This is a genomic window from Polaromonas sp. (assembly GCF_029945895.1).
GTDB lineage: Bacteria > Pseudomonadota > Gammaproteobacteria > Burkholderiales > Burkholderiaceae_C > Polaromonas.
In genome coordinates this window covers 1-57,671 of the sequence record NZ_JAQSDL010000106.1, presented here as the reverse complement: position 1 = coordinate 57,671, position 57,671 = coordinate 1, and the positions used below count along the sequence as shown (strand labels likewise).

Here is a 57,671-nt window from a genome sequence, read left to right as displayed (position 1 = left end):
GTGGCGCAAACACGGGAACATTCCGCTGTGAACGCGCGGGGCCGGGCTCGCCTTGCACCAGCTCTGCTGGGGCTGTTTCTCACGGGCAGCGCGCATGCCGTCCTGGATCGCGTGGACATGCCTGCCCATGAGGAAGCGCTCACCAGCGAGGCCGTCGTCCGCGGCGTCAAGGCGACCGCAGCGCAGTGCGCAAGCGTGCCGAATGCAGTGTGGGCGCAACCGGAGGGAGAACGCGGCGAATGTCTGCGCTACTGGCACGCCGGGCTCAAGGACGGAGCGAACCCAAGGGCGCTGTTCTTCTTCGCCGGGGACCTCCTGGCCCAGGACATCGTGGTCGATAAAACGTATGCGGGCATGACACCGGCCAAGGTACAGGCAGTCATCGACACCGTGCCGCAGCGGTTCGGTGTGCCCTATATTTTTATTGGCAGGCCGGGTACCTTCGGGTCTTCCGGCTCGCACAAGGAGCGCAGGCGCCAGCCCGAAGCGCGGCTGGTGTCCGCTGCGATCGATGAAATCAAGAAGCGCCATGGCATCGAAGAGATCTCGATTGCCGGATTAAGTGGCGGTGGCCATGTGGTCGCTTCGCTGCTGGGTTACCGCTCCGACGTGGTTTGTGCGGTCCCGACCTCGGCCGTGTCCTCGCCGTCCATGCGCATGAAGCTGCGGGGCTGGACGGTCGATGCGACAGGTTATTCCGATTCGTATGAACCCATTGAGCACCTGAACAAGACCCGCATGAACCCGGGCTTGCGGGTTTTTGTGCTGGGTGATCCTGCCGACACAAATGTCCCGTGGGCGGTGCAGACCGCACTGGCCGACCGGCTGCAGGCCATGGGGGTGCAGGCCCAAATTTTGAAAGCCGAAGGCGTGGGGCCCGAGCGTCACATCATCGTCAGCTCGGCACTGCTGATCGGGGCCTTGTGCACGCTGAACCAGACTACCGAAGACATACAGCAACGCGCGGAAAAAGGCCTTAAAGGCTGATGCGCTGCGTTCCCTGATCGAAAGAGAAAAATGTTTACCAAAATCCTGACAGCGAATCGCGGTGACCAGCCGCAAAGCGGCGCAGCAGCGAAGCTACATCGCATGACGCACGCAGTGGGTGCAGGCGATTTCACCTCTATGGAGAAGGCATATGTTTGAAAAAATCCTGGTGGCGAATCGGGGCGAAATCGCCTGCCGCGTCATCCTCACGGCCCGCAAGATGGGCATCCAGACCGTGGCGGTGTACTCCGACGCCGACAAGGATGCGCGCCACGTCGAACTGGCCGACGAGGCCGTCCACATCGGACCGGCGCCCAGCCGCGAGAGTTACCTGCAGGCCGACAAGATCATTGCGGCGGCCAGACAGACAGGTGCGCAGGCGATTCACCCGGGCTACGGCTTTCTCAGCGAAAACGCCGGCTTTGCCAAACGTGTGGAAGAGGAGGGTCTGGTGTTCATCGGCCCCAAGCATTATTCGATTGCCGCCATGGGCGACAAGATCGAGTCGAAAAAACTCGCCGGTGCGGCGGGCGTGAACTGCATTCCCGGTGTCAATGACGCGATTGAAACTGCCGAGAAGGCGGTCGAGATTGCCAGGGGTATTGGCTACCCGGTGATGATCAAGGCCTCGGCCGGCGGCGGCGGCAAGGGCTTGCGTGTGGCCTTCAACGACAAGGAAGCGCTCGAAGGCTTTACCTCCTGCCGCAACGAAGCACGCAACAGCTTCGGCGATGACCGCGTTTTCATCGAAAAGTTTGTCGAGGAACCACGGCACATCGAGATCCAGCTGATCGGCGACAGCCAGGGCAATGTGATTTACCTCAACGAGCGTGAATGTTCGATCCAGCGTCGCCACCAGAAGGTGATCGAGGAGGCACCGTCGCCCTTCATCAGCGAGGCCACACGCAAGGCCATGGGTGAGCAGGCCGTCGCGCTGGCGAAGGCCGTCAAGTACGAAAGTGCCGGTACCGTGGAGTTTGTGGTCGGCAAGGACCAGAGTTTTTACTTCCTCGAGATGAACACGCGGCTGCAGGTGGAGCATCCAGTGACCGAATGCATCACCGGCCTGGACCTGGTCGAGCTGATGATCCGCGTGGCAGCCGGCGAAAAGCTGCCGCTGGCGCAGAAGGACGTGCAGCGCAATGGCTGGGCCATCGAGTGCCGCATCAATGCCGAAGACCCTTTCCGCAATTTCCTGCCGTCCACCGGCCGGCTGGTGCGCTTCCAGCCGCCCAGGGAGAGCATGTTTGCGTCGGACACGTCGCAGTTGTACGGCGTGCGTGTCGATACCGGCGTGCAGGACGGCGGCGAGATTCCGATGTTTTACGACTCGATGATTGCCAAGCTCATCGTTCACGGCACCGACCGCCGGGACGCGATCGCGAAGATGCGCGAGGCCCTGAACAGCTTTGTGATTCGCGGCGTGTCCAGCAACATCCCCTTTCAGGCGGCCCTGCTGGCGCACCCCAAATTTGTCGCCGGGGACTTCAACACCGGCTTCATTGCCGAAAACTACGCCCAGGGTTTCCGCGCCGAAGACGTGCCGCATGACGACCCGGACTTTCTGGTGGCGCTGGCCGCTTATGTGAACCGCCGCATGCTGGGTCGTGCTGCGGGTATCAGCGGCCAGATGCCCGGGCACGGCGTGACTGTCGGCGAGGAGTTTGTGGTGGTCAACCTGGGCGCCGAGGGCAACAACACCTCGCAGGCGGCCATGGTGCGGGACTATCAAGCAAAATCGGGCTCCAGCCGAGTGGAGACGGGCGCTGGCAGCTATGAAATATGTAGCAACTGGCATCTGGGTGGGGCCCGCATCCGCGGCACGGTCAATGGCGACCCGTTCGCCGCGCAGGTTGAGCGCGGCGTGGGCCGCAATCCCATGGCCATCCGTATAGCCCACAACGGCACACGGCTCGATGCGATGGTTCTCACACCTCGCGCGGCGAAGCTTCACGCACTGATGCCCTACAAGGCGCCGCCGGACATGAGCCGCTTTGTGCTCTCGCCCATGCCCGGGCTGCTGGTGGAGGTCGCGGTGCAGCCCGGCCAGAAGGTGCAGGCCGGCGAACGCGTGGCGGTGATCGAGGCCATGAAGATGGAGAACGTGTTGTTCGCGACGGCGGACGGTGTGGTCGGCAAGGTGCTGGCCGGCAAGGGCGAGTCGCTCAGCGTGGACCAGCCGATTGTGGAATTCGTCTGATGGCCCGCCCGTTCAAGGTGCTGGGCATCCAGCAAATCGCCATAGGCGGCCCCGACAAGCAACGTCTGCAAAAACTCTGGGTCGAGATGCTGGGCCTGGAAGTCACCGGCACTTTCCGCAGCGAGCGCGAAAACGTCGATGAAGACATTTGCGCCATCGGCAGCGGGCCGTTCAAGGTCGAGGTGGACCTGATGCAGCCGCTGGACCCGGACAAAAAACCCGCCGTGCACACCACGCCGCTGAACCATGTCGGGCTGTGGATTGACGACCTGCCCAGGGCTGTGGAGTGGCTGACCGCCCAAGGCGTGCGCTTTGCCCCGGGCGGCATCCGCCCCGGCGCGGCGGGTTTCGACATCTGCTTTCTGCATCCCAAGGCGAATGACGAGTTTCCGGTCGCAGGCGAGGGTGTGCTGATCGAGCTGGTGCAGGCGCCGCCCGAGGTGGTTCAGGCCTTCTCCAGGCTGGCCGGCTGAAAAGAGAACGCGCCCTTCGGGATAACCCGGCTTCAGTTTTCAGGCTCCGCAGCCGTTAAGTGAGAGCACCCTGATCCGTTGGTGCAGCACTGCAACCGGGCTGGTACTGGCTGGCTGTCGGGCAATGCTTGCTGGCGGTTCCCTGTGTACGCACGGCCGTGCGGGTGTCTGCCACGCGGGTCCCCTGACACCAGTCACCGGGCCGGCGCAACGGCACCTCGGGCCGGTTTTCAGGCCGCGACTCCGGAGAATCCTCATGATATTTGGCAAGCTGCTTTATCCAGCCACCTGCTTGCTGCGCCGGCTGCGTCTGGCAGGCAAGCTGGCCCTGCTGGGGTGTGTGGCGGCGTTGCCGCTGCTGCTGCTGGCGCTGCAGCGCCTGCTGGGCAGTAGCGGCTTCAGCAGCCCGGGCAGCGTGCTTGCCATCGGCGGTGCGGGGCTGCTGCTGTTGCTTTATTTGCTGCTGGCTTTTCACCGCAGCCTTGCGCAGGATCTGCAGCAGGTGATCCTGGCGAGCCGGCAATTGGTGGCCGGCGATTTGCGTCTGGACCTGGCGAGACGCGGTCCCGACGAGGCCGGCCAGCTGGCCCAGGCCATGGGCGAGTTGGGCTGCACCCTGTCCGGCATGGTGGCCAATGTACGCAGCAACGCCGCTTTTGTGGCCCATTCGGGCCAAAGCATGGCCATAGGCAACCGGGACCTGTCGGACCGCACCGGGCGGCAGGCGGCCAACCTCGAGGAAACGGCGGCCAGCGTGGAACAGCTGTCGGCCACGGTTCAGGCCAATGCCGGCATGGCCGGTCAGGCCAGCGCCCGGGCCGCCCAGGTGCGGGATGTGGCCGACCAGGGCGCGACGGCCATGGCGCAGGCCATCGAGTCGGTGGAAGCCGTGCAGGGCAGCGCCAAACGCATGGGCGACATCGTCGGGGTGATCGACGGGCTGGCGTTCCAGACCAACATCCTGGCGCTCAACGCGGCCGTGGAGGCGGCACGTGCCGGCGAGTCGGGCCGAGGCTTTGCGGTGGTGGCCAGCGAGGTGCACTCGCTGGCGCAGCGTTCGGCCGACTCGGCCCGGGAAATCCGCCAGCTGATCGGTGTGTCGTCGGGCCAGGTGGCGGCCAGTGCGGAAAAAATCCGTGCGGCGGGCATCAACATGAACCAGATCGTTTCGGGCATCCGCGACGTGGCGGCCAACATGTCGCAGATATCGGCCTCCAGCGCCGAGCAGAGCACGGGCCTGACTGAAATCACCTCGGCCGTGCACCAGCTCGATGAGATCACCCAGAGCAATGCCCGGATGGTGGAGCGCGCGGTCAGCCAGGCCGTCAACCTGGAGGCGCGGGCCGGCACGCTGGTGCAGTCGGTGGCCTTGTTCAAGCTGCAGCAGGGGTCGGCCGAAGAAGCGGTGGCCCTGGTGGCGCGTGCCGTGGCGCACCGCCAGCACAGGTCGAAAGAGGCCTTCCTGCGCGACCTCACGCTGCCCGCCAGGGGGTTTCACGACCGCGACATGTATGTTTTTGCACTCGACAGCCACGGCAGCTACCTCGCCTTCGGCGGCAACCCGTCGAAGGTCGGCACACGGGTGCAGGACATCCCCGGCATCGACGGCGGGAAATTGCTCCAGTCCATCATCGACCAGGCCAGCGACGAGCCGGGCTGGGTGGAGTACGGCATCACCCACCCGATCACCGGCAAGGTTCAGACCAAGATGTCTTTTGTCCAGCAGGTGGACGATGTGTTTGTGGGCTGCGGTGTCTATAAAAACCTCGTGGCGGGCTGATGCGGGCACCACGGGGTTGAGGAGGAACTGAGGGATTCACCCGAGAGCGCTGTTCGCCGGGCCAGGCGTAAACTGGCCTGGCCTCCTGACCCGGTGGTGTTGCAGCGGGGCGAAGGAGACAGCGTTTTGCAGCCAACCAACGTCGCCCAGCCGTCCTACTTCCACAAGGTCGTCGATTGCCAATGGGCCTGTCCCGCCCATACCCCCGTTCCTGAATACATCCGCCTGATCGGCCAGGGGCGCTACACCGACGCCTACATGGTCAACTGGGTGTCCAATGTGTTTCCCGGCATTCTGGGCCGCACCTGCGACCGGCCCTGCGAGCCGGCCTGTCGCAGGGGCCGCGTCGAGGAGAACAATGGCGAGCAGCCGGAACCGGTGGCGATATGCCGCCTCAAGCGGGTGGCCGCCGACATGAAAAATGATGTCCGCCAGCGCATGCCCGAGGTCGCTCCCCGAAACGGCAAGCGTATTGCCTGCATCGGTGCCGGCCCGGCCTCGCTGACAGTGGCACGCGACCTGGCCCCGCTCGGTTACGAAGTCACGGTCTTTGACGGCGAGGCCAAGGCCGGCGGCTTCATCCGCACCCAGATTCCGCGCTTTCGCCTGCCCGAGTCGGTGATCGACGAGGAAACCGGCTACATCCTGGACCTGGGCGTGAACTTCAACAGCGGCCAGCGCATCGCCTCCATGAAGGGCTTGCTGGCGCAGGACTACGACGCGGTGTTTGTCGGCTGCGGTGCGCCGCGCGGGCGCGACCTGGACCTGCCGGGCCGCAGCGATATCAAGGAGAACATCCACATCGGCATCGACTGGCTGGCCTCGGTGTCCTTCGGCCACATCACATCCATCGGCCAGCGCGTGATCGTGCTCGGAGGCGGCAACACGGCCATGGATTGCTGCCGCTCGGCACGGCGCCTGGGTGGCAGCGACGTGAAGGTGATTGTGCGCAGCGGCTTCGACGAAATGAAAGCGTCGCCCTGGGAGAAGGAAGACGCCCAGCACGAAGGCATTCCCATCATCAACTTCCATGTGCCCAAGTCTTTCGAACATGACCAGGGCAAGCTCACCGGCATGACTTTTGAAGTGGTCCAGGCGGTCTACGACGGCAGCGGCAAACGCAGTCTGGTGCCGACCGGCGCGCCGGACGTGCGGGTGGAATGCGACGCCGTGTTGATTGCCGTCGGCCAGGAAAACGCCTTTCCCTGGATAGAGCGCGACTGCGGCGTCACCTTCGACAAATGGGGGCTGCCGGTGCTGGGCAAGGAAACTTTCCAGTCCACCGTGCCCCATGTTTTTTTCGGCGGCGATTCGGCCTTCGGTCCGAAAAACATCATCACGGCGGTGGCGCACGGCCATGAGGCAGCGGTGTCGATCGACCGCTTTCTCCACGGTGAGGACATCCACCGCCGGCCCGACCCGATGACCAACCTGATGTCCACCAAGATGGGCATTCATGAGTGGAGTTATGACAACGACACTTCCAACGATGCCCGTTTCAAGGTGCCCTGGGCCAAGGCGGAAATTGCGCTGGCCAGCATACGTGTCGAGGTGGAACTCGGTTTCGACGCCGCAACGGCCTTCAAGGAAGCCGGGCGCTGTCTGAACTGCGATGTGCAGACGGTGTTCGCTGCGCCGGCCTGCATCGAATGCGACGCCTGTGTCGATATCTGCCCGATGGACTGCATCAGCTTCACCGCCAATGGCGAAGAGGCCGATTTGCGCACGCGGCTCAAGGCTCCGGCGCTGAACCTGGTGCAGGACCTCTATGTGTCCGGCGAACTCAAGACCGGGCGGGTGATGGTCAAGGACGAGGATGTCTGCCTGCATTGCGGCCTGTGTGCCGAGCGCTGTCCGACCGGCGCCTGGGACATGCAGAAATTTCTCTTGCAGACCACGCAGGCCGGGCCGTCCTGTCGCGCTGCCAACAAGGCTGACACACGCGCAACAGGAGTGCCGGCATGAAAAAAAGAATTGAAGCGGTCAACGACTTTGTAATCAAGTTCGCCAACGTCAACGGCTCCGGCTCCGCCTCGGCCAACGAGCTGTTTGCCAAGGCCATTTTGCGCATGGGGGTGCCGGTCAGTCCGCGCAATATTTTCCCCAGCAACATCCAGGGCTTGCCGACCTGGTACGAAGCGCGTGTGAGTGACAGGGGTTACCAGGGCCGGCGTGGCGGCATTGACATGATGGTGGCGATGAATCCGCAGACCTGGGATGCCGATGTGGCCGAACTGGAGCCCGGTGGGTACCTGTTTTACGACAGTACCCGGCCCATGCCGCCGGAAAAGTTTCGCGAAGACATTCATGTCATTGGCATGCCGCTGACGGAAATCTGCAACGCCGTTTACAGCGACCCGCGACAGCGCCAGCTTTTCAAGAACATCGTGTATGTGGGGGCGCTGTCGGTGCTGCTGGAAATCGAGCCGGAGGTCCTGGAAAAACTGTTCGGTGAGCAGTACAAGGGCAAGGAGAAACTGCTGGCGTCGAATGTGCAGGCGCTGCATCTGGGGCGGGACTTTGCCAGCGAGCACCTGAAGGGTCCTCTGGGCATTCGTGTGAAGCGCAGCAACCAGGTCGGCAACAGGATTTTTGTGGATGGCAACAGCGCCGCGGCGCTGGGCTGCGTCTATGGCGGCGCCACCGTTGCGGCCTGGTACCCCATCACCCCCTCGTCCTCGGTGGCCGAAGCCTTCCAGTCCTATTGCGCCAGGTACCGGGTGGACCCTGCGACCGGCCGGCACAACTACGCCGTGGTGCAGGCCGAAGATGAAATTGCCTCCATCGGCATGGTGGTGGGCGCCGGCTGGAACGGTGCACGCGCCTTCACCGCGACCTCGGGGCCAGGGGTGTCGCTGATGACCGAGTTCCTCGGCCTGGCCTACTTTGCCGAGATTCCGGTCACCATCATCAACGTGCAGCGCGGCGGCCCGTCCACCGGCATGCCGACCCGCACCCAGCAGGCCGACCTGATCTCCTGCGCCTATGCCTCGCATGGCGACACCAAACATGTGCTGCTTCTGCCGGAGGACCCGCACGAGTGTTTTGAACACGCCGCGGCGGCGCTGGATCTGGCCGACCGGCTGCAGACGCCGGTGTTTGTGATGACCGACCTGGACATCGGCATGAACCAGCGCCTGTGCGAACCCTTTGCCTGGGACGACAGCCGCAGCTATGACCGCGGCAAGGTCATGACAGCGGACGAACTTGAAGCCGGCAAGGATTTTGGCCGCTACAAGGACGTGGACGGGGACGGCATCCCGTGGCGCACCTTGCCGGGCACACATCCGAGCAAGGGCAGTTATTTCACGCGCGGCACCACACGCAATGCCTACGCGCAGTATTCAGAGCGCGGGCCGGACTATATCTACAACGTGCAGCGCCTGCTGAAGAAGTTCGAGACCGCGGCCACGCTGGTGCCGCAGCCGGTGCTGCGGCCCGCCGCGCGCCCGACCCGGCTGGGCGTGATCTATTTCGGCTCCACCAGCCCGTCCATGAATGAGGCGCTGGATGTGTTGACCGAAGCCGGGATCCACATCGATGCACTGCGGCTGCGGGCTTTTCCTTTCCCTGCCCTGGTCGCGCAATTCATTGCCGGGCATGACAGGGTGTTTGTGGTCGAGCAGAACCGCGATGCGCAAATGCATTGCCTGCTGGTCAACGAACTCGATGTTGATCCGGCGCGTCTGGTGCGGGTACTGCATTACGACGGCACGCCGATCACCGCGCGTTTCATCACCGCGGCCATCACCGCGCACGTGAAGGCGCAGGCGGACAAGGCTCAAGAACAGGGCAGGGAGCACATGACATGACTTATCTGGCCAAGCCCCGCTTGCACCACCCGTCGCTGACCGTCAACAAGGTCGGCTACACCCGGCGCGACTACGAGGGAAAAATTTCCACGCTGTGCGCCGGGTGCGGGCACGACTCGATCTCGGCGGCCATCATCCAGGCCTGCTGGGAACTCGACATAGCACCGCACCGCGTCGCCAAACTTTCGGGCATAGGCTGCAGCTCCAAGACGCCGGACTATTTTCTCGGTGCCTCCCATGGCTTCAATACCGTGCATGGTCGCATGCCCTCGGTGCTGACCGGCGCCAACCTGGCCAACCGGGACCTGCTGTACCTCGGTGTCTCGGGGGACGGTGATTCTGCGTCGATTGGCCTGGGCCAGTTCGCCCACGCGATGCGGCGCGGCGTCAACATGGTCTACCTGGTCGAGAACAACGGCGTGTACGGCCTGACCAAGGGGCAGTTTTCGGCGACAGCCGACCAGGGCTCCAAAAGCAAGAAGGGTGTGGTCAACAGCGACAGCCCGGTCGATCTGGTGGCCCTCGCGCTGCAGCTGGGCGCGACCTACGTGGCGCGCGGCTTTTCGGGCGACAAGGCCCAGCTGGTGCCGCTGATCAAGGGGGCCATCGGCCACGGCGGTGCAGCCTTCATTGACATCATCAGTCCCTGCGTGGCCTTCAACAACCATGCGGGGAGCACCAAGAGCTACGACTATGTGCGCGAGCACAACGAGTCGGTCAACCGCATCGACTTCATCACCGGCCGCGAGGAAATCACCGCCAGCTACGCGCCGGGCGAGGTGATCGAGGTGGTGCAGCACGACGGCTCCAGCCTGCGCTTTCGCAAGCTGCAGGCAGACTACGACCCCACCGATCGTTACGCGGCCCTGAGTTACATGAATGCGCACCAAGCGCGCGGTGAGGTTGTCACCGGGCTGCTTTACGTGGACCAGTTGGCGACCGATCTGCATGTGGCGCTGAACACCAGCGCTACACCGCTGAACCAGTTCGATGCCTCGGCGCTGTGCCCGGGCGGGCGCGCGCTGGACAAGGTCAATTCATCCCTGCGTTAACCGATGCCCGATGGACAGGAGGAACCTCATGTCTGAACGTACCGTGTTTCAATCCATTCCGCACCGGCATGTGGTGAGTTGCCCGCCGCAGGCCAGCGTCTGGCAGGCCGCCTGTCTGATGACCAAGGCCAACTGCGGCAGTGTGCTGGTCATTGACGTTGCCGGCGTCATGCAGGGCATCCTGACCGAGCGTGACCTGATGACCCGTGTGCTGGCCAAGGCCCTGAATGCCAAAAAAACCCCGGTGTCCGAGGTGATGACGCAGAACCCCCTGTGTGTGGTGCCCGAGTTGGCGGTGTCGGATGCCGTGCTGATCCTGCTCGAGCGCGGCTTCCGGCATTTGCCGATTGTCTCGTCGGCCGGAAAAATCCTGGGGGTGTTCTCGATTCGTGATGCCTTGCCACGAGAGATTGACAGCGCGGTCAGCCTGGCCGAGTTCCGGGACTCGGTCAATGACGCGCTGGGCTGACGCTGCAATGAACTAGGCGCTACCGTTACCCGGCTCACGCCTGGCCCGTGCGCGCGCCAGTGCCGCTTCGATCACGGCGCGTTTCTGGTCCAGCACCACAGGGTCCGTGTGTCGGGAATGCCCGGGCAGGTCGGCTAGCGCGGCCTCGGCTTTTTCTTCAAGCCTTTTCTGGTTTTTACCCTCGTCCAGCAAGCGCCGGTAGCTATGAATTTCATAGCGTTTTCGGGCCAGCCCGGCGTCGGCTTCCGACCAGGCGGCCCAGCCGGTGCGCTCACCCGTGACGTTTTCCAGGCTGATGCAGTCCACCGGGCACACCGGAAGGCAGAGTTCGCAGCCGGTGCAGCAGGACTCGATCACGGTGTGCATCTGCTTGTTGCTGCCAACGATGGCGTCCACCGGGCAGGCGTCGAGGCACAAGGTGCAGCCTATGCACCAGGCCTCGTCGATCACGGCCATCTGTCGCGGTCCTTCGTTGCCGTTGTCGGGGTTGAGGGGGAGGGCGGGGCGGCCGGTGATCAGGGCCAGGCGCGTGATGCCTTCGGCACCGCCCGGCGGGCACTGGTTGATCCCTGCCTGGCCATCGGCCAGGGCCTGCGCGTAGGCCGAGCAGTCAGGGTAGCCGCAGCGTGTGCACTGCGTTTGCGGCAGCGCGGCATTGAGCCGTTCGGCAAGCAGGTTCACGACGCCGCCCCCACCGTTGATGCGCTTTATTTCCTGGCGACGCTCTTTTTGGCGACGCTGCGGGTGGCGGGCCTGGTTGCCGTCTGGGGGGCTGGTTTCACAGCGGACTTTGTTGCCTTCTTTGGAGCGGCCTTGCCGTTTGCAGAAAGGGACGGCCCCTGGTTGTGCTCAAGAATGAAAGCCTTGACCTGCGGATACACGATGTCGCGCCAGCGTCGGCCGCTGAAAATGCCGTAATGTCCGGCGCCCTTGACTTCCATGTGCTTCTGGCGTGCCTTGGGCACGTTGTAGCAAAGGCCATGGGCGGCTTCGGTCTGGCCGGAGCCGGAGATGTCGTCGAGCTCGCCTTCCACCGTGAAGTGGGCCGTGGTGGTGATGTCCTCGGGGCGGACCCGCTCGATTTTGCCGTGCCTGGACTTCACGTCCCAGGTACCGTTGACCAGCTTGAACTCCTGGAACACGGTCTTGATGGTGTCCAGGTAGTAGTCGGCGTCCATGTCCAGCACGGCGTTGTACTCGTCATAAAACCGGGTGTGGGCTTCGGTGCTGGCGTCATCGCCCTTGATCAGATCCTTGAAATAGTCGTAGTGGCTTTTGGCGTGGTTGCTCGGGTTCATGGCGACAAACCCGGTGTGCTGCAGGAAACCGGGATAGACGCGACGGCCGGCGCCGGGGAAATTGCCCGGCACCTTGTAAATCACATTGTTCTCGAACCACTCATAACTCTTGTTCATGGCCAGGTTGTTGACGGCGGTCGGCGACTTGCGCGCGTCAATGGGTCCGCCCATCATGGTCATGGACAGCGGCGTGGTTTCGCCGCGGCTGGCCATCAGCGAAATGGCGGCCAGCACCGGCACGGTGGGCTGGCAGACGCTGATCACATGGCAATTGCCATAGATGCCCTGCACGTGGGTGATGAATTCCTGCACGTAGTTGACGTAATCGTCGAGCGAGAAGGCGCCGTCCGACAGCGGCACGGTGCGGGCGTTTTTCCAGTCGGTGATGTAGACCTTGTGGTCCTTCAGCATGGTTTTGACGGTGTCGCGCAGCAAGGTCGCGTAGTGACCTGACAGCGGGGCCACGATCAACACGGCCGGCTGGCTCTTGAGTGTGGTCAGGGTGGCCGGATCGTCGGTGAAGCGCTTGAAGCGGCGCAGCTCGCAAAAGGGCTTGTCCAGCTCAACCCGTTCGTGCACCGCCACACCGGTACCATCCACATCGACGGTGGTCAGGCCGAAGACCGGTTTTTCGTAGTCCTTGCCGAGGCGGTAAATCAGGCTGTAGCCGGCTGCCGCCCGCTGCGCCAGCGGGCTCTTGCTCAAGGGCGAGAGGGGATTGTTGTAGAGCTTGGCGGCGGCCTGGGCGAAGTCGACAAACGGCTCCATCAGCGAACGCTGGGTTTCATAAACTTGATAAAGCATGGTCTGACCTTTGTACAGCGATATGTTGCAGTGCAACAAATAATAACAGGTGTGCTTACGATTAAATGGAGGGCAAACACCAATACGGAGGGGCTGGAGGACACTTCTTTCTGCCATTCGATGGAAAATTGCACATGTCCGGCCTCTGTATGTCTGAATATCTCCCCGGCAGACAGGCACAAAGGCCTTCCTGGTGCCGCGTAAAGCGCCCTGGCCAACGGCACGGGGTGCCCTGATGGATAGTTTATGAACGAAATGACCGGCGCCCTGGCGCTTGACGAATTCACCTCCCTGAAAAAATCGGACCGGATGCCGGTGCTGTTTGTCGGCCATGGCAGTCCCATGAACGCGATTGGCGACAACGAATACCGCCGTAGCTGGCAGGCGCTGGCTGCGGAATTTGGCGACAAATTCCCGCCGCCGCAGCTGGTGCTGTGTATTTCAGCCCATTGGCTGACAGAAGGCTGGTGGGTGACCGGCATGGCGCAACCCAAGACCATCCATGATTTCGGTGGTTTTCCGCAGGAGCTGTTCGACCAGCAGTACCCGGCGCCGGGCGCACCCGCCGCCGCACGCGAGATCAGCCGTTTTGTCAGGCAGCGCGCTTCGGCGCCCTTGGGGGTGGACCTGGACGCCTGGGGCCTGGACCACGGCGCCTGGTCGGTACTCCAGCCCATGTTTCCCGACGCCGGCATTCCGGTGCTGCAGCTAAGCATGGACTACAGCCGTCCGCCCTCCGACCACTACGCGCTGGCGAAACAGCTCAAAGGCCTGCGCGAGCGTGGCGTGCTGATCGTTGGCAGCGGCAACATCGTGCACAACCTGCGCCAGGCGCAGCGTGGTGCGGCCGGCAACCAGGCCTACGACTGGGCACTGGAGTTCGACCAGACCACCGGGGGCTACATTCAACAGGGCAACCTGGACGCGCTGCAGAACTTCCAGAAACTGGGCCAGCTGGCGCTGATGGCGCACCCGACCCATGAACATTACCTGCCCCTGCTGTATGCGGCAGCGGCGGTGGACAGCAGTGAAGCGCCACGTTTTTTCAACACCAGTTTCCAGTTCGGCTCGATCTCCATGCGCTCCGTGATCTGGGGCTGAACCAGGAACACATAGACACATGCCAAGCCGCCAAACCGTCCAGGAATTCATCGCGCTGGTGGAGCAGGGCCATTACGTCGAGGCCATCGAGCAGTTTTATGCGCCCGACGCCAGCATGCAGGAAAACAGCCAGCCACCCCGGCGCGGCCGCGACGCGCTGGTGACCTACGAGCGGGCCGTCATGGCCGCCTGCAGCGCGATGCGCACCTTGCCGGTGGAGTCTTTCCTGGTCGATGGCGACTTCGTCGTGATCCACTGGGTCTTCGAGTTCACCCGTGTTTCAGGCTCGATGCTGCGTATCGACGAACTGGCGCACCAGCGCTGGGAGGGTGACAGGATTGTGGAAGAGCGATTCTTCTACGATCCGACGACGGTCGGTGCCTGATCCGGGGTGGCCAAGGTTGCATCGCCTTTCGCTATCAAATAGATAGCTTTCTTCGCTTTATCCATAAGGGCTGCAGGCACTTTTTCTATAAATCCTGGCTTGCAGCCGCAAGTGGCATCGGTTCGGGCCGCCTCAGCCAGTTCCAGCGCGCCTGATAGTCCCGCACCTTGTGGTCATACAAGGGCCCGTGGTCCACGCGAGGGTTGGGGCTGAGGATGCCCCGGTACATGTCGTCCAGTCCGTAGGGCGCGTAAACCTGTATGTGGCCGGCTTCCCGGCGTAAACCGACGCTGGTGCTGCCCACCAGAAAGCGGTCCACGCCCTCACAGGCGTTTTGCAGCCGCGGGCAGGGCCGCCCGAAATACGCCGGGTACCAGGTATGCACACGCGCCTGGTTTCTGACATCGAGCTGGACGCCCAGGCCGGAAAAAAGAGCCTGTGCCCGCCGGTTGACGGCTTGCTCCGAGTGATCGGAAAGGTCTTTGGGGTCGAAGTAGAAAATATCGTAGTCGCGGATGCCTGTATCGGGTGAGCAGCCGTCCAGCAGGTTCCAGACGGTCTGGAACAGGCAACCCCCGACCAGCCAGGCGTCGGGCAAATCCAGTTCGGGAAGTCGCTCCAGCAGGGCCCGGTTGCAGGGGTTGCGCAGGGCATCCTGCACAAACCGCTGCGGCAGGCCGGCCTCGCCGATTTACATCACCTTGGCGATGGACGCGCAGACGTGGGCGATGTTGTGGCTGTTCAGCGCGGCCACACACATGCGGCCGGTGTCGGTGCCGTAAACGCCGAATTCATTGCGCAGGCGCACCATCTGGTCTTTCGTCAGGCCGGAGTAGCTGAACATGCCGACCTGCTTGGTGATGAAGCTCATGTCTTCTTTCACGCCAGCGGCTTTCAGGCCGTCCACCAGCTTCTGGCGCATGTCCTTGATGCGCACGCGCATCTCGCCCAGCTCTTTTTCCCAGAGCACGCGCAGTTCGGGGTTGTTCAGCACGTTGGCGACCACGGTGGCACCGTGGATCTGCGGGTTGCTGTAATTGGTGCGAATCACGATCTTGAGTTGCGACAGCACCCGATCGGCCTCGTACTTGTTCTCGCACAACACCGACAGGGCGCCGACGCGCTCGCCGTACAGGCTGAAGCTCTTGGAAAACGAAGTCGAGACAAAGAAGGACAGGCCGGCAGCGACAAACTTGCCGATCACGGCGCCATCTTCCTGGATGCCCTGGCCGAAGCCCTGGTAGGCCATGTCCAGGAAAGGGGTCAACTGGCGGGCCTTGACGGCGGCAATCACCTGGTCCCACTGGGCGCTGGTGATGTCGTAGCCCGTCGGGTTGTGGCAGCAGGCGTGCAGCACGACGATGGTGCCGGCGGGAGCGGCGTTCAGCGCCGCGAGCATGCCCTCGAAGTTGACACCGCGCTTGGCGGCGTCGTAGTAAGGGTAGCTCTCCACCGTGAAGCCGGCCTGGGCGAACAGGGCGCGGTGGTTCTCCCAGCTCGGGTCGCTGATCAGGACCTTGGCGCTCGGGCTGAGCTTTTTCAGGAAGTCGGCGCCGATTTTCAGGCCGCCGGTGCCGCCTATGCCTTGGGCGGTGGCAACGCGCGCACTTTTGACGGGCTCGCTGTCGGCGCCGAAGACGAGGGCCTTGACGGCCGCGTCATAGGCAGCCACACCGTCCATGGGCAAGTAGCCGCGCGGCTTGGGCGACGCCATCATGGCCTTTTCGGCGGCCTGCACACACTGCAGCAGGGGCAGCTTGCCGTCATCGTCGTAATACACGCCGACGCCGAGATTGACCTTGTTCGGGTTGGTGTCGGCATTGAATTGCTCGTTCAGGCCCAATATGGGGTCACGGGGGGCCATTTCGACGGCGGTGAAAAGCGACATGAAAATCCTCTGGAAGGGTGGTTTGTGTTTTTTTTAACGGCCCGGCGCGCCAATTGGTTTACCGGCTGTTACGCAGACATCCCGGAGACTGGCGGTTCAAGTTTCCGCCGGCCACCCAAATGTCGTATTCTGTTCGGTTGCCCCGGATTTTAGCGGGCCTATTTTGAGTTTTTTATGCCAGAACTGATTGAAGTCATGCCAGAGTCCAGCCAAGCGCCTGTCAACGGCGAATTTGTGCGCTTTCCGGACTCCCCGTTCGAGCTCTTCATGCCCTACCCCCCGGCGGGGGACCAGCCCGTGGCGATCGAGCAACTGGTCGAGGGCCTCCATGACGGCGAGGTCTTCCAGACCCTGCTGGGTGTAACGGGCTCCGGCAAGACCTTCACCATGGCCAACGTGATTGCCCGGATGGGACGGCCGGCGATTGTGTTTGCCCCCAACAAGACGCTGGCGGCTCAGCTGTACAGCGAGTTCCGCGAGTTCTTCCCGAAAAACGCCGTTGAGTATTTCGTCAGTTATTACGACTACTACCAGCCCGAGGCCTATGTGCCCCAGCGCGACCTGTTCATTGAAAAAGACTCTGCGATCAACGAACACATCGAACAGATGCGCCTGTCGGCGACCAAAAGCGTGCTGGAACGGCGCGACACCATCATCGTGGCGACCGTCAGCGCGATTTACGGCATAGGCGCGCCCGAGGACTACACGCAGATGCGTTTCATCGCACGCAGCGGCGACAAGATGAACCAGCGCGACGTGATCTCGCGCCTGATCCGTATGCAGTACGCGCGCAACGACCAGGACTTTGCGCGCGGTACCTTCCGCGTGCGCGGCGACGTGATCGACGTGTTTCCGGCCGAACATTCCGAACTCGCCATCCGCATCGAACTGTTCGACGACGAGATCGAAACGCTTTCGCTGTTCGACCCGCTGACTGGGCGCATCCGCCAGAAGGTGCCGCGTTTTGTGGTCTACCCCAAGAGCCATTACGTGACGCCGCGCGACAAGGTCATGGCGGCGGTCGAAACCATCAAGCTTGAACTGTCCGAGCGGGTGGCGCAATTCGTCGGTGATGGCAAGCTGGTCGAAGCCCAGCGCATCGAGCAGCGCACGCGTTTCGACCTGGAGATGCTCAGCGAGATTGGCCACTGCAAGGGCATCGAGAACTACACCCGCCACCTCTCCGGCGCGCCGCCGGGCTCGCCGCCCTCGACGCTGTGCGACTACCTGCCGAAAGACGCGATCATGTTTCTCGATGAGAGTCACGTCATGATCGGCCAGCTCAACGCCATGTACAACGGCGACCGCTCGCGCAAGACCACGCTGGTCGAGTACGGCTTTCGCCTGCCCAGTGCGCTGGACAACCGGCCGCTGAAGTTCGAGGAGTTCGAGACCAAGATGCGGCAGGCGATTTTTGTCTCGGCCACGCCCGCTGCCTACGAGCAGCAGCACGCCGGCAAGGTGGTCGAGCAGGTGGTGCGGCCCACCGGGCTGGTAGACCCCGAGGTGGAGGTGCGGCCGGCCACGCACCAGGTCGACGACGTGCTGCAGGAAATCCGCATCCGCGTCGACAAGAACGAACGGGTGCTGATCACCACCCTGACCAAACGCATGGCCGAGCAGCTCACCGATTACCTCACCGACAACGGCGTCAAGGTGCGTTACCTGCACAGCGATGTGGACACGGTCGAGCGTGTGGAAATCCTGCGTGACCTGCGCCTGGGCGCCTTCGACGTGTTGGTCGGCATCAATTTGCTGCGGGAAGGCCTGGACATCCCTGAAGTCAGCCTGGTCGCCATCCTGGACGCCGACAAGGAAGGTTTCTTGCGCGCCGAGCGCAGCCTGATCCAGACCATAGGCCGGGCCGCCCGCAACCTCAATGGCCGGGCCATCCTGTATGCGGACCGCATCACCGACTCCATGAAGAAGGCGATGAGCGAGACCGAACGCCGCCGGAACAAACAGATCGCTTTCAACCTCGAACATGGGATCACGCCGCGCAGCATCGTCAAGCGCATCAAGGACCTGATTGACGGTGTGTATAGCGAAAAATCCGGCAAGGAAGCGGAAAAGCTCGAGTTGCAGAAGGCCCTGGTGGAGGACATGAGCGAGAAAGACATTGCCCGGGAAATCAAGCGGCTGGAGAAACAGATGATCGAACACGCCAAAAACCTGGAATTCGAAAGGGCGGCCGGCGTTCGCGACCAGTTGCATGTGCTCAAGGCGCAGGCTTTTGGCGCGCCGGGTGTGGACAACGTGCCGCCGGTGGCGAGCTGAAAATGAAACGGGGAAGCGGGACTTTCGTCACGGATTCGGCTTTGTTTGTCTTGGACAAAGTGGTGTGAGCGGTACAATGACGAGTGAATCGGTCGGGCATCTGTGCTATACTTGACGAAAACAGTCAAGAACAAGCAGAACAACAAAAGCCCTGTAGCCGATCAGGCCGACAGGCCGGGGCGGGTGGAGAAAAAGTTCCCTTTCAAGCCACGAGCTTGGCAGGGTGAGCCAAACGACAGTCAAGCCAACTTTTAAGGAGCTTGAAAATGCGCCTCACGACCAAAGGCCGCTTTGCGGTCACCGCGATGATTGACCTGGCCCTGCGCCAGAACAACGGCCCCGTTACCCTGGCGGCCATCAGCCAGCGCCAGCAGATTTCGCTGTCCTACCTTGAGCAGTTGTTCGGCAAGCTGCGCCGCCATGAACTCGTCGAGTCCACCCGTGGCCCCGGCGGCGGTTACACCCTGGGCCGCAAGGCGGCAGCCATCACCGTTGCCGACATCATTGTGTCGGTGGACGAACCCATCGACTCGACCCAATGCGGCGGCAAGGAAAACTGTCTCGGTGACGGTGGTCGTTGCATGACGCACGAGTTGTGGGCTTCGCTGAACAGCCGCATGGTGGAATTTCTCGACTCCGTGACCCTGCAAAAGCTGGTCGACGACCAGCTCGCCAAGGGCGTCGTGGTCGAAAACACACCCATGGTGAAGAAAGCCATCTTCACAGCGCCGGTGGCCAAGCCGATGCGCGTCAACGCGCCCAATTCGGTGTTTGCCCTGGGTAACGCGTTCTCCAAGTCCTGATCCGGCCGGTCGCTGCCGGTGGAAAACCGGGGGCAGACTGCCGTCCATTTTTGATGCTGATGCTGCAAGCCAGCCCTGAAATAAAAAGCTAGCCACATGGAAACCCCACACTTCCCCATTTACATGGACTACAGCGCCACGAACCCGTGCGACCCGCGCGTGGTGGACGCCATGATTCCCTGGTTGCGCGAGCATTTTGGCAATCCCGCTTCACGCAGTCATGCGTGGGGCTGGGAAGCAGAAGCTGCGGTGGAAAAAGCCCGCGAGCAGGTGGCCGAGCTGATTGGTGCCGACCCGCGCGAGATCGTCTGGACCAGCGGTGCCACCGAGTCCAACAACCTGGCGCTCAAGGGTGCTGCGCATTTTTACAAGTCCAAAGGCAAACACCTGATCACGGTCAAGACCGAGCACAAGGCCGTGCTCGACACCTGCCGGGAGCTGGAGCGCCAGGGATTTGAAGTGACTTATCTCGACGTGCAGGCCGATGGTCTGCTCGACCTCGAGGTGCTGAAGGCGGCGATCCGCCCCGACACCATCATTGTCAGCGTCATGTTCGTCAACAACGAAATTGGCGTGATCCAGGACATCCCGGCGATTGGCGCCCTGTGCCGCGAAAAAGGCATCATTTTCCATGTGGACGCCGCGCAGGCCACCGGCCGCGTCGACATTGATCTGGCGACCTTGCCGGTTGACCTGATGAGCCTGACCTCGCACAAGACCTACGGCCCCAAGGGCATAGGCGCGCTGTATGTGCGCCGCAAGCCGCGGATTCGCCTGGAAGCCCAGATGCACGGTGGCGGCCACGAGCGCGGCATGCGTTCGGGCACTTTGCCGACGCACCAGTGCGTAGGCATGGGCGAGGCCTACCGCATCGCCAAGGCGGAAATGCACGAGGAAAACAAGCGCATCCGTGCCCTGCACGAGCGCATGCTGGCGGGACTGAAGGACGTGGAAGAGGTTTTCCTCAACGGCCATGCCGACAAGCGCGTGCCGCACAACCTCAACATGAGCTTCAATTATGTCGAGGGCGAGTCCCTGATCATGGGTATCAAGGGCCTGGCGGTGTCCAGCGGATCGGCCTGTACGTCGGCCAGCCTGGAGCCCAGCTATGTGCTGCGTGCCCTGGGCCGCAGCGACGAGCTGGCCCACAGCAGCCTGCGCATGACCATAGGCCGCTGGACAACCGAAGAAGAGATTGATTACGCCGTGGCGACGATCAAGGAAAACGTCGCCAAACTGCGTGACCTGTCGCCGCTCTGGGATATGTTCAAGGATGGCGTGGATCTGTCCACCATCCAGTGGGCTGCTCACTGAGACCGGCCGTACGTAACGCACCAACAGCTTGAAGAGGTAAACAAAATGGCATACAGCGAAAAAGTGGTGGACCACTACGAAAATCCCCGCAACGTCGGCTCGTTTGAAAAGGGCGACGACTCGGTAGGCACCGGCATGGTCGGCGCACCGGCCTGCGGCGACGTCATGAAGCTGCAGATCAAGGTCAACCCGCTGACGGGCGTGATTGAAGACGCGCGTTTCAAGACCTACGGCTGCGGCTCCGCGATTGCGTCGAGTTCACTCGTGACCGAGTGGGTCAAGGGCAAGACCCTGGACGAAGCGGCCAGCATCAAGAACAGCGCGATTGCCGAAGAGCTGGCCCTGCCACCCGTGAAAATCCATTGCTCCATCCTCGCTGAAGACGCCATCAAGGCGGCCGTCAGCGACTACAAGCTCAAGCACGCCCAATAACCTTCATTGACCCGCGCGAACCATGTCCGTTACCCTCACAGACGCCGCAGCACGTCACGTCACCCGCTACATGGCCAAACGCGGCAGGGGCGTGGGTGTACGCCTGGGCGTCAGAACCACCGGTTGCTCCGGCCTGGCCTACAAACTCGAATATGCCGACGAGATTGCGCCGGAGGACGTGGTGTTTGAAGACAACGGCGTGAAGGTGCTGGTGGACCCGAAAAGCATGGCTTACATCGACGGCACCCAGCTCGACTTTGTGCGTGAGGGCCTCAATGAAGGCTTCAAGTTCATCAATCCGAATGAACGCGACCGCTGCGGATGCGGCGAATCTTTTCGGGTGTGAAGCTACTGCGCAGGCGTGATCGAGGCGCGGGCAGTGCTCGCCATCCTCACGTACCTGAAGTATGCTCCGGTGGCTCCGCGCTGGCCGCACCTCGCTGACGCCCGCTCGCTACGCTTCCTATCCCGAAAACGGGCTTTCCGTGACAAGTCTCCAATCCAACGATTTCGAACTTTTTGACCTGCCTGTGCAGTTTGCGCAGGACAGTGCCGCACTCGATGCGCGTTGGAAGGACCTGCAGCGCGAGGCGCATCCCGACCGGTTTGCGGCGCAAGGCGCTGCCGCCCAGCGTGTGGCCATGCAGTGGTCGGTACGCATCAATGAGGCCTACCAGCGGCTGAAAAATCCGCTCAAACGTGCAATCTACCTCTGCGAGCTGCACGGCGCGCCCATCCAGGCGGAGAGCAACACGGCCATGCCGCCGGATTTCCTGATCCAGCAGATGCAGTGGCGCGAGGCGCTGGAAGAAGCCCAGGGACTCGACAGTCTGGAAGAAATCGCCGCCCAGACCCTGGACAGCAAGCGCGAGCAGCTATCAAAAATAGAGCGCTCGCTGGATCGGGACAAGGACTATCCGGCTGCTGCCCAGCAGGTGAGAAGCCTTATGTTTATTGAGCGCTTTGGCAGCGAGATTGATGCGCGCATCGACTCGCTGGGACAATAGCCTGTCCCAGACCTCCAGCGCGACCCAAAACATTCATGGCCTTACTGCAAATTTCCGAACCCGGACAGACCCCCGATCCGCACCAGCGGCGCATTGCCGTCGGCATTGATCTGGGCACCACCCATTCGCTGGTGGCCAGCGTGCGCAGCGGCGTGGCCGAATGCCTGCCCGATGCGCAGGGCCGCGTCTTGCTGCCCAGCGTGGTGCGTTACCTGGTGGATGACAACGGCGCCACCAGCCGCCAGATCGGTTTCGATGCACTGGCTGCGCAGGTGCAGGACCCGCAAAACACCATCGCCTCGGTCAAGCGCCTGATGGGCCGTGGTATTGACGACATCGGCAACCGCGCGCAATTGCCTTACCAGCTGATTGACCAGCCCGGCATGGTCACGCTGCAGACCGTGGCCGGTGAAAAAAGCCCGGTCGAAGTCAGCGCCGAGATCCTGGCGACTTTGCGCTACCGGGCAGAAGACAGCTTTGACGACGAGATCTTCGGTGCGGTCATCACCGTGCCGGCGTATTTTGACGACGCCCAGCGGCAGGCCACCAAGGATGCCGCGCAACTGGCCGGGCTCAACGTGTTGCGCCTGATCAACGAGCCGACCGCGGCGGCGATTGCCTACGGCCTGGACAACGCCAGCGAAGGCGTTTACGCGATCTACGACCTCGGTGGCGGCACATTTGATATCTCCATCCTGCGCCTGACGCAGGGCGTGTTTGAAGTGGTCGCCACCGGCGGCGACTCGGCCCTCGGCGGCGACGACTATGACCGCGCGCTGGTCGAATGGGTGCTGGTCAAGGCCGGCCTGGCTGCCGACACCCTCACACCGGGCGACAAAGCCGCCTTGCTGCAGGCGGCCCGAGCCTGCAAGGAGGCCTTGTCTGCTACGGATTCAGTAGCATTCTCCGCCCGTCTGGCAAGGGCTAACGTGCAATTTGACATGAAGGCCGCGGACTTTGAAGCGGCCACGGCCGGGCTGACCCAGCGCACGCTGACGGTGGCGCGCAAGGCCCTGCGCGATGCCGGGCTGGGCAAAGACGAGGTCCAGGGCGTGGTGCTGGTGGGCGGGTCCACGCGCATGCCGCAGGTGCGCCGCGCTGTCGCCGGCCTGTTTGGCCGCGAGCCCCTGACCAACCTGAACCCCGATGAAGTCGTGGCCCTGGGCGCGGCCATTTCGGCCAACCAGCTGGCCGGCAACAGCACCGGCAGCGACCTGCTGCTGCTCGACGTGATTCCGCTGTCGCTGGGCATCGAAACCATGGGCGGCCTGGTCGAACGCATCGTGCCGCGCAACCAGACCATCCCGACCGCGATGGCGCAGGACTTCACCACCTACCAGGACGGCCAGACCGCGCTGGCACTGCATGTGGTGCAGGGCGAGCGCGACCTCGTGGCCGACTGCCGCAGCCTCGCGCGTTTCGAGCTGCGCGGCATCCCGCCGATGGCCGCGGGCGCGGCACGCATCCGCGTGACCTTCACCGTGGACGCTGATGGCCTGCTCAGCGTCAGCGCGAAAGAGCAGGGCAGCGGCGTGGAAGCGCGGATCGACGTGAAGCCCTCCTACGGTCTGTCCGACGACGACATTGCCCGCATGCTGCAGGAGAGTTTTTCGACGGCCCAGCAGGACATGCAGGCGCGCGCGCTGGCCGAGGCGCAGGTCGATGCCGACCGCATGATCCTGGCAACGCGCAGTGCGCTGGATGCCGATGCCGACCTGCTGACCCCCGAGGAAAAAGCGGAGATCGATCGCCTGATGGCCGACCTGGCGGCCGTCCGGCAGCAGGGCGACGCCGCGCAGATCGAAGCCGCCATCAAGGCCCTGGCTGCCGGTACCGAGAACTTTGCGGCCCAGCGCATGAACCGCGGCATCCGCCAGGCCCTGGCCGGAAAAAACATAGCGACGGTCTGACCCACGGACCGAACACACCATGCCCATCATCAAAATACTGCCTCATCCTGAATACTGCCCCAACGGAGCCGAAGTGTCCGCGCCTGCCGGCACGTCCATCTGCGAGGCGCTGCTCGAGAACGACATCAACATCGAACACGCCTGCGACATGAGCTGTGCCTGCACCACCTGTCACGTCATCGTGCGCGAAGGCATGCGCTCGCTCAACGAGATGGACGAGAGCGAGGAAGACCTGCTGGACCGCGCCTGGGGCCTGGAGCCCAACTCGCGCCTGAGCTGCCAGGCCATCGTGGCCCAGACCGACCTGACGGTCGAGATTCCCAAATACTCGATCAACCACGCCAAGGAAGTGCATTGAGGCACTGAGCGGCGCGGTGTGCCGGATCGCCCGGTTTGCGGTCAGCGCACGTAGCCGCCGTCCTTGCGCAGCATGGACAGCTCGGAAAAATTCATGCCCTGGTGATCGGTCGGACCGTAGCGCACGAAGACGCCGCCCAGGTCCAGTGACTTGAAGCTTTCAAGCGCTTTTTTCAGTGATTCGGCTGTCGGGTTGGCGCCGGCGCGTTTGAGGCCTTCGATCAGCACCTTGGTGCTGACGTAGCCTTCGAGGCTGCCATAACTGAGTTCCGTGACGCCCATCTTCTTCATGGCCGCCTGGTATTCCGCGAGGACCGGCAGCGCCGGATTCCAGGGGTAGGGCACCACCTGTGACACCACCACACCCACGGCATCCGCGCCTATGTCCTTCTGCAATTGCTGCCCGTTCAGGAAAGAGAAGGAGTAAAACCGGGCTTCTGCCCCGGCGGCGCGGTAGGCCTTGATGAATTTGGCGGTGACCGCATTGGTTGCCGACAGCACGATGGCGGCGGGCTTGAGTTTGGCCAATTCGACCGCTCTGGCTTCTGCGTCGGAGCCGTCGTTCTGGATGGCGGCGCTGCCGACCATCTTGCTGCCCCGCTCCTCGATGAATTTGCGCGTGCTTTCCATGGCCGAGCGGGCGCCGGGATTGTCATTGTGTGCAAAGGCAATACGCGTGATGCCCACCGTGAACAGGTGGTTGACGATGCGCCCGTATTCCTCATCGAAGCTGATGCGCACCGGAAAACCGTATTCGGAAAATTTGACGACCGGTCCGGCGCCCGTGTAGGGTGCGACCAGCGGGATCTTCAGTTCATTGGCCGCCTTGAGTGCGCCGACCGACGAGGTGGTGCCAATCGGCATCAGGATCGCCACGGCGCCTTCCGCCTCCAGCTTTTTGACGTTGTCTGCTGCCCGGACAGCGTCGTAGGCGTCATCCATCTGTTTGAGTTCCACGGGGCGGCCATTGACACCACCGGCTGCATTGACGGCCCTGAGCATCGCGCGTATGCCCGTCAGCGGCTCGGTCGCCAGCGATGCCAGCGGACCGCTTTGTGGATAGGTCTGGCCGATCAGAATCGGTTTGGAATCGGCCTGGGCCGACAGGCTGGCGGACAGTGCCACCACGGAAGCGAGGATGCGAAGGGCAGGGGTCATGGTTTTCCGCTGTATTGAAAAAGAAAAGACACGTTGAAAATGCCGGGCACATGGCGATACCTGTGCCGGTTTGTTTAGGTTTAAATAATTGGTCCTTAATGTACTGCAAGAAGCGGGCCCGGCATGTTTTTCCGCTTGACCGGTCGGCGGCAAGGCGTCGGCGTGGAGCGATAATCCCGGCATGCGCCAAATCGTTCTTGACACTGAAACCACCGGTCTGTCCGCTGAAAACGGCGACCGCATCATCGAAATCGGCTGCGTCGAGCTGATCGGCCGCAAGCTCACCGGCAACAACAAACATTTCTACCTGAACCCCGAGCGCGACAGCCACGAGGACGCGCTCAAGGTGCACGGCATCAGCAACGAGTTCCTGCAGGACAAGCCCAAGTTTCCGGCCATCGCTGACGAACTGCTGGCTTATCTCGACGGCGCCGAGCTCATCATCCACAACGCGCCCTTCGACATCAGTTTCCTGGACAAGGAACTCGAGCTGATGGAACGTGTCTCGATCCGCAACTGCGTGGCCAAGGTCACCGACAGCCTGATGATGGCCAAGGAGCTGTATCCCGGCAAACGCAATTCTCTCGACGCCCTGTGCGACCGCCTGGACGTCGACAACTCGGGCCGCACACTGCATGGCGCCCTGCTCGACGCCGAACTGCTGGCCGACGTCTATATCAACCTGACACGCGGGCAGAATTCGCTGGTGATGGACCTGGGCGGCAGTACGCAGGACGGTGGCGCCGCAGTAGCCATGGACCTCAGCGGTTTTGATTTGCCCCTGCTGCTGGCCAACGATCAGGAGATCGCCGCCCACGAAAGCCTGCTGGCAGACATCGATAAAAGCAGCAAAGGCAAAACTGTCTGGCGCGAACTTGCCGGTGCGTGACAAAAAACCCTTATAATCTGAGGCTGACCAAACAGGGCGGTTAGCTCAGGGGTAGAGCACTGCATTCACACTGCAGGGGTCGCAAGTTCGAAACTTGCACCGCCCACCAGAATTGAAGCCCCAAGTCGCTTGCGACTTGGGGCTTTTTCTATGGCCGGCGCGATATGTCTTTCGGTGGACCAGCCGACACCCGCTGTGCAGGCATGGTGCGAGCAGCATGAGTTTGCTATTAAAACAATAGCTGCCTGCGCAATACCAGCAAGGGCTGGTGGCCGATTTGGCTATATTTCTTGATGCATGCCAGGCTGGCGGCATTTGCCGCCAGCCTGGCGCGTCTTGGGGTTTCGGCGCTTTACTGCGCTGCCCAGCCGCCGTCCATGTTCCACGCCACGCCGCGCACATTGTTGCCGGCCGGCGAGCAGAAAAACACCGCCAGCGCGCCCAGTTCCTCGGGCGTGGTGAATTGCATCGACGGCTCTTTTTCGCCCAGCAGTTGCTGCGTGGCCTGTTCGTTGGAGATGCCGCCAGCCGCGGCCTTGGCATCCACCTGTTTTTGCACCAGCGGCGTCAGGACCCAGCCCGGGCAGATGGCGTTGCAGGTCACACCGGTGGTGGCGTTCTCGAGAGCCGTCACCTTGGTCAGGCCGACGATGCCGTGTTTGGCCGCGACATAGGCAGATTTTTCCGCCGAGCCCACCAGGCCGTGCACCGAGGCGACGTTGATGATGCGGCCCCAGCCCTTGCCGCCATTGGCGGCCTGCATGGCCGGCAGGGCCAGCCGTGTGGCGTGGAAGGCGCTGCTCAGGTTGATCGCCAGAACGGCGTCCCAGCGTTCGACCGGAAAGTTCTCGATTTTTGCTACATGCTGGATGCCGGCGTTGTTGACCAGGATGTCCACCTGTCCGAATTGCGCCGCGGCAAAAGTCATCATGGCCTCAATCTCGGCGGGCTTGCTCATGTCGGCACCGTGGTAGGCCACCTTCACACCCAGCGCAGCAATTTCCACCTTGGGTCCTTCGGTGTCGCCGAAGCCGTTGAGCACGATGTTGGCACCCTGTGCCGCCAGCGCCCTGGCGATCCCCAGTCCGATGCCGCTGGTGGAGCCGGTCACGAGTGCAGTTTTACCTTTGAGCATGAAGTTTTCTCCGGATGATTTACGATGCCTGTCAGACGCTGAAAAATCAGCGGCCCGCGCAATTATCAAGCCTGCAACCCGGATTCCCTGGCCATGACTGAACCTACGCTGAACTACGTATCCTGCCCCGACGTTTCGGGAGGGCACCGCATGGCGTACTGGGAGTGGGGCGATCCGGCCAACCCGCATGTGGTGCTGTGTGTGCACGGCCTGTCGCGCCAGGGCAGGGATTTTGACGTGCTGGCAGAGTACCTGTCGGACGAGGTCCGGGTCGTGTGCCCCGACGTCGTCGGCCGCGGCCGCAGCGACTGGCTCCAGGACCCCATGGGTTACCAGATTCCCCAGTACGCGGCGGACATGATGGCACTGCTGGCGCACCTGCACCAGCAAGCGCCGGTCACGACGCTGGACTGGGTTGGCACCAGCATGGGCGGCCTGATCGGCATGGTCATTGCTGGCCAGCCTGAGCTGCCCTTGCCAGCGCCTGTTCACAAGCTGGTCCTGAACGATGTGGGGCCGGCCATTGAGTGGCAGGCCATTGCGCGTATTGCCGCCTACCTTGGCAAGGCCGGGCACTTTGGCTCGCTGCAGGAGGCTGCTGATGCGATGTGGGCGATCTCGACCAGTTTTGGCCCGCACACGCCCGAACAATGGATGGCTCTGTCGCGCCACATGGTCAAGCCTGTGCCCGGTGCAGACGATGGCCGTGTGATGCTGCATTACGACCCGGCCATTGCGGAGCCGGTCCGGGCGACGACCGAAGCGGCGGCGCGCGAAGGCGAGGCGCTGCTGTGGCAACTTTTTGACAACATTCGGGCGCCGACGCTGGTCGTGCGTGGCGCACAATCGGATCTGCTCAGCCATGCCACGGCGCTGGCCATGACGCAACGTGGTCCACGGGCTCGCCTGGTGGCGTTTGACGGGGTAGGCCATGCACCGACACTGGTGGCGATGGATCAGGTCAGTGCGGTGGGCGATTTTCTTCTTGTCTGAAACCTTTCATTGAAAAATTCCCAGTGACGAAACATGCCGGGGCCGGGCCTGGCGCTCCGCCCAAATCGCTTTTGAAGTCCCAGACAGGCGTGGCGCCCCAGACGCCCATGACGCCACTGCCCAATGCGTCCATCGTGACGGCCACGGCCGACAGCCTGCCGGACCAGCCGCACGCGCTGGCCCGCGCCAGGGCCTTTGCCGAGCCGCTGATCGCCAGCGAAACGCTGGACACCGGTGAAAACATCCTGGCCCATGCGGACGCCGTCGCGGCCATTCTCAAGGCCATTGGCGGCTCCGAGGCCATGCAGGCGGCCACCTACCTCGTCCACGCCTGCGCGCACCTGAACAAGCCGCAGGAGGTGATTGCCAAGGCTTTCGGTGCCAACTTCGCCGCCCTGGCCATGGAGACCACCAAGCTCGTCCATGTGCAGAAGCAGGCCCGCGCCGCCGACGACAGGGCCCAGCTCGAAGACCCGGCGGCGCAGACTGAAAACGTGCGCAAGATGCTGCTGGCGTTTTCGCGCGATCTGCGGGTCGTCATGCTGCGCCTGGCGTCCCGCCTGCAGACCTTGCGTCACTTTGCAGCCATCCGGCAACCATGCCCGCTGGCCGTGGCGCGCGAGTCGCTCAACGTTTTTGCGCCGCTGGCCAACCGCCTGGGCATCTGGCAGATCAAGTGGGAAATGGAAGATCTGGCCTTCCGTTTTCTCGAGCCGGACACCTACAAAAGCATTGCCCGCCTGCTTGATGAAAAACGAGCCGGGCGCGAGGTCTTCATGGAAGCGCTGCGCGCCCAGCTGGAGCGCGACCTGAACAGCAACGGCATTGCGGCGCTGGTGCAGGGCCGGCCCAAACACATCTACAGCATCGTCAAGAAGATGCGCGGCAAGGGCCTCGATTTCGACCAGGTGTTCGACATCCGCGCCCTGCGCGTGATCGCCGCCGACGTCAAGGGCTGTTACGCGGCACTCGGCTTTGTGCATTCGCATTTCACGCCGGTCGAGGGCGAATTCGACGACTACATCGCCAAGCCCAAGTCCAACGGCTACCAGTCGCTGCACACGGTGGTGCGCGATGCTCAGCAGCGGGCGGTCGAGATCCAGATCCGCACCCAGGCCATGCACGACCATGCCGAGCATGGCGTGGCTGCCCACTGGGCTTACAAGGAAGCGGGCACCAAGGGATACGGCGGCGTGTCGGCCAGCAGCGAGTACGACGCAAAAATTGCCGTGTTGCGGCAGTTGCTGGCCTGGGAACGTGATTTGTCGGGGCCGGTGGCGGCCAAGTCGCGCGACGCCAACCAGGGCCTGTTCGAGGACCGCATCTACGTCCTGACGCCGGAAGCGGCCGTCGTCGAACTGCCGCAGGGCGCGACCGCGCTCGACTTTGCCTACAGCGTGCACACCAGCCTGGGTCATCGCTGCCGCGGCGCACGCATCGACGGCGCCATGGTGCCGCTGAACACGCCGCTGCAAAACGGGCAGACGGTCGAGGTCGTCACCACGAAGGAGGGCGGCCCGTCGCGGGACTGGCTCAATCCCGAGCTCGGCTTCCTGGCCAGCCACCGCGCGCGGTCGAAAGTGCGCGCCTGGTTCAACGCCCAGGCCATGGCACAGACGGTGGCGCGCGGGCGCGAAGCAGTGGAAAAACTGCTGCAGCGCGAGGGCAGAACCGCGATGAAGCTCGAGGACGTAGCGACGCAGCTGGGCTTTAAAAGCGCAGAGGATCTGTTTGAAGTGGTCGGCAAGGACGAACTGTCGCTGCGCACCATCGAGAACATGCTCAAGCCGCCCGAGCCGCCCCCCACGCAGGACGACTACGTGCTGGCCAAAAAGGCCAGGCCCGACAAGTCTGGGGGCAGCAAAGGCGGGGTACTGGTGGTGGGCATCGACTCGCTGCTCACCCAGCTCGCCAGGTGCTGCAAGCCCGCGCCACCGGATGCCATCCTCGGTTTTGTGACCAAGGGGAAAGGCGTGAGCATCCACCGAAGCGATTGCAGCAACTTCCGCAACATGGCCGGCGGCAGCCCGGATCGCGTGATCGAGGTCGAGTGGAGCCAGCCGAAAAATGCGGGCGGCTCGGTCTACCCCGTGGATGTCGCCATCGAGGCGTCTGATCGCCAGGGTTTGCTGCGCGACATCTCCGAGGTGTTTGCCAGGGAAAAAATGAACGTCATTGGTGTGCAGACCACGTCGGTCAAGGACAACCGCGGCGGCACGGCCTGGATGACCTTCACGGTGGAGGTGGCTGACTCGGGCCGGCTCAACCAGGTGCTTGCGGTCGTCGCCGAAGTCAATGGTGTGCGTTCGGCGCGCAGGCGCTGATTTGTCCGCAAAAATTTCGGCCAGGGTGCAAAAAGGCCGGGTTTGCGCTGCTACAATGACGAGGTCGAACAGTCCTTAGGCGCGTAGCTCAGCTGGTTAGAGCACCACCTTGACATGGTGGGGGTCGTTGGTTCGAGTCCAATCGCGCCTACCAATTTCCTGTAGTTGTTTTCCTGTCAACTGTGCATTCCACGGTGCTCACAGGGTAAACCAAGGGGATTGCAGGTAAGCATACTTCCTAGAATGTGGTGACCCTGTGCATTGGTGCAGGCAGTCATTCACAGGAGTTCGCACAGTGCCCAAGAGCAAGCCCACCAGTCAGTCCAGGAGCCAGTCAACCGACCCGGCTCCCCCCGTTGGCAGTACGTCGGGGAAAATACCGGGCAGCAAGGGCGGTAACGGCAAGGCGGCCTCGCCGCGTGTCATCAAGAAATACCCGAATCGCCGTCTCTACGACACCGATACTTCAGCCTACATCACTCTGGCCGAGGTCAAAAACCTCGTCATGGACAGCACCGACTTCGTGGTGCGCGATGCCAAGTCCAATGAGGACCTGACACGCAGCATCCTGCTGCAGATCATTCTGGAAGAGGAAGCCGGTGGCGCGCCCATGTTCACCGAGGCGGTGTTGTCCAACATCATCCGTTTTTACGGCAATGCGATGCAGAGCTTCATGGGTTCCTACCTCGAGAAAAACGTCCAGTCCTTCATGGACTTGCAGCTCAAGATGTCCGAGCAGTCCAAGGGCCTGACGCCGGAGGCGTGGGCGCAGTTTGTCAATGCCCAGTCGCCCACCATGCAGGGCATGATGGGCAGCTATGTCGAGCAGTCGAAAACCGTGTTCACGCAAATGCAGGAGCAGATGCAAAAACAAAGCGAGCAGATGCTGGCCGCCCTGGGCCTCAAGCGCTGACCGTGTCCAGGCCATTTCGCGCGCAGGCAGTCGCACCCTGCGCGCTCTGAGACAATAGAGGGCATGAGCCAAGCCCTAGCTACCCCACCTTCCTCCACCTTGAACACGGCGCCGCGCGTCGGGTTTGTCAGCCTCGGCTGTCCCAAGGCCCTGACCGACTCCGAGCTGATCCTGACGCAGCTCAGCGCCGAGGGTTACCAGACCTCCAAAACCTTTGAAGGCGCCGACCTGGTGATCGTCAACACCTGCGGCTTCATCGATGACGCCGTCCGTGAAAGCCTGGACACCATTGGCGAGGCGCTGGCAGAAAACGGCCGTGTCATCGTGACCGGCTGCCTGGGCGCCAAGGCGGGCGAGGGCGGCGGCAACCTGGTGCGCCAGATGCATCCGAGTGTGCTTGCCGTGACCGGCCCGCACGCAACGCAGGAAGTGATGGACGCGGTGCACCTGAACCTGCCCAAGCCGCACGACCCGTTTGTCGATCTGGTGCCCAACGCCTTCGGCATTGCGGGCATCAAGCTCACACCGCGGCACTATGCCTACCTGAAGATCAGTGAAGGCTGCAACCACCGCTGCACCTTCTGCATCATTCCGTCGATGCGCGGCGACCTGGTGTCGCGGCCGATCGGCGACGTGCTCAATGAGGCGCGCGCGCTGTTTGAGGGCGGTGTCCGGGAGCTGCTCGTCATTAGCCAGGACACCTCGGCCTATGGGGTGGACGTGAAGTACCGCACCGGTTTCTGGGACGGCAAACCCGTCAAGACCCGCATGCTGGAGCTGGTGCAGGCGCTCGGCGAGATTGCCGAGCCCTACGGTGCCTGGGTGCGCCTGCATTACGTCTACCCGTACCCCAGTGTGGACGAGATCCTGCCGTTGATGGCCACCGGCAAGGTGTTGCCTTACCTGGACGTGCCCCTGCAGCACAGCCACCCCGATGTGCTCAAGCGCATGAAACGACCGGCCAGCGGTGAGAAGAATCTGGAGCGCATTGCGCGCTGGCGCGAAATCTGCCCCGAGATCGTGATCCGCAGCACCTTCATTGCCGGTTTTCCCGGCGAAACCGAGGGTGAATTCGAGCACCTGCTGGATTTCATGCGTGAAGCGCAGATTGACCGCGCCGGCTGCTTTGCCTACAGCGCGGTGGAGGGCGCCACCGCCAACGACATTCCCGGTATGTTGCCCCTCGAAGTGCGCGAGGAGCGCCGCGCACGTTTCATGGCCGTGGCCGAAGCGGTCTCTGCGGCGAAGCTGCAGCAGCGTGTGGGGGCGACCATGCAGGTGCTGGTGGACTCGGCTCCCGGCATGGGTAAAAAGGGCGGCGTGGGCCGCAGCTACGCCGACGCGCCGGAGATTGACGGTGTCGTGAAATTGCTGCCACCCGAAAAAATCAGCAAGACGCTCAAGGTCGGGGAATTCACCAAGGCCCGGATTGTCGGCACCCAGGGCCACGATCTCGTGGCGGTGCCGGTCTGAGGCCGTCCGCATGGGGCTGGCACAAGTGCTGAAAAAGCACCTGGAAAGCAAAAAGGCCACCGGGTTGGCGGTGGCCTTTTTTGTACCAGCTTTCGCTGGATTTGATGTATCTGGTGCCCGGGAGAGAACTCGAATCTCCACATCTTGCGATACACGGACCTGAACCGTGCGCGTCTACCAATTCCGCCACCCGGGCACAGCCAGCAGTGTACCATTACAGAATCGGTTTTCCTGTCCGGATTCCAAAAAATTTCAATCGAGGTGCGGACCATGAGGCGCATCCCATGCCAGGCTCGCAACTTCACGCCATGGTCCCGCAAACTGCCGGCTTTTGACATGCAGAAATATACGGACACGACGGATTTCCCGCCGGCAGCAAGCCGGTTCCGGAATTCTTTCCCCCATTAATCATCTCAAGAAGTGAGACCCGTTATCAAAACAACTACCCACAGCAACGGCCCAGGCGCCGGACTGCTCGCCGAATTTGAAGGCACTGTTTCAGGCCATCGCGATGGCCACGGCTTTGTCCAGCGCGATGACGGCGAAGCCGACATCTACCTGCCGCCCAACGAAATGCGCGCCGTGCTGCACAAGGACCGCGTCAAGGCGCGCATCGTGCGGCACGACCGCAAGAACCGCCCCGAAGGCCGCGTCACGGAAATCATTGAACGTTCGCCCAATCCCATCATTGGCCGCCTGTTGCAGGAAAGCGGTGTCTGGCTGGTGGCGCCCGAGGACAAGCGTTACGGCCAGGACGTGCTGATCCCCAAGGGCGCCATCGGCACGGCCAAGCCCGGACAGATCGTGGTGGTGCAGCTCACCGAGCCGCCGGCGCTGTTTGGCCAGCCGGTCGGCCGCGTCAAGGAAGTGCTCGGTGAGATCGACGACCCGGGCATGGAAATCGAAATTGCGGTGCGCAAATACGGCGTGCCGCATGAGTTCAGCGACGCCGGACTGGCGCTGGCCCGCACCCTGCCGGACGCCGTGCGGCCCGCCGACAAAAAAGGCCGCGTCGACCTGACCGACATTCCGCTGGTGACCATCGACGGCGAAGACGCGCGCGACTTTGACGATGCCGTGTATTGCGAGCCGGCCAAGGTCGGCCGCGGCAAGGGCTGGCGCCTGCTGGTGGCGATTGCCGACGTGAGCCACTATGTGGAAACCGGCAGTGCGATCGATATCGATGCCTACGACCGCGCGACCAGCGTTTATTTTCCGCGCCGCGTGATTCCCATGCTGCCCGAAAAGCTCTCCAACGGCCTGTGTTCGCTGAACCCGAACGTCGAGCGTCTGTGCATGGTCTGCGACATGCTGGTCAACGCCAAGGGCGAAGTCCACGCCTACCAGTTCTACCCGGCGGTGATGTTCAGCCACGCGCGTTTCACCTACACCGAAGTCGCCGCCATCCTGGCTAACACGCGCGGCCCGGAAGCGGCCCAGCGCAAGGCGCTGGTGCCGCACCTGCTGGACCTGCATGACGTCTACCAGGCGCTGCTCAAGGAGCGTGGCGTGCGCGGCGCGGTGGACTTTGAAACCACCGAGACACAGATCGTCTGCGACGAGGCCGGGCGCATCGAGAAAATCGTGCCGCGCACCCGCAACGTTGCCCACCGCGTGATTGAAGAGGCCATGCTGGCGGCCAACGTCTGTTCTGCGGACTTCATTTCCGGCAGCAAACACGAAGGCCTGTTCCGTGTGCACGAAGGCCCGACGCCCGAGAAGAAGGACATTCTGCGCACCTACCTGAAGGCTTTGGGCATTGGCATGACGATCACGGAGAACCCCGCGCCGGGCGAGTTCCAGCAGATCGCCATGGCCACCAAGGATCGGCCCGATGCGATGCAGATCCATTCCATGCTGCTGCGCTCCATGCAGCAGGCGATCTACACCCCCATGAACGCCGGCCACTTCGGCCTGGCCTATGAGGCCTACACGCACTTCACCAGCCCGATACGCCGCTACCCGGACCTGCTGGTGCACCGCGTCATCAAGGCAGTGCTGACCAAGTCCCGGTACCAACTGCCGGTGTTGCCTACCCCCGGGGAGGCCGAGGCCAAGCTGTCGAAACGGCTGGCCTCGCGCGTCACCGAGCCGGACCAGAAACCGAAAAAGCCAACCGCCGACCAGCTCGCCTGGCAGGCGGCCGGCCTGCATTGCAGCGCCAACGAACGCCGTGCCGACGAAGCCAGCCGCGACGTGGAAGCCTGGCTCAAGTGCAAATACATGCGTGAGCACCTGGGCGAAGAGTTCGGCGGCGTCGTCACGGCGGCCACCAGCTTCGGCATTTTTGTCACGCTCGATGCGATGTATGTCGAAGGCCTGGTGCACATCACCGAACTGGGCGGCGAGTATTTCCGCTTTGACGAGGCACGCCAGGAGCTGCGCGGCGAACGCACCGGCATCCGTTATGCCATCGGCACCCGGGTGCGCGTCCAGGTCAGCCGGGTCGATCTCGACGGCCGCAAGATCGATTTCCGCCTGGTGCGCGAGGGCGAAGAGCTGCTGACCCGCGCCATGAAGGACAAGGCCGGTGGTCGCAGCGCCGAGCTGCCCGAGCAGGAGCGCGCATCGCCGCGCAAGGCCGGCGAGCAGCGTGGTGGCAAGCGCGACGACAACAAACGCACGGGCAAGGGCACCGAGCAGCGTGCCGGCGCGCGCGAGGGCAGTGGGGCGGGCAGCCGGACGGCCAAGTCGCCGATCCAGGCGCTGAAGGCGGCGGTCAAAAAATCTGCTTCCAGCGCCGGGCGCAAGCAGAGCAAGAAACCCAGGCGCTGAACGCATGACCCTTTCTGATCTTTCGCCCGCTATCGCCGCCATGCCCACCATGCCAAGGACCCAACAACCATGCTGATCCGCATCCTGGCCTTTCTGGTGGACAGCCTGTTCTTTGTGCTGATAGGCGCGGCCCTGATGCGTGCCTGGATGAACCGCCTGCGCATCAACATGAGCGCGCAGCCCGGCACCTTTGTGATGGCCGTGACGGACTGGCTGGTCAAGCCCCTGCGGCGCATGCTGCCCAAGGCGGTCGCGCAGTCACGCGTGGACTGGGCCAGTCTGCTGGCCGCCTTGCTGCTGGCGCTGGTGTATGCGTTGGTCTGGGCGGCCCTGTTCGGCGCCTTGCTGAACCTGACGGCGGCCATGCTGCCGGCCTTGCTGTTGATGAGCCTGAAGATGCTGCTGCGGGTTGCGCTGCAGCTGGCCTTCATGGTGGTGCTGATTTACGCCATCATTTCCTGGCTGCAGCCCGGTTCGCCCATGTATGGCCTGCTGGGCCGGCTGGCCGAGCCCCTGCTGGCGCCGCTGCGGCGCATCATTCCGGCCATCGGCGGTGTCGACCTGTCGGCGCTGGTGCTGCTGCTGCTGCTACAGATCGGGCTGATGGTTCTGGGCTAAGGCAGAGGCGGTCAGCGTCTGCCCGGGGTGGCAGGCCGGCCAGTCATCGGCCAGCTGGCCATGCCGGAAAACGGCGCTGCAGGCAGCGTCAAAGGCCGTCTGTCCGCCGGCCAGCCGGGCACCCACCATGCCCGCCAGCACATCGCCGGTGCCGGCCGTGGCCAGGCGCGCGTTGCCGGTGGGGTTGATGGCGCTGACCTGGTCCGGCGCAGCGATCACCGTGCCCGAGCCCTTGAGCACCACCACACAGGCGAATTTTTCAGCCAGCTGCCGCGCGGCCAGCAAACGGTCGGCCTGCACCGCGGCGGCGTTGCTGCCGAGCAGGCGCGCGGCCTCCAGCGGATGCGGTGTCAGCACCGTGCGGTAGCCGCGGCCCTGGCGGGCCCGCAGCAGGGTTTGCAGCTGGGTGTCGGCGGCGATGGCGTTGAGCGCATCGGCGTCCAGCACGGCGGTCTGCGCGCCCGACAACACGCGCGGCAGCACGGCGGCCACGGCGTCGCCGCCGCCGCAGCCACACACCAGCACCTGCGTCTTGAGGTCGAGCGCGTCGGGACTGCGGAACATCAGCTCGGGCTGCTGCGGGTCCACCGTGAGGCCGGCGCCGCCAAGCAGGGCCACAAACACCCGGCCGGCGCCCGCATGCAGGGCGGCGCGCCCGGCCAGCAGGGCGGCGCCGCTCATGTGGGTGGCGGCTTGCGGGCTGGACTGCCCGCCGAGGATGGCGACATCGCCAAAGCTGCCTTTGTGGCTGGTATGCGCTGCCTGGTCACGTCCGTGTGATTCGGCGCGGTCCCGGCCCAGTAGCCAGGCGTCCGGCGCCAGCGCCGGTTCAGGTGTGACGCCGAGGTCGTCCCACCAGACCTGTCCGGCCAGGTCGCGGCCGGCGGCCGTGAACAAGCCTGGCTTCAGCGTCAAAAGGCTCAAGGTAAATCGGGTACCAGCCCTTGCGGGTAAAGCGCGGGAAGCTATCAATTCAGGAGCTAGTGGTGCGCCCGTGTCGGCGTCCAGTCCGCTCGGGATATCCATCGCCAGGACCGGTTGCACGCTGGCCTGCAGCAGCGCCAGCCACTGGCCGAGCAGATCGGTCTGGCCCCTGGCCGCAAGGGGGCGGCGTACCGCGCCTATGCCCAGCAGGGCGTCGATGGCGAAGTCAAAGCCGGCTGGCGGTGTGCCGGCGAAGGGCACGCCGGCTGCACGGGCGCGTGCCAGCGAGGCCAGTGCATCGGTGGGAACGCGGGCTTCGTTTTGCGCGCCCAGCCAGGTCACCCCCACGGTTTTGCCCCACAGGTGCAGATGCCGGGCCGCTTCCAGGCCGTCGCCGCCGTTGTTGCCCGGCCCGCAGGCAATCCAGATGCACTGCGCGTGCGGCGCCAGCGCCAGGGCCAGGCGCGCGCTCGCCAGCCCCGCACGCTGCATCAGGGTGTGCGCTGGCAGGTGGGCTGCCGCCCGCTGCTCCAGCAAGCGCGTCGAAGCCACCCCGTGGAGCGGCAGGCTGAGGGCAGGGGTGACGGCTAACATGCGCCGATTGTGCCGCCTTCAGGCGGCCGGGGAGGCGAGCCGGCTCAGGTCCAGCCCTTCGAGGTCGATTTCCGGCGTCTGACCGGCCACCAGGTCGGCGACAGCCCGCGCGCTGCCGCAACTCAGTGCCCAGCCGCTGGAGCCGTGGCCCAGGTTGAGCCACAGGCCGGGCAGGCCGCTGGCGCCGAGGATGGGCGGGCCGTCCGGCAGCATGGGCCGCACTCCTTTCCACTCCTGCACATGGGCGGTGGTGTTGGACGTGTGGGCGGCGCCTGGGAACCAGTCCTGCAGGACCTTGTAAAGCGTCTGGATGGCCGCGGCGCTCTTCCTGTCGGGCCTGCCGCCGATTTCGGCGCTGCCGGCCACGCGCACACGGTTGCCCAGGCGCGAGATCGCAACCTTGTAGCGTTCGTCCATCAGGGCGCTGCGCGGTGCGTTCAGAGGCTCGCGAATCGGAGCGCTCAGCGAATAACCGTACACCGCCGCCAGCGGGACCTTGATGCCCAGCGGCCTGAGCAGCGAGGCCGAAGCCAGGCCGGCGCACAGGACGACTGCGTCAAAATTTCGCGGCCTCGCTTCGCCTGCTATCAAAAAGGTAGCTGGTTGCGCCCGATCCATCTGGGTCACAGCCGTATTGAACTCAAAAGTCACACCCAGGCGCTGGGCCTCGGCCTTGAGCAGCAGGGCGAATTGGCGGCAGTTGGCCACTTCGTCGTCGGGCAGGTGAACGGCGCCCAGCAGGGGTGTGTCCGGGTTCAACGCCGGCTCGATCCGGCGCGCTTCGTCGGAGCCGATCTGCCGGAAGCTGACCCCCGCATCACGAAGCACCTGCAGGCCGGGTTCGACCATCAGGCCGTCCTGTTCGGCGCGCAGCAGCACCATGTAGCCGGGGCTGCGGTCGTACTCGAGCTGGCACTCGGCGGTGATCTGGTGCAGGCGCGCGCGGCTGTAGAAAGCCAGGCGCTGCAGTCGCGCTCGGTTGGCCAGATAGGTTTCCAGGCGGCAGGCTCGCCACCATTTCCACATCCAGGCCAGCTCGTGGCCGGCCAGCGGCAGGCTGAGCCGGACCGGCGCGTGGCGGCCCAGCAGGTGACCCAGCACCTTGCCCGGCATGCCGGGCGCCGCCCAGGGGGTCACGTAACCCGGGGCCACCACGCCGGCATTGGCAAAACTGCTTTCTTCGGCAGCGGCGCCGCGGCGCTCGAAAACCGTGACCTCATGGCCGTCCCGGGCGAGTTCCCAGGCGGTGGTGATGCCGATGATGCCGGCGCCGATGACGGCGACCCTCATCGGACGGTCCCTGCAGGGCGGGGACGGTGGCTGGGGCAGAAACTCGGTGCGTTCATGTTTGTGGGTTAAATCGGATGCAAGCTCGCACGGGTAAAGCGCAGGCTGCTATTGTTTTTGAAGTGTGGACGGGAGCGGACACCCGGGCCGGCGCGTAGCCGGCAGCAGTGGCTGAGGGGCGGCAGGGCTCGGGCGGGGAGGTTGGCACAGTCAGGGATGTTATACTCAGCAGGCTGTGCAAAAGGCAATTTCGCCGTTCGTGCAGTAAATCGCAAATCAGCCACTCAAGGTGTTGCCCGAGCGCTTTCAACAGATGCTCTCAGGCGATAAGCGCTGATTTTAGACACAACCTTTGGAGTATCTCTATGTCAACAAGCATGCGTGAAATGCTGGAAGCCGGCGTCCATTTCGGTCACCAAACCCGCTTCTGGAACCCCAAGATGGCCCCGTACATCTTCGGCCACCGCAACCGTATCCACATCATCAACCTCGAAAAATCGCTGCCGATGTTCGAGGACGCGATGAAGTTCGCCAAGCAGCTGTCCGCCAACCGCGGAACCATCCTGATGGTGGGCACCAAGCGCCAGGCCCGCGAACTCGTTTCCGCCGAAGCCAAACGCGCCGGCGTGCCTTTTGTCGACCAGCGCTGGCTGGGCGGCATGCTGACCAACTTCAAGACGGTCAAGACCTCGATCAAGCGCCTCAAGGAAATGAAGGCCCAGCAGGAAGTCGGTCTCGACACCCTGAGCAAGAAAGAGCAACTCACGTTCAAGCGTGAGATGGAAAAACTCGAAAAAGACATCGGCGGCATTCAGGACATGAACGCCTTGCCGGACGCGATTTTCGTGATCGACGTGGGCTTCCACAAGATTGCCATCCTCGAAGCCAAAAAGCTGGGCATTCCGCTGATCGGCGTTGTTGACTCCAACCACTCGCCCATCGGCATCGACTACGTGATCCCCGGCAACGACGACTCGTCCAAGGCCGTGGCCCTGTACGCACGCGGCATCGCCGACGCGATCATTGAAGGCCGCGCCGCCGCTGGCAATGAAGTCGTCAAGATGGTTTCCGCCGAAAGCAGCGACGAATTCGTCGAAGTGGAAAACGCCGCCGCCTGATCGTTGCGGCCCTGCGCCTGACGCGAAAAAGGGGCTCGCGTAGCCCCTTTTTCACAGCCTTGTGCGAAGGCACCCCCAATTTATTTGAAGTCAACACGACACACGGAGAACTGAAGATGGCAATCACAGCAAGCATGGTCGCAGAGTTGCGCGCAAAAACCGACGCACCGATGATGGAGTGCAAGAAAGCACTGACCGAGGCCGACGGCAACTTCGAAAAAGCCGAGGAAATCCTGCGCGTCAAGCTGGGCAACAAGGCCGGCAAGGCCGCTTCCCGCATCACCGCAGAAGGCGTGATTGCCTTCCACAGCGAAGGTGCCGTGGGCGCGCTGGTCGAGATCAACTGCGAAACCGACTTCGTCACCAAGAACGACAGCTTCCTGGCCTTCACCGACGCGGTGGTCAAGGGCATCGTCAAGAACAACCCGGCTGACGTGGCCGCGATCGGTACCATGCCCTTGACGCTGGACGGTTTCGGCCCGACGGTGGAAGACGTGCGCAAGGGCCTGATCGGCAAGATCGGCGAGAACATGAGCGTGCGCCGCTTCAAGCGTTTTGAAGGGGGCAAGCTGGCCTCTTACCTGCACGGCACGCGTATCGGCGTGGTTGTCGAGTACGAGGGCGAGGAAGTGCCCGCCAAGGACGTCGCCATGCACGTGGCCGCGATGAAGCCGGTGTCGCTGTCGAGCGACCAGGTACCTGCCGAGCTGGTGGCCCGCGAGCGGTCCGTCGCTGCGGCCAAGGCTGCCGAGGATGCCGCTGTGGCCACCGCAGCCGGCAAGCCGGTGCAGTCGCCCGAAATTGTTGCCAAACGTATTGAAGGCGGCGTGCAGAAATACCTCAAGGAAGTGTCCTTGTTCAACCAGCCTTTCGTGAAAAACGACAAGCAGACGGTCGAGCAGATGCTCAAGGAAAAAGGCACGACCGTGAAGGCGTTCACGCTGTATGTGGTCGGCGAAGGCATCGAGAAGAAGGTCGACGATTTTGCGGCTGAAGTGGCCGCCCAGGTGGCCGCCGCCAAAGCGGCCTGATCACGCCCGCTGATCCGAAAGGCCGCTAAACTTACGCCCATAAAAACGACAGGAACTCCCCCATGCCAGCCTACAAGCGAATCTTGTTGAAACTTTCAGGCGAAGCCTTGATGGGAGACGATGCCTTCGGCATCAACCGCGCGACGATTGTGCGCATGGTCGAGGAAATTGCGGATATCACCCGCATGGGCGTGGAAGTGGCTGTCGTGATCGGCGGCGGCAATATTTTCAGGGGTGTCGCAGGCGGCTCGGTTGGCATGGACCGTGCCACCGCCGACTACATGGGCATGCTGGCCACCGTGATGAATGCCCTGGCACTGGGCGACACCATGGACAAGGCCGGCCTCACGCCGCGCGTCATGTCGGCCATCGGCATTGAACGCATCGTCGAGCCGTATGTCCGCCCCAAGGCGCTGCAATATCTCGAAGAGGGCAAGGTCGTCATCTTCGCAGCCGGCACCGGCAATCCTTTCTTCACCACCGACACCGCGGCCGCCCTGCGCGGCGCGGAAATCGGAGCCGAGATCGTGCTCAAGGCCACCAAGGTTGACGGCGTGTACAGCGCGGACCCGAAGAAAGACCCGACGGCCACACGGTACACCAACATCACCTTTGACGAGGCCATGGGCAGGAATCTGGAAGTCATGGACGCGACTGCCTTTGCGCTGTGTCGCGACCAGAAACTGCCGATCAAGATTTTCAGCATCTTCAAGCACGGCGCGCTCAAGCGGGTGGTGCAGGGCGAAGACGAAGGGACGCTGGTTCACGTCTGAAGCTGATCATGGCCAGGCCATCCCCGTCCAGTTTGCAAAACAAAGATTCATCCGGAGATAACCATCATGAGCATTCCCGATATCAAGAGCCAGGCCGAGCAGAAAATGCAGCAGTCGGTGGAGTCCTTCAAGCATGCCCTGACGAAAATCCGCACCGGCCGTGCCAACCCGGGACTGCTGGACACCGTGCATGTGGACTACTACGGCGCCATGGTGCCGATCAGCCAGGTCGCCAATGTGGCGCTGCTCGATGCGCGCACCATCAGCGTCGCGCCCTGGGAAAAAGGCATGGGCGCCAAGATTGAAAAAGCCATCCGCGACTCCGATCTCGGACTCAACCCGGCGTCGCAGGGAGACCTGATTCGCGTGCCCATGCCGGCCATGACCGAAGAGCGCCGCAAGGAGCTGACCAAGGTGGTCCGTGCCGAGGGCGAACACGCCAAGGTCGCCATCCGCAATCTGCGCCGTGACGCGAATGACGGCGTCAAGAAACTCGTCAAGGACAAGCTGGCCTCGGAAGACGACGAACGCCGCGCCCATGACGAAGTGCAGAAGTTCACCGACCGTTTCATTGCCGAAGTCGACAAGCTGGTCGCAGGCAAGGAACAAGACATCATGGCAGTCTAGATTGCCCCCACGTTCGCTCACTGTGTGTCGCTCGCAGCCCCCCGAGGGGGCCGCTGCGCCTGCGGCCCGGCGAAGCCGGCTCCGCGGCCCCTGCCTGAAAAGACAGTTGTCCTCTAGCGCGCACACTGTGCGTAGTGACTGACTGACTGCCGACATGGCTCAAACAAGTTCCACTGCCGTTCCACACCATGTCGCCATCGTGATGGATGGCAACGGCCGCTGGGCCACGCGGCGTTTCCTGCCGCGCATCGCCGGTCACAAGCAGGGTGTCAGTGCGCTCAATCGTTGCGTGCAGGCCTGCATGGCCCGCGGCATCGGCGTGTTGACCGTGTTTGCCTTTTCGTCCGAGAACTGGAACCGGCCCCCGGACGAAGTCTCCGGGCTCATGGAACTGCTGGCCCTGTCGTTGGCCAGGGAAGTGCCGTCGCTCAAGGCCAACGGCGTCCAGCTGCATTTTGTCGGTGACCGACAGCGCCTGTCCGACAAGTTCCAGGCCGGGCTGGCGCAGGCCGAGCAGGCCACCGCCGACAACCAGCGCCTGATTCTCAACGTGTGTTTCAACTATGGTGGTCGCTGGGATATCGCCCAGGCGGCGCGCAAGCTGGCGGCCGCGGGCCAGGAGATCACCGAAATGGCGCTGGACCGTGCGCTGGCGCTGGCCCATGTGCCCGACCCGGACCTCCTGATCCGCACCGGCGGTGAGCTGCGCATCAGCAATTTCCTGCTCTGGCAGGCGGCGTACTCCGAACTCCATTTTTCCGACAAGCTTTGGCCCGACTTTGACGAGGCGGCGCTCGATGAGGCCATTGCGGTCTACCGCAGCCGCGAGCGCCGTTTTGGCCAGACCTCCGCGCAAGTCGTCGCGCCATCCCCCAACCCCGACATGAAGGCTGCCTGATGCTCAAGCAACGCGTGATCACGGCGCTGGTGATGCTGGCCATCCTGCTGCCAGCGCTTTTTTACAGCACCCCGGTGCCGTTTGCCGTGGTCGCCCTGGTGCTGATTGCCGCAGGCGCCTGGGAGTGGGCGCGCCTGAACGGTTACGGACAGCTCAGTGCGCTGGTGGCCGGCTTTGTTTGCGTGGTGCTGTGCGGCATGTCCTGGGACCTGGGAATGCTCGACGAACCCTTGCCTTTGTTGTGGCGGCTGGCCGGTGCAGGCTGGGTGCTGGCGGGCGCCTGGCTGCTGCGCGGCGGCGTGACGGGCTGGTCGCGCATTCCGCGCACGGTGCGCCTGGTGGTCGGTGTATTGGCGCTCTGGCTGGCGTGGCTGGCCGTGGCGCAGGCCCGTTTCATCGGTATCGAGTTCCTGCTGTCGGTGCTCCTGCTGGTCTGGGTCGCCGACATCGGCGCGTATTTCGCCGGCAAGGCGCTGGGCGGGCGTTTCAGCAAGAGCAAACTGGCTCCTTCGATCAGCCCCGGCAAAAGCTGGGAGGGCGTCTGGGGTGGCATGGCGGGGGTGCTGGTGTTGTGCGTGGTCTGGCTGCTGCTCGACACCACCGGCGGTAGTCTGTACGCGCGCCTGGCGGCGCAGCACGGCCTTGCCGTGACGCTGCTGGCCATGGTGTTTCTGGCGGCGCTCAGCGTGGTCGGTGACCTGGTCGAATCCCTGATCAAGCGCAGCGCCGGCGCCAAGGATTCCAGTGGTTTGCTGCCGGGTCACGGCGGGGTGCTGGACCGGGTCGATGCACTGTTGCCTGTGCTGCCGCTGGCCATGATGCTGGTGACGGTCTGATGTATATGGCCCCCACGCTTGTCGCTTCGCGTACTACGCTGCCCCCAGAGGGGGCCCTCGCGCCTTGGGGCGGCCCGGCGTCGCTCGATTTCCCATGAAGAAACAACGTGTCACGGTGCTGGGCTCGACCGGCTCGGTCGGGGTCAATACTCTGGACGTGATTGCCGGCCACCCCGAACGTTTTGAGGTGTTTGCGCTCAGTGCGGCCACGCAGACCGATTTGATGCTGGCGCAGTGCCTGCGCTTCAAGCCATCGTACGCCGTCATGGCAAGCGCACCGCACGCCCGCGTGCTGGCTCAAAGTCTGAAGGAAAACGGGCTTTCAACCGAGGTCCTGTCTGCGCCGAATGCTCTTGAAATGATAGCGTCGGATGAGCGGGTGGATACCGTGATGGCAGCCATCGTGGGCGCCGCCGGGCTGGGCGCCTGCATGGCGGCTGCGCGCGCCGGTAAACGCCTGCTGCTGGCCAACAAGGAAGCCCTGGTGGTCGGCGGCGAGGTGTTCATGCAGGCGGTGCGCGAGGGCGGCGCGCAGTTGTTGCCCATCGACAGCGAACACTCGGCGATTTTCCAGTCCCTGCCGGAAGACCCGGCCGCCTGGATGGAGCGCATCGACAAGATCATCCTGACGGCCTCCGGCGGTCCGTTTCGCACCCGGGCGCCGGCCACGCTGCGTGACGTCACCCCCGACGAAGCCTGCGCCCACCCGAACTGGGTGATGGGCCGCAAGATTTCGGTGGACTCGGCCACCATGATGAACAAGGCGCTCGAAGTGATCGAGGCCCGGTACCTGTTCGGTCTGGCGCCAGCGCAGATCGAGGTGGTGATTCACCCGCAAAGCATCATTCATTCGATGGTTCAATACCGCGACACCTCGGTGGTGGCGCAGCTTGGCACGCCCGACATGCGGGTGCCGATCGCCTACGGACTGGCCTGGCCGGGCCGGATTTCCTCGGGTGCGCAGGCGCTCGATTTCCGGGCGCTGGCCACCATGACGTTCGCGGTCCCTGACAACGAGCATTTTCCCGGCTTGCCGCTGGCCTGGGAGGTGCTCGATGCGCCGGTCGGCACCACGGCGGTGCTGAACGCTGCCAACGAGGTGGCGGTCGCTGCCTTCCTGGAAAAACGGATACGCTTTGACCAGATTCACGCCGTCAACCGTGGAACTCTGGACACGGTGAGCGCCTCTGAAATACGGGGCATGGGTGACTTGCTCGCGCTGGATGCGCAGGCGCGCGCTGCGGCCGCCCGCATCGCCGGTAATCTGACGACTTGACAGGAGTTATTCCATGCTGACCTTGGTCGCCTTTGTTGTTGCCCTGGGGGTCCTGATAGCGGTGCATGAGTATGGGCACTACCGCGTGGCCGTGGCCTGCGGCATCAAGGTCCTGAAGTTCTCCGTCGGATTCGGCAAGCCCCTCTACACCTGGCGGCTCAAAAACCGCCCCACCGAATTTTCCATCGGCATGCTGCCGCTGGGCGGCTACGTCAAGATGCTCGACGAGCGTGAAGGGCCGGTCGATCCGGCAGAACGCCATCTGGCGTTCAACACGCAACCCTTGCGCTCGCGTGCGGCGGTGGTGGCGGCCGGGCCGGCGGCCAATCTGTTGCTGGCCATCGTGCTGTATGCCGTGGTCAACTGGAGCGGCCTGCAGGAGCCGGAGGCCATCCTGGCCAGTCCCGTCGCGGGGTCCATCGCCGAGCGTGCCGGCCTGCGCGGCGGCGAGCGGGTGCAGCAGGGGGCTTTGGACGGGGAGTCCTTGCAGAACATGCGTTCTTTCGAGGACCTGCGCTGGCTCCTGACTCAGGGCGCGCTCAATGGCCGTGACGTGCGGCTGGCGATAGGCGGACCCGACGCGGCGGCCGCAGCGACGCGAGAACTGGTGTTGCCGCTGGGCCAGCTCCAGGCTGCCGACGCCGATGCCCAGTTGTTTCGCAGGATCGGCCTCATCGGGCCCTGGACCCAGCCTGTGATCGGTGAACTGATGGCCGGTGGCGCTGCCGAGAAATCGGGCCTTCGCAGCGGTGACCTGGTGCTGCGCATCGGCAGCCTGGCCATCGTCGACGGCCCGCAACTGCGTGAAACCATCCGGGCGTCCAGCGGCACCCAGACCTGGGGCATCGAGCGGGCAGGGCGGGCGATGCAGGTGCCGGTCACGCCCGAGATCAGGCAGGAGGCCGGCCGGTCGGTCGCCCGCATCGGCGCCTATGTTGGCGCACCCCCCGCCATGGTCACGGTGCGGTACGGCCCGGTTGAAGGCCTGTGGCAGGGTGCGGTCCGTACCTGGCAGGTCTCGGCGCTGACGCTGAAAATGATGGGCAAGATGGTCATCGGCGAAGCCTCCCTGAAAAACCTCAGCGGACCGCTGACGATTGCCGACTACGCCGGCAAGTCGGCGAGTATCGGATGGACCGCCTATCTGCTGTTTCTGGCGCTGATCAGCGTGAGTCTGGGTGTGCTCAATTTACTGCCGCTGCCGGTTTTGGACGGGGGGCACCTGATGTATTATCTTTGGGAGGCGATTACCGGCAAAAGCGTGTCTGACGCGTGGATGGACCGGTTGCAGCGCGGAGGCGTTGCAATCCTGCTGGGCATGATGTCCGTTGCCCTGTTTAACGATGTCTCCCGGCTTTTGGGTTAACTCCATACTTTTCATGCAAAAACAAATCAAACGATTCAAGGTCCGCAGCGTTTCCGCGGTGGTGGCCAGCTTTCTCATCGCGCATGCAGCCTGGGCCGTGGATCCCTTCACCGTTCGCGACATCCGCGTCGAAGGCCTGCAGCGCGTCGAGCCCGGGACCATTTTTGCGTCGCTCCCTTTCCGGGTGGGTGAGACCTATAACGACGACAAGGGAGCCGGTGCGATCCGCGCTCTGTTCGGGCTGGGCCTGTTCAAGGATGTGCGCCTTGAAGTCAGCGGTGATGTGCTGGTCGTGATTGTCGAGGAGCGTCCCACGGTTGCCGACGTGGATTTTGTCGGGGCCAAGGAGTTTGACAAGGAAGTGCTCAAAAAAGCGCTGCGCGAAATCGGCCTCACCGATGGCCGGCCTTTCGACAAGGCGCTGGCAGACCGGGCCGAGCAGGAGCTCAAGCGGCAGTACATCAACCGCAGCCTGTACGGCGCCGAGGTGGTGACCACCGTGACCCCGATCGAGCGCAACCGGGTCAACGTGACCTTCAGCGTGACCGAGGGCGATGTTGCCAAGATCAAGGAAATCCGCATTGTCGGCAACAAGGTGTTCAGCGAGTCCACATTGCGCGGCCTGTTCGACCTGGACACCGGCGGCTGGCTGAGCTGGTACACCAAGTCGGACCGTTACTCGCGTGCCAAGCTCAATGCCGACATTGAAACCCTGCGCTCCTACTATCTGACGCGCGGTTACCTGGAGTTCAAGGTCGACTCCACCCAGGTCGCCATCTCCCCGAACAAGCAGGATATTTCGGTCACCATCAACATCTCCGAGGGCGAACGTTTCACCGTGTCCGGTGTCAAGCTCGAAGGCAATTTCCTCGAACGCGAGGACGAGTTCAAGTCCCTGGTCACCATCAAGCCGGGCGAACCCTATAACGCCGACCAGGTGGCCCAGACCGTCAAGGCCTTCGTCGAATATTACGGCAGTTTCGGGTTTGCCTTTGCCAAGGTGGACGCCCAGCCCGAAATCGACCGGACCAACAACCGCGTGGCTTTTGTGCTGCAGGGCGAGCCCTCGCGCCGCGCCTATGTGCGACGCATCAACATCAGCGGCAACAACCGCACGCGCGATGAAGTGGTGCGCCGGGAGTTCCGCCAGTTCGAGGCTTCCTGGTATGACGGCGACAAGATCCGCCTGTCGCGTGATCGCGTGGACCGTCTCGGGTTCTTCACCGAAGTCAACATCGACACGCAGGAAGTGCCGGGCACGCCTGACCAGGTGGACCTGAACCTCGCGGTGGTGGAAAAACCCACGGGCAACCTGCAGCTCGGTGCCGGCTTTTCCAGCGCCGACCGCCTGTCTCTGGTGTTCGGTTTCAAGCAGGAAAATGCTTTCGGTACCGGCAACTACCTGGGCCTGGAGGTCAACACCGGCAAGTACAACCGGCAACTGGTGCTGAGCACCGTGGACCCCTATTTCACGAATGACGGCATTTCCCGGACCATCGACGTGTATACACGCACTTCGCGCCCCTACAACAGCCAGATCGGCGTGTTGAACACCGACTATGCGCTCAAGACCACTGGCGCCAGCATTCGTTTCGGTGTGCCCTTCAGCGAAGTCGATACGGTCTATTTCGGCGGGGGACTCGAGCAGATCGATATTTCCGGCACCAACCTCCCGGTGGTCTATCAGACTTATATCAATACCTTTGGGGCCAAGAGCAATTCCGTGCCCTTGACCGTAGGCTGGTCGCGTGATGAGCGCGACAGCGCCATCGTCCCGAGCAAGGGGCGCTTTCAGCGCGTCTATGGCGATTGGGGCGTTGCAGGAGATGCCCGCTTCCTGCGCGCCAACTACCAGTTCCAGCAGTACATCCCGCTGAACAAGCAGTTCACCATTGCGCTGAACACCGAATTGGGCTGGGGCAAGGGCCTGAACGGACAACCTTTCCCGGTGTTCAAGAATTTCTACTCCGGCGGCCTGGGTTCGGTGCGCGGCTATGAGCCGGGTACCCTGGGTCCCCGTGACAGCCAGGACAACTCCATTGGCGGGCCGAAAAAGATCACACTGAACGCCGAAATCCTGGCGCCGTTTCCCGGCGCAGGCAACGACAGGACCCTGCGGCTTTTCGGTTTCGTCGACGCGGGCAATGTGTTTGGCGAGAACGAGAAATATTCACTCAGCGAGATGCGCTCATCGGTGGGTTTCGGTGTGAGCTGGATCTCGCCGCTCGGACCGCTGCGGCTGGCGTTTGCCCATCCCCTGAACAAGAAGCCGACGGATAAAATCCAGAGACTGCAATTCCAGATTGGTACATCCTTCTAATGAAATCCTTTTCACTCAAGTTCTTCCTTGCTGCCGTGATGGCGCTGGCCGCGTTTGCGGCAGCCGCGCAGGACTTCAAGATCGGCATCGTCAACATCGACCGTATCTTTCGTGAAGCCAACAGTGCCAAGGCGGCCCAGGCCAAGCTGGAGCAGGAATTCGGCAAGCGTGAGAAGGATCTCACCGACGTCGGGACGCAACTCAAGGCCATGGCCGACAAGTTCGACCGCGAGGCGCCCACCTTGGCGGAGAGCCAGCGCGTGGCCCGCCAGAAGCAGCTCGTGGAACAGGACCGGGATTTCCAGCGTAAGCGCCGTGAATTCCAGGAAGACCTCAACGCGCGCAAGAACGAAGAGTTGCAGCAGGTCATCGAGCGCGCCAACAAGGTTGTCAAGACCGTTGCCGAGGCCGAGAAGTACGATCTCATCCTGCAGGAAGCGGTCTACGCCAACCCCAAGCATGACATCACCGACAAGGTGATCAGGGCGCTCAACGCCGCCAGATAAGCCCGCACTCAGGGACACACCAGGTGTGACGCTCAGACTCGGGGACATTGTTGCAGCGCTGGCCGGCGAATTCGACGCCCGGCTGGTCGGAGACCCGGATGTCCTGGTCGAGCGGCTTGCCCCGCTCGAATCGGCCGGCGCGGCCGAGCTGACTTTCCTTAGCCATCCGAAATACCAGGGCAAACTCGCCCGGTCAGCCGCCGCCTGCGTAGTGGTGGGGCCTGGCGCGGCCGAGGCGGCGATGCTGCGCGGCGCCTGCATCATCGTTGAGGACCCGTATTTCTACTTTGCCCGCGTCACCCAGCTCTGGAAGCGCGAGCACGCGCGGTCGGGCTCTTCCGGGGCGACCAGCGGGCTCCCCATTCACCCCAGCGCCTTTATCGACCCCCAGGCTCGCCTGGCGCCCGGTGTGGTGGTGGGTGCCTTTGCATGCATTGGCGCCCAGGCGGTGCTCAATGCCGGTGTTGAGGTCGGCGCGCACAGCGTCATTGGCAACCACGTCCGGATCGGCACCGGGACGCGCCTGTCGGCCCGCGTGACCGTTGCCGACGGCTGCTCCCTGGGTGAGCGATGCATCGTCCACCCGGGTGCCGTGATTGGCGCCGACGGTTTCGGCTTTGCGCCACATGCCGGTCGGTGGGAAAAAATCGAGCAGTTGGGCGCCGTGCGCATCGGCAACGACGTCGAGATAGGCGCCAACACCTGCATCGACCGGGGTGCGTTGCAGGACACCGTGCTTGAAGACGGCGTCAAGCTGGACAACCTGGTGCAGATCGGCCACAACGTGCGCGTGGGCGCGCACACGGCCATGGCCGGTTGTGCCGGGGTGGCGGGCAGTGCCACCATTGGTGCCCATTGCACCATTGGCGGCGGTGCGGTGGTGCTGGGACATTTGAGCCTGGCCGACCACGTGCATATTTCCGCCGCTTCAGTGGTGACCCGCTCGATTCACAAGCCGGGGCATTACACCGGGCTCTTTCCCATCGACGACAATGCGCAGTGGGAAAAAAATGCAGCCACACTCAAGCAGCTTCACGCCTTGCGTGAACGCCTCAAGGCGCTCGAGCAAACGACTGACAAAGCCTCTGGAAAGACCGAAGAAAAATCATGATGGACATTCACCAAATTCTCAAGCAGCTCCCGCACCGCTTTCCCTTTCTGCTGGTGGACCGGGTGCTGGAACTGGAAAAAGGCAAGCGCATCAAGGCGCTGAAGAACGTCACGATCAACGAGCCGTTTTTCACCGGGCATTTCCCGCACCGGCCGGTGATGCCGGGTGTGCTGATGCTCGAAGCCATGGCGCAGGCCGCCGCCCTGCTGGCTTTCGACATGCAGGGTGTGACGCCCGATGACAAGACCGTGTATTACTTTGCCGGCATCGACGGCGCGCGCTTCAAGCGGCCGGTGGAGCCCGGCGACCAGCTGATCATGGACGTCACGCTGGAGCGGCTCAAGGCCGGTGTGTTCAAGTTCAAGGGTGTGGCCCGGGTGAACGACAACATGGTCTGCGAGGCCGAGCTGATGTGCACCATGCGCAGCATTGCTTGAATGGCCCCCACGCTTTTCGCTTCGGGTAATGCGCTGCACCTTGCAGGCCGCCGCTCGCCAGAGGCTTCGCTTCTGGTGCCTGTCCAAACCTGCTCAAGCAGGTTTGGAGCCGCAGGTACCAGCCCCGAGGGGGCCGCTGCGCCTGCGGTCTGGCGAAGCCAGTCCCGCGGCCCCGGCTTGAAGAGGCGCTTGCCCGCGCTGCTGGTGGCCCACGTCTTCGCTGCACAGTATCTTTTTTCATGATGGCTATACATCCCACCGCGCTGGTTGATCCCCAGGCCCAGCTCGACAGCAGTGTCAGCGTGGGACCGTACACCGTGATCGGTCCGCACGTCAAGGTCGCGGCCGGCACGACGATTGGCGCGCATTGCGTCATCGAGGGCCACACGACGATAGGGCGCGACAACCGCATTTTCCAGTTCAATTCGCTGGGTGCCATTCCGCAGGACAAGAAGTATGCGGGAGAGCCCTGCGAACTGGTTATCGGCGACCGCAACACCATCCGTGAGTTCTGCACCTTCAATATCGGATCGCCCGGCGACACCGGGGTGACGCGGATCGGCAACGACAACTGGATCATGGCTTACGTGCACCTCGCGCACGACTGCGATGTCGGCAACCACACGATTTTTGCCAACAATTCGCAGCTGGCCGGCCATGTACATGTCGGCGACTGGGTCATCCTGGGCGGCTTCACTGTGGTGCACCAGTTTGTCCGGCTGGGTGCGCACAGCATGACCGCCATGTGTTCGCTGCTGTTTGCCGATCTGCCGCCGTTCGTGATGTGCCAGGGCCAGCCCGCGGGGGCGCGTTCGATGAACTATGAGGGCCTGCGCCGGCGCGGCTACACGCCGGAGCGCATCGCCGCCGTCAAGGGCATGCACAAGGCCCTGTACCGGGAGGACCTGACGCTGGAGCAGGCCAGGGCGCGCATCGCCACGCTGACGGCCCGGCATCCCGAAGCCGAAACCGATGTCCAGATGATGCTCGGGTTTCTGGAAGCCACTTCGCCGCAGCGCGGCATCGTGCGTTAGGCCTCTCGTGCCGGACGCACCCAGCTCTCTGCCGGCCCGTGGAGTGGCCGGCACCCCCAAGGCCCCCGCGTTTGCCCTGGTCGCCGGCGAAACCTCCGGTGACCTGCTGGCCGGTTTGCTGCTCGACGGTTTTCATGCACGCTGGCCGGGGCTGACGGCGGTTGGCATAGGCGGGCCACAAATGGCAGGGCGTGGCTTCTCCGCCTGGTGGCCCAGCGAAAAGCTGGCGGTGCGCGGTTATGTCGAGGTACTGCGGCACTACCGCGAAATTGTCGGCATCCGCCGCCAGCTCCGGCAGCGGCTGCTGCAGTTGCGGCCCGATGTGTTCATCGGCGTCGATGCACCCGACTTCAACCTCGACCTGGAGGCTGACCTCAAGGCCGCCGGCATACGCACCGTTCATTTCATCAGCCCCTCGGTCTGGGCCTGGCGCGCCGACCGTGTCGAAAAAATCCGCCGCAGTGTGGACCATGTGTTGTGCATCTTCCCCTTTGAGCCGGCCTTGCTGGCGCAGCACGGCATTGCCGCCACCTATGTGGGCCACCCGCTGGCCGGCATGATCCCGATGCAGCCCGACAAGGCGGCGGCCCGGCAAGCGCTGGGCCTGGCAGCGGATGATCAGGTACTGGCTGTGTTGCCGGGCAGCCGTCGCTCCGAGATCCAGTACCTGGCTGACAGGTTCTTTCGGGCTGCAGCCCTTGTCCAGCGGGCGCAACCTGCTATCAAAATGGTAGTTCCTGCGGTGCCCGCCTTGCGCCAGCAGATCGAACAGGCAGCGCGGGACGCAGGTGTGGGGGCACAAGTGCAGATCGTCACCGGGCAGTCGCACACGGTGCTGGCGGCTTGCGATGTGACGCTGATTGCCAGCGGCACCGCAACGCTGGAAGCGGCGCTGTTCAAGCGACCCATGGTGATTGCCTACAACATGAACTGCCTGTCCTGGCAGATCATGCGCCGCAAGAAGCTGCAACCCTGGGTGGGCCTGCCCAATATCCTGTGCCGCGATTTTGTCGTGCCCGAGCTGTTGCAGGAAGCTGCCACGCCGCAGGCGCTGGCCGGTGCGGTGTTGCAGTGGATGGATGCGAAAATATCCGCACCCGAAAAAATAGCCGCCGTCGAGCAACGATTCACCCAGCTGCACCACGAACTGCGGCGCGACACCGCCCAACTGGCCACCGATGCGATCCAGAACATTCTTGAAGGCTGAACAGGTCACCCTCTCCTGGGACACGCCCGGACTGTGGGCCGGCGTGGACGAGGCCGGCCGGGGGCCGCTGGCCGGCCCGGTGGTGGCCGCTGCGGTGATCCTGGACGACCTGCAGCCCATCAGGGGCCTGGCGGACTCCAAGGTGCTGACGGCGCGGCGCCGGGAACAGCTCTACGAGGAAATCCTTGCCAAGGCGCTGTGCTGCTCGATCGCGCAGGCCAGTGTCGAGGAAATCGACAGGCTCAACATCCTGCAGGCCACGATGCTGGCGATGAAACGCGCGGTCGAGGGTTTGCGCCTGAAGCCCGTGAAAGTCCAGGTCGATGGCAACCGGCTTCCGGTGCTTAGCATGCTGGCCGAAGCCATTGTCAAGGGCGACGCGCTGGTACCGGCCATCTCTGCCGCGTCCATCCTGGCCAAGGTGCACCGGGACCGCTGGTGCGAGCAGTTCCACCTCGAATACCCGCAATACGGTTTTGCCGGCCACAAGGGCTACGGCACGGCCGAACACCTGGCGGCGCTGCGCGCGCACGGAGCCTGCCCGCAACACCGCCGCTCTTTCAGCCCGGTGGCCGAGGTGCTGCGTTGAGTGCCGAATCGCCGGCAGCCCCGGTTTTTGTCAGCTCGCGCGACAACGCCCTGGTCAAGGATTTGCGCAGGCTCTCGCAGGACAGCACGGCCTACCGCAAGCAGGGACGGGTCTGGCTGGAGGGCGATCACCTGTGCCGCGCCGCGTTGCTGCGCGGGCTGACACCGGCGATGGCCGTGTTTTCAGAGTCATTTTGGCCACAAGCCCCCGCCGAATGGGCGCGAGCAGCTATCAAAACCATAGTGATCGCGGATGCCCTCCTGCCCGAGATCAGTGGGCTGGAGTCCCCGGCGAAAATGGGTTTCGTGCTGGACCTGCCGGCGCCAAAAGCCCTGATTCCTGGCGCGGCCTCGCTGATTCTTGACCGGGTGCAGGATGCCGGCAACGTCGGCTCCATGCTGCGCAGCGCTGCAGCCTTCGGTTTCAGTCAGGTGATTGCGCTCCGGGGAACGGCGGCGCTGTGGTCGCCCAAGGTGCTGCGGGCGGGCATGGGCGCCCATTTCGGGCTTCAGCTGCTCGAAGGGGTGGAGCCGCAGGCGCTGGACGGCTTGATCGTTCCCATCCTCGTGACCAGTTCTCACCAGGGCGCTTTCCTGCACCAGCAAACCTTGCCCATGCCCTGTGCCTGGGCCATGGGGCACGAGGGGCAGGGCGTCAGCGACGACCTGATGGCCCGGGCCAGCCTGAAGGTCCGCATAGACCAGCCGGGCGGCGAGGAGTCGCTCAATGTGGCGGCTGCCGCGGCCATCTGCCTCTACGCCAGCTCGACTTCCCGCAACTAGCCAAGCTCAAGGGCGTTCCGGGTATTTCTTTACCAGTTGGGGCCGCGGGTCCGGCTCCGCCGGCCCGCAGGCGCGCGGCCCCCTCGGGAGGCAGGAAGCTACGCGAAGCGAACGAACGTGGGGGCGACGATTTTCCGACGGGCCGCCCCCAGGAAAATCAGCCCCCTCGAGGGGCAGGGAGTGACACGAAGTGCACGACCGTGGGGGCGACGATTTTCCGACGGGCCGCCCCTAGGAAAATCAGCCCCCTCGGGGGGGCAGGGAGTGACACGAAGTGCACGACCGTGGGGGCGTTATATAATCAGGGGCTTTTCAAAACACAGCTTCGCCCGAGCGCATACCAAGCCAACACCCTCACAAAAGCAGCCCGCAAGAGTCTTGACAGAGACGTTTCTTGTGCACGCTTGGGCGAACCGTAACCAACCCGGAGAACCCAGTGCTTTTGTCTCTACAGGGAAATACCCCTCACGCCATCCTGGCGCTCGCAGACGGCACGGTCTTTATCGGCAATTCCATTGGAGCCGTGGGCTCCACGGTCGGTGAGGTGGTGTTCAACACCGCCATGACCGGCTACCAGGAAATCCTCACGGATCCCAGCTACTGCCAGCAGATCGTCACCCTCACGTACCCTCATATCGGCAACTACGGCATCAATGCCGAAGACGTGGAGGCAGAAAAAGTCCATGCCGCCGGGCTGATCATCAAGGACCTGCCGCTGATCGCGTCGAATTTTCGCAGCACCATGACCCTGTCCGAATACCTGGTCAGGGAGGGCACGGTGGCGATTGCCAACATCGACACGCGCCAGCTGACACGCATGCTGCGCACCCAGGGCGCACAAAACGGCTGCATCCTGGCCCTGCCTGCGGGCGAGGACGTGTCGCCTGAACATATTGAACAAGCGATTCTCGTGGCCCGCAGTGCCCCCAACATGGCCGGCCTCGACCTGGCCAAGGTGGTCTCCTGCAAGCAGTCCTATGAGTGGACCCAGACCGAGTGGAAGCTGGGTTCGGGTTACGGCGTGCAGATCACGCCAAAATTCCATGTCGTCGCCTTCGACTTCGGCGTGAAGAAAAACATCCTGCGCATGATGGCCGCGCGCGGCGCCCGCATCACGGTGGTGCCGGCGCAGACGCCCGCTGCCGACGTGCTCAAGCTCAAGCCCGACGGCATCTTCCTGGCCAACGGACCGGGCGATCCGGAACCCTGCGACTACGCGATTGCAGCGGTGCGCGAGCTGATCGACACCGGCATCCCGACCTTCGGCATCTGCCTGGGTCACCAGATCATGGCGCTGGCCAGCGGCGCGAAAACCTTCAAGATGAAGTTCGGCCATCACGGCGCGAATCATCCGGTGAAAGACCTCGACAACGGCCGCGTCAGCATCACCAGCCAGAACCACGGTTTTGCGGTGGATGAAAAAACCCTGCCGGCGAATCTGCGCCCCACCCACATCAGCCTGTTCGACGGCACCTTGCAGGGCCTGGCCCGCACCGACAAGCCGGCCTTCTGTTTCCAGGGACACCCGGAAGCCTCGCCCGGCCCGCACGATATTTCGTATTTGTTCGACCGTTTCACCGCGCTGATGGAACAGGCTCAGGAGAAGAAGAATGCCTAAGCGCACAGACATCAAAAGCGTCCTCATCATCGGCGCCGGCCCCATCATCATCGGCCAGGCCTGCGAGTTCGACTACTCCGGCGTGCAGGCCTGCAAGGCGCTGCGTGAAGAGGGTTACAAGGTCATCCTGATCAACAGCAACCCTGCGACCATCATGACCGACCCGGCCACGGCCGACGTCACCTACATCGAGCCGATCACCTGGCAGACGGTGGAAAAAATCATCGCCAGGGAGCGGCCCGACGCCATCCTGCCGACCATGGGCGGGCAGACTGCGCTCAATTGCGCGCTGGACCTCTGGCACAACGGCGTGCTCGACAAGTACAAGGTGGAGCTCATAGGCGCGACACCCGAAGCGATCGACAAGGCCGAAGACCGGCTGAAGTTCAAGGACGCGATGACCAAGATCGGTCTGGGCTCGGCTCGTTCGGGCATTGCGCACAGCATGGAAGAAGCCTGGACGGTGCAGAAGACGCTCGGTTTCCCGACCGTGATCCGTCCCAGCTTCACCCTGGGCGGCACCGGCGGCGGCATCGCCTACAACTCGGAAGAGTTCGAAGTCATCTGCAAGCGCGGCCTGGAAGCCTCACCGACCAACGAGTTGCTGATTGAAGAGTCGCTGCTCGGCTGGAAAGAGTACGAGATGGAAGTGGTCCGCGACAAGGCCGACAACTGCATCATCGTCTGCTCGATCGAAAACCTGGACCCCA

Annotated in this window: 51 protein-coding genes, 3 tRNA genes and 1 pseudogene (1 of these 55 running past the window's edge); 46 read left to right on the top strand and 9 right to left on the bottom strand. The window is 63.4% G+C overall.

Features of this window, described 5'->3' with window-relative positions; genetic code table 11:
- From PSV33_RS16085 to PSV33_RS16045, 9 genes are all read left to right on the top strand, one after another.
- Positions 1-31 carry the 3' end of an acyl-CoA carboxylase subunit beta gene (locus tag PSV33_RS16085; protein WP_300563285.1) on the top strand. The gene continues 1,502 nt to the left of window position 1, outside the view, so the window shows 31 of its 1,533 coding nt (coding positions 1,503-1,533); its start codon lies off the left edge, out of view; its stop codon occupies positions 29-31.
- Positions 32-117: 86 nt separating this feature from the next.
- Positions 118-987: a hypothetical protein gene (locus PSV33_RS16080; RefSeq protein ID WP_300563284.1), complete on the top strand. Its 870-nt coding sequence runs from the start codon at positions 118-120 to the stop codon at positions 985-987.
- Positions 988-1,138: 151 nt separating this feature from the next.
- Positions 1,139-3,187 carry an acetyl/propionyl/methylcrotonyl-CoA carboxylase subunit alpha gene (locus PSV33_RS16075; protein WP_300563283.1) on the top strand — a complete coding sequence of 683 codons (2,049 nt, stop codon included), beginning with the start codon at positions 1,139-1,141 and terminating at the stop codon, positions 3,185-3,187.
- On the top strand, positions 3,187-3,660 hold the full coding sequence (locus tag PSV33_RS16070) for a VOC family protein (protein WP_300563282.1): 474 nt from the start codon (positions 3,187-3,189) through the stop codon (positions 3,658-3,660). The genes PSV33_RS16075 and PSV33_RS16070 overlap by 1 nt, the downstream gene beginning before the upstream one ends.
- Before the next feature lie 256 nt (positions 3,661-3,916).
- On the top strand, positions 3,917-5,440 hold the full coding sequence (locus PSV33_RS16065; protein WP_300563281.1) for a methyl-accepting chemotaxis protein: 1,524 nt from the start codon (positions 3,917-3,919) through the stop codon (positions 5,438-5,440).
- A gap of 126 nt (positions 5,441-5,566) precedes the next feature.
- Positions 5,567-7,405: an FAD-dependent oxidoreductase gene (locus tag PSV33_RS16060; RefSeq protein WP_300563280.1), complete on the top strand. Its 1,839-nt coding sequence runs from the start codon at positions 5,567-5,569 to the stop codon at positions 7,403-7,405.
- Entirely contained in the window at positions 7,402-9,252 is a 1,851-nt protein-coding gene (locus tag PSV33_RS16055; RefSeq protein ID WP_300563279.1) for a 2-oxoacid:acceptor oxidoreductase subunit alpha, read from the top strand. The genes PSV33_RS16060 and PSV33_RS16055 overlap by 4 nt, the downstream gene beginning before the upstream one ends.
- Positions 9,249-10,304: a 2-oxoacid:ferredoxin oxidoreductase subunit beta gene (locus PSV33_RS16050; RefSeq protein WP_300563278.1), complete on the top strand. Its 1,056-nt coding sequence runs from the start codon at positions 9,249-9,251 to the stop codon at positions 10,302-10,304. Before PSV33_RS16055 ends, PSV33_RS16050 begins: the two co-directional genes overlap by 4 nt.
- A gap of 28 nt (positions 10,305-10,332) precedes the next feature.
- Positions 10,333-10,773: a CBS domain-containing protein gene (locus tag PSV33_RS16045; RefSeq protein WP_300563277.1), complete on the top strand. Its 441-nt coding sequence runs from the start codon at positions 10,333-10,335 to the stop codon at positions 10,771-10,773.
- 12 nt (positions 10,774-10,785) lie between these two features.
- Here the strand turns inward: PSV33_RS16045 and rsxB are convergent, their stop codons facing one another.
- Entirely contained in the window at positions 10,786-11,454 is a 669-nt protein-coding gene (gene rsxB / locus PSV33_RS16040; RefSeq protein WP_300563276.1) for an electron transport complex subunit RsxB, read from the bottom strand.
- A 26-nt stretch (positions 11,455-11,480) separates the two neighbouring features.
- Positions 11,481-12,875, bottom strand: a complete 1,395-nt coding sequence (gene phaZ / locus PSV33_RS16035; protein ID WP_300563275.1) for a polyhydroxyalkanoate depolymerase — start codon at positions 12,873-12,875, stop codon at positions 11,481-11,483.
- Positions 12,876-13,121: 246 nt separating this feature from the next.
- On the opposite strand from phaZ, the gene ygiD reads away from it, so the two are divergent.
- Both ygiD and PSV33_RS16025 read left to right on the top strand, forming a co-directional pair.
- Positions 13,122-13,976 (top strand): 4,5-DOPA dioxygenase extradiol, encoded by an 855-nt coding sequence (ygiD, locus tag PSV33_RS16030; RefSeq protein ID WP_300563274.1) that lies wholly within the window; start codon positions 13,122-13,124, stop codon positions 13,974-13,976.
- A gap of 19 nt (positions 13,977-13,995) precedes the next feature.
- Positions 13,996-14,361: a nuclear transport factor 2 family protein gene (locus tag PSV33_RS16025; RefSeq protein ID WP_300563273.1), complete on the top strand. Its 366-nt coding sequence runs from the start codon at positions 13,996-13,998 to the stop codon at positions 14,359-14,361.
- Positions 14,362-14,446: 85 nt separating this feature from the next.
- On the opposite strand, the gene PSV33_RS16020 is transcribed toward PSV33_RS16025, so the two are convergent.
- Together PSV33_RS16020 and PSV33_RS16015 are read right to left on the bottom strand one after the other, a co-directional pair.
- Positions 14,447-15,022, bottom strand: coding sequence for a nucleotidyltransferase family protein (locus PSV33_RS16020; RefSeq protein WP_300563272.1), 576 nt, complete (start codon positions 15,020-15,022; stop codon positions 14,447-14,449).
- Positions 15,023-15,052: 30 nt separating this feature from the next.
- The gene (locus tag PSV33_RS16015) at positions 15,053-16,249 is read right to left on the bottom strand and encodes an amino acid aminotransferase (protein ID WP_300563271.1); all 1,197 of its coding nucleotides are present in this window, start codon (positions 16,247-16,249) and stop codon (positions 15,053-15,055) included.
- A gap of 174 nt (positions 16,250-16,423) precedes the next feature.
- Here PSV33_RS16015 and uvrB point away from each other — a divergent pair, with 174 nt between their 5' ends.
- The 8 genes from uvrB (at position 16,424) to fdx (ending at position 24,350) form a co-directional block, all read left to right on the top strand.
- Complete coding sequence (gene uvrB / locus PSV33_RS16010) at positions 16,424-18,526, top strand: excinuclease ABC subunit UvrB (RefSeq protein WP_300563270.1); 2,103 nt, start codon at positions 16,424-16,426, stop codon at positions 18,524-18,526.
- A 266-nt stretch (positions 18,527-18,792) separates the two neighbouring features.
- On the top strand, positions 18,793-19,329 hold the full coding sequence (gene iscR / locus PSV33_RS16005; protein ID WP_300539275.1) for a Fe-S cluster assembly transcriptional regulator IscR: 537 nt from the start codon (positions 18,793-18,795) through the stop codon (positions 19,327-19,329).
- 96 nt (positions 19,330-19,425) lie between these two features.
- Entirely contained in the window at positions 19,426-20,643 is a 1,218-nt protein-coding gene (locus PSV33_RS16000) for an IscS subfamily cysteine desulfurase (protein ID WP_300563269.1), read from the top strand.
- 45 nt (positions 20,644-20,688) lie between these two features.
- Positions 20,689-21,075 carry a Fe-S cluster assembly scaffold IscU gene (iscU, locus tag PSV33_RS15995; protein ID WP_300563268.1) on the top strand — a complete coding sequence of 129 codons (387 nt, stop codon included), beginning with the start codon at positions 20,689-20,691 and terminating at the stop codon, positions 21,073-21,075.
- A gap of 22 nt (positions 21,076-21,097) precedes the next feature.
- Positions 21,098-21,421, top strand: coding sequence for an iron-sulfur cluster assembly protein IscA (gene iscA, locus PSV33_RS15990; protein ID WP_300563267.1), 324 nt, complete (start codon positions 21,098-21,100; stop codon positions 21,419-21,421).
- Between the two features lie 139 nt (positions 21,422-21,560).
- Entirely contained in the window at positions 21,561-22,082 is a 522-nt protein-coding gene (gene hscB, locus PSV33_RS15985) for a Fe-S protein assembly co-chaperone HscB (protein ID WP_300563266.1), read from the top strand.
- Positions 22,083-22,117: 35 nt separating this feature from the next.
- Positions 22,118-23,992, top strand: a complete 1,875-nt coding sequence (gene hscA / locus PSV33_RS15980; protein WP_300563265.1) for a Fe-S protein assembly chaperone HscA — start codon at positions 22,118-22,120, stop codon at positions 23,990-23,992.
- 19 nt (positions 23,993-24,011) lie between these two features.
- Entirely contained in the window at positions 24,012-24,350 is a 339-nt protein-coding gene (gene fdx / locus PSV33_RS15975) for an ISC system 2Fe-2S type ferredoxin (protein ID WP_300563264.1), read from the top strand.
- Between the two features lie 41 nt (positions 24,351-24,391).
- Here the strand turns inward: fdx and PSV33_RS15970 are convergent, their stop codons facing one another.
- Positions 24,392-25,507, bottom strand: coding sequence for an ABC transporter substrate-binding protein (locus PSV33_RS15970; RefSeq protein ID WP_300563263.1), 1,116 nt, complete (start codon positions 25,505-25,507; stop codon positions 24,392-24,394).
- A gap of 181 nt (positions 25,508-25,688) precedes the next feature.
- Between PSV33_RS15970 and dnaQ the strand changes: the two genes are divergently transcribed.
- Together dnaQ and PSV33_RS15960 are read left to right on the top strand one after the other, a co-directional pair.
- Positions 25,689-26,396 (top strand): DNA polymerase III subunit epsilon, encoded by a 708-nt coding sequence (gene dnaQ, locus PSV33_RS15965; RefSeq protein ID WP_300563262.1) that lies wholly within the window; start codon positions 25,689-25,691, stop codon positions 26,394-26,396.
- Between the two features lie 34 nt (positions 26,397-26,430).
- Positions 26,431-26,505 (top strand) — tRNA-Val (locus tag PSV33_RS15960).
- Positions 26,506-26,748: 243 nt separating this feature from the next.
- On the opposite strand, the gene PSV33_RS15955 is transcribed toward PSV33_RS15960, so the two are convergent.
- Positions 26,749-27,531: a 3-hydroxybutyrate dehydrogenase gene (locus tag PSV33_RS15955; RefSeq protein ID WP_300563261.1), complete on the bottom strand. Its 783-nt coding sequence runs from the start codon at positions 27,529-27,531 to the stop codon at positions 26,749-26,751.
- Positions 27,532-27,624: 93 nt separating this feature from the next.
- On the opposite strand from PSV33_RS15955, the gene PSV33_RS15950 reads away from it, so the two are divergent.
- From PSV33_RS15950 to rimO, 5 genes are all read left to right on the top strand, one after another.
- Positions 27,625-28,524, top strand: coding sequence for an alpha/beta hydrolase (locus tag PSV33_RS15950; RefSeq protein ID WP_300563260.1), 900 nt, complete (start codon positions 27,625-27,627; stop codon positions 28,522-28,524).
- A gap of 107 nt (positions 28,525-28,631) precedes the next feature.
- Complete coding sequence (locus tag PSV33_RS15945; RefSeq protein WP_300563336.1) at positions 28,632-30,848, top strand: bifunctional (p)ppGpp synthetase/guanosine-3',5'-bis(diphosphate) 3'-pyrophosphohydrolase; 2,217 nt, start codon at positions 28,632-28,634, stop codon at positions 30,846-30,848.
- Between the two features lie 77 nt (positions 30,849-30,925).
- Positions 30,926-31,002 (top strand) — tRNA-Val (locus PSV33_RS15940).
- Between the two features lie 222 nt (positions 31,003-31,224).
- Positions 31,225-31,761, top strand: coding sequence for a polyhydroxyalkanoate synthesis repressor PhaR (phaR, locus tag PSV33_RS15935; RefSeq protein WP_300563335.1), 537 nt, complete (start codon positions 31,225-31,227; stop codon positions 31,759-31,761).
- A 63-nt stretch (positions 31,762-31,824) separates the two neighbouring features.
- Entirely contained in the window at positions 31,825-33,234 is a 1,410-nt protein-coding gene (gene rimO, locus PSV33_RS15930) for a 30S ribosomal protein S12 methylthiotransferase RimO (protein WP_300563259.1), read from the top strand.
- Positions 33,235-33,345: 111 nt separating this feature from the next.
- Here rimO and PSV33_RS15925 read toward each other — a convergent pair.
- Positions 33,346-33,430 (bottom strand) — tRNA-Leu (locus PSV33_RS15925).
- 275 nt (positions 33,431-33,705) lie between these two features.
- Between PSV33_RS15925 and rnr the strand changes: the two genes are divergently transcribed.
- Together rnr and PSV33_RS15915 are read left to right on the top strand one after the other, a co-directional pair.
- On the top strand, positions 33,706-36,009 hold the full coding sequence (rnr, locus tag PSV33_RS15920) for a ribonuclease R (RefSeq protein ID WP_300563334.1): 2,304 nt from the start codon (positions 33,706-33,708) through the stop codon (positions 36,007-36,009).
- Between the two features lie 69 nt (positions 36,010-36,078).
- On the top strand, positions 36,079-36,627 hold the full coding sequence (locus tag PSV33_RS15915; RefSeq protein WP_300563258.1) for a YggT family protein: 549 nt from the start codon (positions 36,079-36,081) through the stop codon (positions 36,625-36,627).
- On the opposite strand, the gene PSV33_RS15910 is transcribed toward PSV33_RS15915, so the two are convergent.
- Positions 36,598-38,145 (bottom strand): NAD(P)H-hydrate dehydratase, encoded by a 1,548-nt coding sequence (locus PSV33_RS15910; protein WP_300563257.1) that lies wholly within the window; start codon positions 38,143-38,145, stop codon positions 36,598-36,600. The two genes, PSV33_RS15915 and PSV33_RS15910, sit on opposite strands and share 30 nt — an antisense overlap.
- 18 nt (positions 38,146-38,163) lie before the next feature.
- Positions 38,164-39,435, bottom strand: coding sequence for a D-amino acid dehydrogenase (locus PSV33_RS15905; protein ID WP_300563256.1), 1,272 nt, complete (start codon positions 39,433-39,435; stop codon positions 38,164-38,166).
- 362 nt (positions 39,436-39,797) lie between these two features.
- On the opposite strand from PSV33_RS15905, the gene rpsB reads away from it, so the two are divergent.
- The 18 genes and pseudogenes from rpsB to carB all read left to right on the top strand — a co-directional run.
- A complete protein-coding gene (gene rpsB / locus PSV33_RS15900; protein WP_300563255.1) occupies positions 39,798-40,550 on the top strand; it encodes a 30S ribosomal protein S2 in 753 nt (250 codons plus the stop codon).
- A gap of 116 nt (positions 40,551-40,666) precedes the next feature.
- Positions 40,667-41,581, top strand: a complete 915-nt coding sequence (gene tsf / locus PSV33_RS15895) for a translation elongation factor Ts (RefSeq protein ID WP_300563254.1) — start codon at positions 40,667-40,669, stop codon at positions 41,579-41,581.
- A 62-nt stretch (positions 41,582-41,643) separates the two neighbouring features.
- The gene (pyrH, locus tag PSV33_RS15890) at positions 41,644-42,354 is read left to right on the top strand and encodes a UMP kinase (protein ID WP_300563253.1); all 711 of its coding nucleotides are present in this window, start codon (positions 41,644-41,646) and stop codon (positions 42,352-42,354) included.
- 66 nt (positions 42,355-42,420) lie between these two features.
- The gene (gene frr / locus PSV33_RS15885; RefSeq protein ID WP_300563252.1) at positions 42,421-42,981 is read left to right on the top strand and encodes a ribosome recycling factor; all 561 of its coding nucleotides are present in this window, start codon (positions 42,421-42,423) and stop codon (positions 42,979-42,981) included.
- Between the two features lie 154 nt (positions 42,982-43,135).
- Positions 43,136-43,879 (top strand): polyprenyl diphosphate synthase, encoded by a 744-nt coding sequence (gene uppS / locus PSV33_RS15880; RefSeq protein WP_300563251.1) that lies wholly within the window; start codon positions 43,136-43,138, stop codon positions 43,877-43,879.
- Entirely contained in the window at positions 43,879-44,715 is an 837-nt protein-coding gene (locus PSV33_RS15875) for a CDP-archaeol synthase (RefSeq protein ID WP_300563250.1), read from the top strand. Before uppS ends, PSV33_RS15875 begins: the two co-directional genes overlap by 1 nt.
- A gap of 94 nt (positions 44,716-44,809) precedes the next feature.
- The gene (gene ispC, locus PSV33_RS15870) at positions 44,810-45,991 is read left to right on the top strand and encodes a 1-deoxy-D-xylulose-5-phosphate reductoisomerase (RefSeq protein ID WP_300563249.1); all 1,182 of its coding nucleotides are present in this window, start codon (positions 44,810-44,812) and stop codon (positions 45,989-45,991) included.
- Positions 45,992-46,004: 13 nt separating this feature from the next.
- Positions 46,005-47,357 carry an RIP metalloprotease RseP gene (gene rseP, locus PSV33_RS15865; RefSeq protein WP_300563248.1) on the top strand — a complete coding sequence of 451 codons (1,353 nt, stop codon included), beginning with the start codon at positions 46,005-46,007 and terminating at the stop codon, positions 47,355-47,357.
- A 13-nt stretch (positions 47,358-47,370) separates the two neighbouring features.
- Positions 47,371-49,677, top strand: a complete 2,307-nt coding sequence (gene bamA, locus PSV33_RS15860; protein ID WP_300563247.1) for an outer membrane protein assembly factor BamA — start codon at positions 47,371-47,373, stop codon at positions 49,675-49,677.
- Positions 49,677-50,183 (top strand): OmpH family outer membrane protein, encoded by a 507-nt coding sequence (locus PSV33_RS15855; RefSeq protein ID WP_300563246.1) that lies wholly within the window; start codon positions 49,677-49,679, stop codon positions 50,181-50,183. The genes bamA and PSV33_RS15855 overlap by 1 nt, the downstream gene beginning before the upstream one ends.
- Before the next feature lie 25 nt (positions 50,184-50,208).
- Positions 50,209-51,294, top strand: a complete 1,086-nt coding sequence (gene lpxD, locus PSV33_RS15850; protein ID WP_300563245.1) for a UDP-3-O-(3-hydroxymyristoyl)glucosamine N-acyltransferase — start codon at positions 50,209-50,211, stop codon at positions 51,292-51,294.
- Entirely contained in the window at positions 51,291-51,731 is a 441-nt protein-coding gene (fabZ, locus tag PSV33_RS15845; RefSeq protein WP_300563244.1) for a 3-hydroxyacyl-ACP dehydratase FabZ, read from the top strand. Before lpxD ends, fabZ begins: the two co-directional genes overlap by 4 nt.
- 239 nt (positions 51,732-51,970) lie before the next feature.
- Positions 51,971-52,765, top strand: a complete 795-nt coding sequence (gene lpxA, locus PSV33_RS15840; protein ID WP_300563243.1) for an acyl-ACP--UDP-N-acetylglucosamine O-acyltransferase — start codon at positions 51,971-51,973, stop codon at positions 52,763-52,765.
- 76 nt (positions 52,766-52,841) lie between these two features.
- Complete coding sequence (lpxB, locus tag PSV33_RS15835) at positions 52,842-53,972, top strand: lipid-A-disaccharide synthase (protein ID WP_300563333.1); 1,131 nt, start codon at positions 52,842-52,844, stop codon at positions 53,970-53,972.
- Complete coding sequence (rnhB, locus tag PSV33_RS15830; RefSeq protein WP_300563242.1) at positions 53,944-54,561, top strand: ribonuclease HII; 618 nt, start codon at positions 53,944-53,946, stop codon at positions 54,559-54,561. Before lpxB ends, rnhB begins: the two co-directional genes overlap by 29 nt.
- On the top strand, positions 54,558-55,343 hold the full coding sequence (locus PSV33_RS15825) for an RNA methyltransferase (protein WP_300563241.1): 786 nt from the start codon (positions 54,558-54,560) through the stop codon (positions 55,341-55,343). Before rnhB ends, PSV33_RS15825 begins: the two co-directional genes overlap by 4 nt.
- A gap of 436 nt (positions 55,344-55,779) precedes the next feature.
- On the top strand, positions 55,780-56,961 hold the full coding sequence (carA, locus tag PSV33_RS15820; protein WP_300563240.1) for a glutamine-hydrolyzing carbamoyl-phosphate synthase small subunit: 1,182 nt from the start codon (positions 55,780-55,782) through the stop codon (positions 56,959-56,961).
- Positions 56,954-57,671 (top strand): annotated as a pseudogene (carB, locus tag PSV33_RS15815) (carbamoyl phosphate synthase large subunit); the annotation flags it as partial. The gene carA and the pseudogene carB, both read left to right, overlap by 8 nt.

Coding starts and splice junctions, on each gene's coding strand:
- PSV33_RS15955 (WP_300563261.1), bottom strand. CDS start 27,531: ATGCTCAAAGGTAAAACTGCACTCGTGACCGGCTCCACCAGCGGCATC.
- PSV33_RS15915 (WP_300563258.1), top strand. CDS start 36,079: ATGCTGATCCGCATCCTGGCCTTTCTGGTGGACAGCCTGTTCTTTGTG.
- iscR (WP_300539275.1), top strand. CDS start 18,793: ATGCGCCTCACGACCAAAGGCCGCTTTGCGGTCACCGCGATGATTGAC.
- PSV33_RS15855 (WP_300563246.1), top strand. CDS start 49,677: ATGAAATCCTTTTCACTCAAGTTCTTCCTTGCTGCCGTGATGGCGCTG.
- PSV33_RS16050 (WP_300563278.1), top strand. CDS start 9,249: ATGACTTATCTGGCCAAGCCCCGCTTGCACCACCCGTCGCTGACCGTC.
- pyrH (WP_300563253.1), top strand. CDS start 41,644: ATGCCAGCCTACAAGCGAATCTTGTTGAAACTTTCAGGCGAAGCCTTG.
- PSV33_RS16015 (WP_300563271.1), bottom strand. CDS start 16,249: ATGTCGCTTTTCACCGCCGTCGAAATGGCCCCCCGTGACCCCATATTG.
- ispC (WP_300563249.1), top strand. CDS start 44,810: ATGAAGAAACAACGTGTCACGGTGCTGGGCTCGACCGGCTCGGTCGGG.
- PSV33_RS16075 (WP_300563283.1), top strand. CDS start 1,139: ATGTTTGAAAAAATCCTGGTGGCGAATCGGGGCGAAATCGCCTGCCGC.
- bamA (WP_300563247.1), top strand. CDS start 47,371: ATGCAAAAACAAATCAAACGATTCAAGGTCCGCAGCGTTTCCGCGGTG.
- PSV33_RS16055 (WP_300563279.1), top strand. CDS start 7,402: ATGAAAAAAAGAATTGAAGCGGTCAACGACTTTGTAATCAAGTTCGCC.
- iscU (WP_300563268.1), top strand. CDS start 20,689: ATGGCATACAGCGAAAAAGTGGTGGACCACTACGAAAATCCCCGCAAC.
- PSV33_RS16045 (WP_300563277.1), top strand. CDS start 10,333: ATGTCTGAACGTACCGTGTTTCAATCCATTCCGCACCGGCATGTGGTG.
- PSV33_RS15905 (WP_300563256.1), bottom strand. CDS start 39,435: ATGAGGGTCGCCGTCATCGGCGCCGGCATCATCGGCATCACCACCGCC.
- PSV33_RS16070 (WP_300563282.1), top strand. CDS start 3,187: ATGGCCCGCCCGTTCAAGGTGCTGGGCATCCAGCAAATCGCCATAGGC.
- iscA (WP_300563267.1), top strand. CDS start 21,098: ATGTCCGTTACCCTCACAGACGCCGCAGCACGTCACGTCACCCGCTAC.
- lpxA (WP_300563243.1), top strand. CDS start 51,971: ATGATGGCTATACATCCCACCGCGCTGGTTGATCCCCAGGCCCAGCTC.
- tsf (WP_300563254.1), top strand. CDS start 40,667: ATGGCAATCACAGCAAGCATGGTCGCAGAGTTGCGCGCAAAAACCGAC.
- PSV33_RS15970 (WP_300563263.1), bottom strand. CDS start 25,507: ATGACCCCTGCCCTTCGCATCCTCGCTTCCGTGGTGGCACTGTCCGCC.
- phaZ (WP_300563275.1), bottom strand. CDS start 12,875: ATGCTTTATCAAGTTTATGAAACCCAGCGTTCGCTGATGGAGCCGTTT.
- PSV33_RS16080 (WP_300563284.1), top strand. CDS start 118: ATGCCTGCCCATGAGGAAGCGCTCACCAGCGAGGCCGTCGTCCGCGGC.
- rnhB (WP_300563242.1), top strand. CDS start 53,944: ATGCGATCCAGAACATTCTTGAAGGCTGAACAGGTCACCCTCTCCTGG.
- PSV33_RS15875 (WP_300563250.1), top strand. CDS start 43,879: ATGCTCAAGCAACGCGTGATCACGGCGCTGGTGATGCTGGCCATCCTG.
- PSV33_RS16000 (WP_300563269.1), top strand. CDS start 19,426: ATGGAAACCCCACACTTCCCCATTTACATGGACTACAGCGCCACGAAC.
- rseP (WP_300563248.1), top strand. CDS start 46,005: ATGCTGACCTTGGTCGCCTTTGTTGTTGCCCTGGGGGTCCTGATAGCG.
- PSV33_RS16025 (WP_300563273.1), top strand. CDS start 13,996: ATGCCAAGCCGCCAAACCGTCCAGGAATTCATCGCGCTGGTGGAGCAG.
- hscA (WP_300563265.1), top strand. CDS start 22,118: ATGGCCTTACTGCAAATTTCCGAACCCGGACAGACCCCCGATCCGCAC.
- PSV33_RS15950 (WP_300563260.1), top strand. CDS start 27,625: ATGACTGAACCTACGCTGAACTACGTATCCTGCCCCGACGTTTCGGGA.
- uppS (WP_300563251.1), top strand. CDS start 43,136: ATGGCTCAAACAAGTTCCACTGCCGTTCCACACCATGTCGCCATCGTG.
- rpsB (WP_300563255.1), top strand. CDS start 39,798: ATGTCAACAAGCATGCGTGAAATGCTGGAAGCCGGCGTCCATTTCGGT.
- uvrB (WP_300563270.1), top strand. CDS start 16,424: ATGCCAGAACTGATTGAAGTCATGCCAGAGTCCAGCCAAGCGCCTGTC.
- ygiD (WP_300563274.1), top strand. CDS start 13,122: ATGAACGAAATGACCGGCGCCCTGGCGCTTGACGAATTCACCTCCCTG.
- PSV33_RS16065 (WP_300563281.1), top strand. CDS start 3,917: ATGATATTTGGCAAGCTGCTTTATCCAGCCACCTGCTTGCTGCGCCGG.
- PSV33_RS15910 (WP_300563257.1), bottom strand. CDS start 38,145: ATGTTAGCCGTCACCCCTGCCCTCAGCCTGCCGCTCCACGGGGTGGCT.
- fdx (WP_300563264.1), top strand. CDS start 24,012: ATGCCCATCATCAAAATACTGCCTCATCCTGAATACTGCCCCAACGGA.
- frr (WP_300563252.1), top strand. CDS start 42,421: ATGAGCATTCCCGATATCAAGAGCCAGGCCGAGCAGAAAATGCAGCAG.
- fabZ (WP_300563244.1), top strand. CDS start 51,291: ATGATGGACATTCACCAAATTCTCAAGCAGCTCCCGCACCGCTTTCCC.
- rimO (WP_300563259.1), top strand. CDS start 31,825: ATGAGCCAAGCCCTAGCTACCCCACCTTCCTCCACCTTGAACACGGCG.
- PSV33_RS15945 (WP_300563336.1), top strand. CDS start 28,632: ATGACGCCACTGCCCAATGCGTCCATCGTGACGGCCACGGCCGACAGC.
- dnaQ (WP_300563262.1), top strand. CDS start 25,689: ATGCGCCAAATCGTTCTTGACACTGAAACCACCGGTCTGTCCGCTGAA.